General features: G+C 50.8%; 57 protein-coding genes and 4 pseudogenes (2 of these 61 cut by a window edge). 31 read left to right on the top strand and 30 right to left on the bottom strand.

Annotated elements, in window-relative coordinates; translation table 11 throughout:
• The 16 genes from PV407_RS05185 to PV407_RS05110 form a co-directional block, all read right to left on the bottom strand.
• A protein-coding gene (locus PV407_RS05185; protein ID WP_332088823.1) for an MFS transporter crosses the window boundary here: on the bottom strand, positions 1–954 show its 5' portion. Its footprint begins 291 nt before the window's first position; 954 of the gene's 1,245 nt are visible here — the first part of the coding sequence; it begins with the start codon at positions 952–954; the stop codon falls past the left edge of the window.
• A gap of 206 nt (positions 955–1,160) precedes the next feature.
• Entirely contained in the window at positions 1,161–1,946 is a 786-nt protein-coding gene (locus tag PV407_RS05180) for an ABC transporter ATP-binding protein (protein ID WP_332088822.1), read from the bottom strand.
• A complete protein-coding gene (locus tag PV407_RS05175) occupies positions 1,943–2,848 on the bottom strand; it encodes a hypothetical protein (protein ID WP_332088821.1) in 906 nt (301 codons plus the stop codon). Before PV407_RS05175 ends, PV407_RS05180 begins: the two co-directional genes overlap by 4 nt.
• Complete coding sequence (locus PV407_RS05170) at positions 2,823–3,398, bottom strand: RNA polymerase sigma factor (protein ID WP_332088820.1); 576 nt, start codon at positions 3,396–3,398, stop codon at positions 2,823–2,825. The genes PV407_RS05175 and PV407_RS05170 overlap by 26 nt, the downstream gene beginning before the upstream one ends.
• A 54-nt stretch (positions 3,399–3,452) precedes the next feature.
• On the bottom strand, positions 3,453–5,711 hold the full coding sequence (locus PV407_RS05165; protein WP_332088819.1) for a hypothetical protein: 2,259 nt from the start codon (positions 5,709–5,711) through the stop codon (positions 3,453–3,455).
• A complete protein-coding gene (locus PV407_RS05160; protein WP_332088818.1) occupies positions 5,708–6,586 on the bottom strand; it encodes an ATP-binding cassette domain-containing protein in 879 nt (292 codons plus the stop codon). Before PV407_RS05160 ends, PV407_RS05165 begins: the two co-directional genes overlap by 4 nt.
• Positions 6,587–6,707: 121 nt before the next feature.
• Positions 6,708–7,856: an ABC transporter permease gene (locus PV407_RS05155; RefSeq protein WP_332088817.1), complete on the bottom strand. Its 1,149-nt coding sequence runs from the start codon at positions 7,854–7,856 to the stop codon at positions 6,708–6,710.
• 1 nt (position 7,857) lies between these two features.
• Entirely contained in the window at positions 7,858–8,982 is a 1,125-nt protein-coding gene (locus PV407_RS05150) for an ABC transporter permease (protein WP_332088816.1), read from the bottom strand.
• 13 nt (positions 8,983–8,995) lie between these two features.
• Positions 8,996–9,934 (bottom strand): ABC transporter ATP-binding protein, encoded by a 939-nt coding sequence (locus tag PV407_RS05145; protein ID WP_332088815.1) that lies wholly within the window; start codon positions 9,932–9,934, stop codon positions 8,996–8,998.
• A 117-nt stretch (positions 9,935–10,051) separates the two neighbouring features.
• Positions 10,052–11,203 carry a sensor histidine kinase gene (locus PV407_RS05140; protein ID WP_332088814.1) on the bottom strand — a complete coding sequence of 384 codons (1,152 nt, stop codon included), beginning with the start codon at positions 11,201–11,203 and terminating at the stop codon, positions 10,052–10,054.
• Positions 11,200–11,913, bottom strand: a complete 714-nt coding sequence (locus PV407_RS05135; RefSeq protein ID WP_332088813.1) for a response regulator transcription factor — start codon at positions 11,911–11,913, stop codon at positions 11,200–11,202. The genes PV407_RS05140 and PV407_RS05135 overlap by 4 nt, the downstream gene beginning before the upstream one ends.
• A gap of 199 nt (positions 11,914–12,112) precedes the next feature.
• Positions 12,113–13,573 (bottom strand): MFS transporter, encoded by a 1,461-nt coding sequence (locus PV407_RS05130; RefSeq protein ID WP_332088812.1) that lies wholly within the window; start codon positions 13,571–13,573, stop codon positions 12,113–12,115.
• Between the two features lie 183 nt (positions 13,574–13,756).
• Positions 13,757–14,281 carry a DinB family protein gene (locus tag PV407_RS05125; protein ID WP_332088811.1) on the bottom strand — a complete coding sequence of 175 codons (525 nt, stop codon included), beginning with the start codon at positions 14,279–14,281 and terminating at the stop codon, positions 13,757–13,759.
• A 162-nt stretch (positions 14,282–14,443) separates the two neighbouring features.
• Positions 14,444–15,919 carry a protein adenylyltransferase SelO gene (locus PV407_RS05120; protein ID WP_332088810.1) on the bottom strand — a complete coding sequence of 492 codons (1,476 nt, stop codon included), beginning with the start codon at positions 15,917–15,919 and terminating at the stop codon, positions 14,444–14,446.
• A 216-nt stretch (positions 15,920–16,135) separates the two neighbouring features.
• Positions 16,136–16,711, bottom strand: coding sequence for a PadR family transcriptional regulator (locus tag PV407_RS05115; protein WP_332088809.1), 576 nt, complete (start codon positions 16,709–16,711; stop codon positions 16,136–16,138).
• Positions 16,712–16,906: 195 nt separating this feature from the next.
• Positions 16,907–17,260 carry a VOC family protein gene (locus PV407_RS05110; protein ID WP_332088808.1) on the bottom strand — a complete coding sequence of 118 codons (354 nt, stop codon included), beginning with the start codon at positions 17,258–17,260 and terminating at the stop codon, positions 16,907–16,909.
• A gap of 228 nt (positions 17,261–17,488) precedes the next feature.
• Between PV407_RS05110 and PV407_RS05105 the strand changes: the two genes are divergently transcribed.
• Positions 17,489–18,061 (top strand): PadR family transcriptional regulator, encoded by a 573-nt coding sequence (locus tag PV407_RS05105; RefSeq protein WP_332088807.1) that lies wholly within the window; start codon positions 17,489–17,491, stop codon positions 18,059–18,061.
• Complete coding sequence (locus PV407_RS05100; protein WP_332088806.1) at positions 18,045–19,025, top strand: BtrH N-terminal domain-containing protein; 981 nt, start codon at positions 18,045–18,047, stop codon at positions 19,023–19,025. Before PV407_RS05105 ends, PV407_RS05100 begins: the two co-directional genes overlap by 17 nt.
• A gap of 41 nt (positions 19,026–19,066) precedes the next feature.
• Here PV407_RS05100 and PV407_RS05095 read toward each other — a convergent pair whose 3' ends face one another.
• Entirely contained in the window at positions 19,067–19,639 is a 573-nt protein-coding gene (locus PV407_RS05095; protein WP_332088805.1) for a DUF4256 domain-containing protein, read from the bottom strand.
• Positions 19,640–19,714: 75 nt separating this feature from the next.
• A complete protein-coding gene (locus PV407_RS05090) occupies positions 19,715–20,422 on the bottom strand; it encodes a DNA alkylation repair protein (protein ID WP_332088804.1) in 708 nt (235 codons plus the stop codon).
• A 324-nt stretch (positions 20,423–20,746) separates the two neighbouring features.
• Between PV407_RS05090 and PV407_RS05085 the strand changes: the two genes are divergently transcribed.
• The 3 genes from PV407_RS05085 to PV407_RS05075 all read left to right on the top strand — a co-directional run bounded on the left by PV407_RS05085 (position 20,747) and on the right by PV407_RS05075 (position 23,702).
• Positions 20,747–21,466, top strand: coding sequence for a response regulator transcription factor (locus PV407_RS05085; protein ID WP_332088803.1), 720 nt, complete (start codon positions 20,747–20,749; stop codon positions 21,464–21,466).
• The gene (locus tag PV407_RS05080; protein ID WP_332088802.1) at positions 21,463–22,530 is read left to right on the top strand and encodes a sensor histidine kinase; all 1,068 of its coding nucleotides are present in this window, start codon (positions 21,463–21,465) and stop codon (positions 22,528–22,530) included. Before PV407_RS05085 ends, PV407_RS05080 begins: the two co-directional genes overlap by 4 nt.
• An 89-nt stretch (positions 22,531–22,619) precedes the next feature.
• The gene (locus PV407_RS05075) at positions 22,620–23,702 is read left to right on the top strand and encodes a hypothetical protein (protein WP_332088801.1); all 1,083 of its coding nucleotides are present in this window, start codon (positions 22,620–22,622) and stop codon (positions 23,700–23,702) included.
• 394 nt (positions 23,703–24,096) lie between these two features.
• Here the strand turns inward: PV407_RS05075 and PV407_RS05070 are convergent.
• Positions 24,097–24,390 (bottom strand): annotated as a pseudogene (locus tag PV407_RS05070) (helix-turn-helix transcriptional regulator); the annotation flags it as partial.
• A gap of 20 nt (positions 24,391–24,410) precedes the next feature.
• On the opposite strand from PV407_RS05070, the gene PV407_RS05065 reads away from it, so the two are divergent.
• Both PV407_RS05065 and PV407_RS05060 read left to right on the top strand, forming a co-directional pair.
• The gene (locus PV407_RS05065) at positions 24,411–25,169 is read left to right on the top strand and encodes a DMT family transporter (RefSeq protein ID WP_332088859.1); all 759 of its coding nucleotides are present in this window, start codon (positions 24,411–24,413) and stop codon (positions 25,167–25,169) included.
• A 70-nt stretch (positions 25,170–25,239) separates the two neighbouring features.
• A pseudogene (locus PV407_RS05060) lies at positions 25,240–25,454 on the top strand (tRNA-binding protein); the annotation flags it as partial.
• A 206-nt stretch (positions 25,455–25,660) separates the two neighbouring features.
• Here PV407_RS05060 and PV407_RS05055 read toward each other — a convergent pair.
• The 11 genes and pseudogenes from PV407_RS05055 to PV407_RS05010 form a co-directional block, all read right to left on the bottom strand.
• Positions 25,661–26,092 (bottom strand): annotated as a pseudogene (locus PV407_RS05055) (DNA alkylation repair protein); the annotation flags it as partial.
• Between the two features lie 227 nt (positions 26,093–26,319).
• Positions 26,320–26,406, bottom strand: coding sequence for an ArsR family transcriptional regulator (locus tag PV407_RS29515; RefSeq protein WP_442951625.1), 87 nt, complete (start codon positions 26,404–26,406; stop codon positions 26,320–26,322).
• Entirely contained in the window at positions 26,403–26,642 is a 240-nt protein-coding gene (locus PV407_RS05050) for a hypothetical protein (protein WP_332088800.1), read from the bottom strand. Before PV407_RS05050 ends, PV407_RS29515 begins: the two co-directional genes overlap by 4 nt.
• Positions 26,643–26,744: 102 nt before the next feature.
• The gene (locus PV407_RS05045; RefSeq protein WP_332088799.1) at positions 26,745–27,332 is read right to left on the bottom strand and encodes an SUKH-4 family immunity protein; all 588 of its coding nucleotides are present in this window, start codon (positions 27,330–27,332) and stop codon (positions 26,745–26,747) included.
• 305 nt (positions 27,333–27,637) lie between these two features.
• Positions 27,638–28,228, bottom strand: a complete 591-nt coding sequence (locus PV407_RS05040; protein WP_332088798.1) for a hypothetical protein — start codon at positions 28,226–28,228, stop codon at positions 27,638–27,640.
• A gap of 206 nt (positions 28,229–28,434) precedes the next feature.
• Entirely contained in the window at positions 28,435–28,872 is a 438-nt protein-coding gene (locus tag PV407_RS05035) for an SMI1/KNR4 family protein (RefSeq protein WP_332088797.1), read from the bottom strand.
• A gap of 36 nt (positions 28,873–28,908) precedes the next feature.
• Complete coding sequence (locus PV407_RS05030; RefSeq protein ID WP_332088795.1) at positions 28,909–29,328, bottom strand: SMI1/KNR4 family protein; 420 nt, start codon at positions 29,326–29,328, stop codon at positions 28,909–28,911.
• 488 nt (positions 29,329–29,816) lie between these two features.
• Positions 29,817–29,939 carry a hypothetical protein gene (locus tag PV407_RS05025; RefSeq protein ID WP_332088794.1) on the bottom strand — a complete coding sequence of 41 codons (123 nt, stop codon included), beginning with the start codon at positions 29,937–29,939 and terminating at the stop codon, positions 29,817–29,819.
• Between the two features lie 487 nt (positions 29,940–30,426).
• Positions 30,427–30,588, bottom strand: a pseudogene (locus tag PV407_RS05020) (ParA family protein); the annotation flags it as partial.
• Positions 30,589–31,005: 417 nt separating this feature from the next.
• The gene (locus PV407_RS05015) at positions 31,006–32,469 is read right to left on the bottom strand and encodes a recombinase family protein (protein ID WP_332088793.1); all 1,464 of its coding nucleotides are present in this window, start codon (positions 32,467–32,469) and stop codon (positions 31,006–31,008) included.
• A 56-nt stretch (positions 32,470–32,525) separates the two neighbouring features.
• The gene (locus PV407_RS05010; protein WP_332088792.1) at positions 32,526–32,648 is read right to left on the bottom strand and encodes a hypothetical protein; all 123 of its coding nucleotides are present in this window, start codon (positions 32,646–32,648) and stop codon (positions 32,526–32,528) included.
• A gap of 317 nt (positions 32,649–32,965) precedes the next feature.
• Between PV407_RS05010 and PV407_RS05005 the strand changes: the two genes are divergently transcribed.
• From PV407_RS05005 to PV407_RS04900, 24 genes are all read left to right on the top strand, one after another.
• Positions 32,966–33,562 (top strand): hypothetical protein, encoded by a 597-nt coding sequence (locus tag PV407_RS05005; protein ID WP_332088791.1) that lies wholly within the window; start codon positions 32,966–32,968, stop codon positions 33,560–33,562.
• Positions 33,546–33,848: a leucine-rich repeat domain-containing protein gene (locus PV407_RS29510; protein ID WP_442951624.1), complete on the top strand. Its 303-nt coding sequence runs from the start codon at positions 33,546–33,548 to the stop codon at positions 33,846–33,848. Before PV407_RS05005 ends, PV407_RS29510 begins: the two co-directional genes overlap by 17 nt.
• A 4-nt stretch (positions 33,849–33,852) precedes the next feature.
• Complete coding sequence (locus PV407_RS05000) at positions 33,853–34,305, top strand: hypothetical protein (protein ID WP_332088790.1); 453 nt, start codon at positions 33,853–33,855, stop codon at positions 34,303–34,305.
• A gap of 143 nt (positions 34,306–34,448) precedes the next feature.
• Positions 34,449–36,104, top strand: a complete 1,656-nt coding sequence (locus PV407_RS04995) for a stalk domain-containing protein (RefSeq protein ID WP_332088789.1) — start codon at positions 34,449–34,451, stop codon at positions 36,102–36,104.
• 248 nt (positions 36,105–36,352) lie between these two features.
• A complete protein-coding gene (locus PV407_RS04990; RefSeq protein WP_332088788.1) occupies positions 36,353–41,407 on the top strand; it encodes a hypothetical protein in 5,055 nt (1,684 codons plus the stop codon).
• A 373-nt stretch (positions 41,408–41,780) separates the two neighbouring features.
• Positions 41,781–42,590 (top strand): hypothetical protein, encoded by an 810-nt coding sequence (locus tag PV407_RS04985; protein WP_332088787.1) that lies wholly within the window; start codon positions 41,781–41,783, stop codon positions 42,588–42,590.
• Complete coding sequence (locus PV407_RS04980; RefSeq protein WP_332088786.1) at positions 42,580–43,509, top strand: DNA adenine methylase; 930 nt, start codon at positions 42,580–42,582, stop codon at positions 43,507–43,509. Before PV407_RS04985 ends, PV407_RS04980 begins: the two co-directional genes overlap by 11 nt.
• A gap of 679 nt (positions 43,510–44,188) precedes the next feature.
• Positions 44,189–44,362 carry a hypothetical protein gene (locus PV407_RS04975; protein ID WP_332088785.1) on the top strand — a complete coding sequence of 58 codons (174 nt, stop codon included), beginning with the start codon at positions 44,189–44,191 and terminating at the stop codon, positions 44,360–44,362.
• A gap of 21 nt (positions 44,363–44,383) precedes the next feature.
• Entirely contained in the window at positions 44,384–44,602 is a 219-nt protein-coding gene (locus PV407_RS29505) for a DUF5348 domain-containing protein (RefSeq protein ID WP_442951623.1), read from the top strand.
• A 24-nt stretch (positions 44,603–44,626) separates the two neighbouring features.
• On the top strand, positions 44,627–45,148 hold the full coding sequence (locus tag PV407_RS04970; protein WP_332088784.1) for a hypothetical protein: 522 nt from the start codon (positions 44,627–44,629) through the stop codon (positions 45,146–45,148).
• Positions 45,149–45,207: 59 nt separating this feature from the next.
• Positions 45,208–45,891 (top strand): hypothetical protein, encoded by a 684-nt coding sequence (locus tag PV407_RS04965; RefSeq protein WP_332088783.1) that lies wholly within the window; start codon positions 45,208–45,210, stop codon positions 45,889–45,891.
• 15 nt (positions 45,892–45,906) lie between these two features.
• Positions 45,907–46,584 (top strand): hypothetical protein, encoded by a 678-nt coding sequence (locus PV407_RS04960; RefSeq protein WP_332088782.1) that lies wholly within the window; start codon positions 45,907–45,909, stop codon positions 46,582–46,584.
• 995 nt (positions 46,585–47,579) lie between these two features.
• Positions 47,580–48,323 carry a hypothetical protein gene (locus tag PV407_RS04955; RefSeq protein ID WP_332088781.1) on the top strand — a complete coding sequence of 248 codons (744 nt, stop codon included), beginning with the start codon at positions 47,580–47,582 and terminating at the stop codon, positions 48,321–48,323.
• Positions 48,324–48,368: 45 nt separating this feature from the next.
• Complete coding sequence (locus tag PV407_RS04950) at positions 48,369–49,184, top strand: class B sortase (protein WP_332088780.1); 816 nt, start codon at positions 48,369–48,371, stop codon at positions 49,182–49,184.
• Between the two features lie 252 nt (positions 49,185–49,436).
• Positions 49,437–49,979: a hypothetical protein gene (locus PV407_RS04945; protein WP_332088779.1), complete on the top strand. Its 543-nt coding sequence runs from the start codon at positions 49,437–49,439 to the stop codon at positions 49,977–49,979.
• Positions 49,980–49,993: 14 nt separating this feature from the next.
• Positions 49,994–50,584, top strand: coding sequence for a hypothetical protein (locus tag PV407_RS04940; RefSeq protein ID WP_332088778.1), 591 nt, complete (start codon positions 49,994–49,996; stop codon positions 50,582–50,584).
• A gap of 194 nt (positions 50,585–50,778) precedes the next feature.
• Complete coding sequence (locus PV407_RS04935; RefSeq protein WP_332088777.1) at positions 50,779–52,515, top strand: GLUG motif-containing protein; 1,737 nt, start codon at positions 50,779–50,781, stop codon at positions 52,513–52,515.
• A 281-nt stretch (positions 52,516–52,796) separates the two neighbouring features.
• Entirely contained in the window at positions 52,797–53,747 is a 951-nt protein-coding gene (locus tag PV407_RS04930; RefSeq protein WP_332088776.1) for an amidoligase family protein, read from the top strand.
• A gap of 48 nt (positions 53,748–53,795) precedes the next feature.
• Complete coding sequence (locus tag PV407_RS04925) at positions 53,796–54,356, top strand: gamma-glutamylcyclotransferase family protein (RefSeq protein WP_332088775.1); 561 nt, start codon at positions 53,796–53,798, stop codon at positions 54,354–54,356.
• A gap of 83 nt (positions 54,357–54,439) precedes the next feature.
• On the top strand, positions 54,440–54,709 hold the full coding sequence (locus PV407_RS04920; RefSeq protein WP_332088774.1) for a hypothetical protein: 270 nt from the start codon (positions 54,440–54,442) through the stop codon (positions 54,707–54,709).
• Positions 54,710–55,257: 548 nt separating this feature from the next.
• Positions 55,258–55,698 carry a hypothetical protein gene (locus PV407_RS04915; RefSeq protein ID WP_332088773.1) on the top strand — a complete coding sequence of 147 codons (441 nt, stop codon included), beginning with the start codon at positions 55,258–55,260 and terminating at the stop codon, positions 55,696–55,698.
• 38 nt (positions 55,699–55,736) lie between these two features.
• The gene (locus PV407_RS04910; RefSeq protein ID WP_332088772.1) at positions 55,737–56,642 is read left to right on the top strand and encodes a hypothetical protein; all 906 of its coding nucleotides are present in this window, start codon (positions 55,737–55,739) and stop codon (positions 56,640–56,642) included.
• Positions 56,635–57,291: a DUF3883 domain-containing protein gene (locus PV407_RS04905; protein WP_332088771.1), complete on the top strand. Its 657-nt coding sequence runs from the start codon at positions 56,635–56,637 to the stop codon at positions 57,289–57,291. The genes PV407_RS04910 and PV407_RS04905 overlap by 8 nt, the downstream gene beginning before the upstream one ends.
• A gap of 351 nt (positions 57,292–57,642) precedes the next feature.
• Positions 57,643–57,671: the start of a hypothetical protein gene (locus tag PV407_RS04900; RefSeq protein WP_332088770.1), read on the top strand. The gene runs 631 nt beyond the window's last position; only the first 29 of its 660 coding nucleotides appear in the window; the start codon lies at positions 57,643–57,645; the stop codon falls past the right edge of the window.

Below are 57,671 nucleotides of genomic sequence, written 5' to 3'. Positions count from 1 at the left end.
GATCGCCATGACGAGCAAATAGATCCAGAAATTCGGAATGACGCCGAGCGCGAACGTGCCGGCTCCCATCACGAACGTGGCGAGCACCATCGTATGCATTTTGTTTCGGAAGCCGCCCCACGACGCCATCGCGATGCCGCCCGCCATCATGCCGATCGAAAACGTCATTTCGATCGCGGTCAGCCGCCAGATGTCGCTGCCGAAGCTGCGCGTTACCTGCAGCGGCGTCAGAAAGGCGACCGGAGCGGCGAGCACCATGAAGACGGCGATGAAGACGAAAAACGTCTTCACGTATTCATGATCGCGAATATAGGCGAACCCTTCGCGCATGTCGCCGAAATAGCCGATTTTCTGCTTGTCCCGCGCTTTGGCGTGCGCCGGCACCCGCAAAAACAGCAGCAGCATCGAAACCGCGATCGCCGCCGTGACGACATCGATGAAAAAGATCGATTCGATCGACGCCATCGTAAGCAGCGCGCCGCTCAGCATCGGCGATACGAGCATCGTCAGCGACTGGACGCTGCCGTACGCCGCGTTCACCCGGGTCAGCTTGTCCTCCGGCACGAGCTGCGGCAGAAAAGCGCCGACCGCCGGCGTTTGGACGCCCGCCCCGAGCGCGCGTATGGCCGACATGACGAAGAGCGGCCACAGCGCGTCGTAGCCGGCCAGAAACAGGATCGCGAGCAGCAGCGTCGACAAAGCGATCGTCGAATCCGCGGCGATGATCAGCAGTTTCCGGTTGTAGCGGTCCGCCCAAACCCCGGCGAACGGGGACAGGAAGAAGGTCGGCAAAAAGCCGCAAACGATGGCGACCGTCATCATGACGCCCGATTGCGTGTTCAGCGTAATATACCACATCATGGCGTATTGGACCAAAGACGATCCGAAGAGCGATACCGTCTGGCTGGCCAAAAAGAGGGTAACGTTCCGTTTCCAATGCGCATGGATGTCCAAGCGATTTTCTCTCCTTCCGGTTTCTTTTTCCGCTTGTTACTAGGGTTGACCGAAAAGGCCGGATTCAAGCGGGAAATGGAAGCGATTATACGATACCACAGTTTGGCCCGACGGACGCAGGTACGCTTTTTTTAAAAGAAAAGCTTCCGAACGAAGCCGCCGCCGATCGCCGTTAAACGTCTCTGGAGACGTTGCTTTCGGAGAGTTTACGTTCCATGCCGATCGCCGCGCCGTCCGATATACGACATATAGACGTCCTCCAGCGTCGGCTCCCGCTCCGGGGGAAAGGCCGCCCCGCCTCGGACCGATTCGTGCAGCAGCGACGTTTTCCACTGCTGCGGCGTTTTCGGCCCTTCGACGCGTCCGTCCGCGAGAAACATCACCCGCTCGATCCAATGCTCGATTTCCGTCAAAATATGGCTCGCGATCACGATCACGCTGTAGCTCGCCAGCTCGTGCAGCCGCTCCATCACGTTCGTCCGCTCTTCCAGATCGAGCCCTTCCAGCGGTTCGTCCAGAAGAAGCAGATGCGGGTCGTTCAGCATCGCCTGCGCGATCGCCAGCCTTCTCCGCTGCCCGGTCGACAGCGCGCCGATGCGAAACTTGCGATAGTCGGCGAGACTGAACTGCTCCAGCATCTCCGTTACCCGGTCCGGAACGAGATGGGCGGGAATCAGCTTCATGCCGGCCGCGTACGTCAAGAAACGTTCGGCGTTCATCTCTTCGTAGAACGCGAACTGCTGGGGGACGTAGCCGAGCCGTTCCCGGAACCTTTTGTCCGCGAGCGTCCGCCCCTCGAGCACGAACCGGGCCGTCCCTTTGCCGAGCGATTGGATGCCGGCCATGCACTCCAGCAGCGTCGATTTGCCGCTGCCGTTCGGACCGAACAAGCCGTAAACGCCGGGCGGCAGCGAAAGCTCGACGCCCTCGAACGTCCACGGAGCGGAAAGCGAGCGGCGGAACGCCGCGCCATGCAGCTCGAACCGGGTCATATCGCCTCGCGCCCCCCTCTGCCGCGCCGCACCAAGCGGTAAGCGAGTATCGACAAGACGACCGTCAAGGCAATCCCGAGGAGGCGGCTCGTTCCCCAAAACGGATAGCCGGGCCCGCCGAACAAGTAAAACGGCCCGAGCGAATCCCGCAGCGTCAGCTGAAAAACCCACACGGCCGTGGACAGTCCGCCGCCGAGCCACGGACCGAAGCGAACGGCGGCGACGAACGCCAGCAGCGTGCACAAGCATAACGGGACGAGCCAGCTGACGATGAACGCAAACAGCGGGCCGGTCAGTCCGCCGATCGACAGAACGATGCTGGCCGCAAGCGCAAGCAAAATGTCGTAGAACACGATGATGCCGAGCCGCCCCGTCATCACCTCGACCGGCGAAACCGGAAACGTCGATTCCAGCTTGGCCATGGGCGTGCCGTACGATCGCAGCGCGTAAAAGACGCTGACCCCCGATACGAACGACGATACGATAAAAAAGCTGTTTACCCCTTCGCCGCCGGCAAGCGGCATCATGAGCGCGCCGGCAATCATGATGACGGCGGACACGATCCAGAACGACTTGGAAAACAGCCGCACTTGGGACGTAATGGAACGGATCAGCTTCAGCCATAACGACCCTTGCCCCGACTCGGCGACAAGCAGCCGGTCCGCGAACCGTACCCGCTCCGGTTCGACCAGCAGCGGAGCCAAACGGGTCAGCAGCGCCTGCGTCTGTTCGTCGGTCGGTCCGGCCACCTGGTATCGTTCCATTGCGCGGGCCGTTTCCTCGAACGCCGCACGGCCGAATCCGCCCGCGCATTCCGCATCCGCCCGCTCGCGCAGCTCCGGATCGTTCAGCTCGTTCCACAGCCGCTCCAGCCGTTCATCGCCGGCGTTTCGCCGCTCCATAAGGATCCGCCTCCTCTTTCTCCAGCATATGGGCCAACTTTTTAAACGTTTTGTACAGCTTCGTTTTAACCGAGCCGAGCGGCTGTTCCAGCGTTTCGGCGATTTCGTCCAGCTTCAGCTCGTGATAAAACCGCAGGACGACGATTTCCCTCTCGTCCTCCTCCAGGCCGCCGAGCGCGCGCACGACCGCTTCCCGTTCCCACTGCCGCTCCAGCAAGGACGATACGGTTTCCCCGTCCTCCCGGAGAGACAGCTTCTCCGCTTCCCACAGCGCTTCTTTGCGGTATGCCGACGATTTCCAAACATCCTTGCAAAGATTGGTCGCGATACGGTAGATCCACGGGCGAAACCGGCTCGGCAGCCGTCCCGAGCGAGCGGTCCGGAACAGCCGGACGAAGCATTCCTGGGACAAATCCTCCGCGAGCCTGGCGTCGCCCAGCATGCGCTGCAAATAGTCGTAAATCGGCTTATGATACCGGTACACGAGCGCCTCCATGCCGGCCCCGCTGCCGTCCGCGATCTGTTTCAGCAGTTCCTCGTCGGAAATCACCGGCATCCCTCCTTCTTTCCTTCGCGCCGTTAAGTATTCCGCCCGGCCGGGCCGTTACCGCGACGGCCGTTCGCCGGCCGACCCGTTCAAATATGCGGCGAAATCCGCATCCGTCCGGGAATCGTCTCCTTTATAATGACGCGCGAAATCGTACATCGCAACGATCGCCTTCGGAAAATCCGGTTTGCCCGCCCGTTCGTACACGCCGTTCATCGCCATATAGACCGGGTGCGGTTCGCCGTTCAGCCTATAGCTTTCCGGACGAAACAGCGGTCCGTCCTGCGGGCCGCCGCCGTGTTCGATCGATTGCGTGACGGCGTCCTTCATGTAGCGAAATAATCGAAGCTGCGCATCGGACGCGGTGCCGAGCGGCAAAACCGTCTCCGCAAGCAAAAATTGATCGAAATGCGACAGCTGGTCGCGGATCATCGAGGACGGACGAACCGAATGCGGCAAATTAACGTAACCGTTTTTATCGATCGGCTCCGCCCCCCGCACCGGAATCGGCAAATCGCGCGAAAGCCGGACATCGAGCAGCTCGCTTAGCGAAACGTCCGGATGATCGGTCCGGACGAGCCGGATGGAGTCGGGATAGTAAGCTTCCGGATTCATGAGCCCGGCCATTTCGGATATCGCGGTATAATGCTCGAGCAATTTGTCGGCAAGCCGCTTCGCCCTGGCCGGCGGGACTTGATTCGACAGCAGGACGGAGAGCTCCTTCCGGCCGTTCGATACGGTCCATTCGCTCACGTCCCCGCCGATCAGGCTGAATGCGCGCGCGCCCGAAGCCTCGAAGACGGTCCGCCGTTTGCCGTCCGCGCTCGGCAATTCCGTTCGCTTCCCGTTCGCAAACAGATTCATGCGCCCGGTCGTCTCCGTTTCCACGCGGAATTCCGCGGGCTGCCGGAGCGGCAAACGATCGCGGGCCGCTTCCTGCGCTTCCTCCGTGACGCGGCTGGGCTCCGGTTCGGCCAGCCGGCCGATGCCCGGATACGGATACCATCCGTAGCTGCCGGGCAGAAACAGCCGGTCGGCGTCGATAAACGCCCCCCGCTCCCAACGGACGCCGAGCAAATCGTTCAATCCTTCGCCCCCTTCGGAACCGCGCCAATACCAATCGTCGACCGCGCCGGCATAACCGATCGCGACGTCGGCGTTCGTTCCGGGCCGTACGGGCTGCGCCGGCACGACCCAGACGACGTCGCGTCCGGTTTCCCATTCGAAGGATGCCGCCGAGCCGTTTACCGTCAGTTCGTCGATCCGAAACCGGTGCCGCAGCGAAAGCGGGAATCGCGCCAACGCATCCGGGCCCTCGTGGCTCAGCCGCAGCGTACCGCTCACCTCCATCCGATGCTCCTCCAGGATGCGGAGCTTCAAATCGTACCGGAGCGGCTTGAGCGCGTCGTACCGCGGATCGGACGTTCGGTTGACGAGACCCCGATCGGAGGACGAGACGCGCTCGTAAGATGCGGCTCGCTCATGCCAGACGGAGTCGTTGACGGCGATGCCGATCGCCATCGTCGCGGCCGCGGCGGCAAAAAGCGGATAATAGACCCGCTTCCGTCTCCGCTCTTTGCGCCGAACCTGCTCGCGATACGCGAACGCGCCGAGCAAAGCGGCGATCAGCGCCGCGTAAACGAGACGGTGCATCCAATAGGTCGCGTCCCCCGTCAATCCCCAAAGCTCCGAGAAATACCCGGCGCCGGAGAAATCGAGAAGTCCGTAATCGAGCAGATGGATCCACGAGAACGGCACCATCCCTTGAAAAAATGCTTTGGCGAACAGCAGAAGCAGCAAAACGACGCCGAAGCTGTATAAATATGCGAGACGCCGGCGAGTCCGGCTGCCGATCCGGTAGCCGATCACGATCGTCAACGCCGTCGGAATCGGCATGCAGGCGAGCATGGCGATGCCGGGCGCCGTCGAGGATAACGACATTCCCGCCGTTCGCGAGACGCAGAAGTAACCGACGGCCGGCAAAAGCGAAATCGCGCCGAACGGAACGATCAAGGCGGCCATTCTGGCCGCATGGAGCTGACCCGAACGGTAAGGCAGCGCCTCCAGCAGCCGGTCGGCTTTGGACGCCGCGTCCCGCCTGGCCGCCATAACGGCCCAAAACTGGGCCAATACGATCGTGCACCACATGAATCGGTACGCGCTCTCCGACGCATATCGCCCGATATCGCCCGAGTAGGAATTGTCGATCGACGCTATCAACACCGAGACGAGCACCGCGACAAGCAAAAAAAGCGGCGATACGCTTCGGCGCATCAGCTTCCATTCGACCTTGACGTATGTCCAAAACGCGTTCATCCGCCCGACACCTCCGCTTGCAGCGCATCGATATAGGCGTCGTCGAGTCCGATGCGGGCGGGGATCGCCCCCTCGAACGGCTCGTCGTCGGACAATACGCGAATTTCGTGTCCGTAAGCCGCTTTCCGGGCGGAAATAAGCTTCAATTCCCGCTTGAGCGCCTCGAACCGCGACTCCGCCACGCAGCCCGTCCATACCCGGCCCCGCACCCGGTCGAGCAGCCTCTCCCGGGACCCTTCGTAAGCGAGGCGGCCCCGTTTCAGGACGGCAAGCTCGCTGCAGGCGTCGGCGATGTCGGCGACGACGTGCGTGGACAAGATGACGATCCGGTCGGCGCTCAAGCCGCTCAGCAGGCTCCGCAGACGCAGCCGCTCCTCCGGGTCGAGCCCGGCCGTCGGCTCGTCGACGATGACGAGCTTGGGCGATCCGAGCAGCGCCGCGGCGATCCCGATCCGCTGCTTCATGCCGCCGGAATAGCGGCCCGTCCGCTCCTTCGCCTTGTCGGTCATGTTCACGAGCTCCAGCACGGTTTCGACGGCTTCCTTCCGTCTGCGCGAATGCGTCATCCCTTTCATCGTCGCCGCGTAATCCAAATATTCGTAACCGGTCAGCTGTTTGTATATGCCGAACTCCTGCGGCAAATAGCCGAGCATCGCGCGAATCGCCGGGTCGTCCCGGCCGAGCCTGCAGTCGCCGATCGTGACCGTCCCCGCCGTAGCCGGGAGCGCGGTCGACAAGATGCGCATGAGCGTCGTTTTCCCCGCGCCGTTCGGGCCGAGCAAGCCGTACATGCCCTGCCGGATCGTAAGCGATATGTCCTCGAGCGCACGAAACGCCCCGTATGATTTGGCCAATTGGCTGATTTGAATGTGCACCGGCCGATGCCTCCCCGCATATGCAGCTGCAGACGCGCCTTCGCGCGCCTGCGGTCTTCAGACAGTATAACGAGCGAGCGGCGAAAAAGATTTCGGATCCGGCGATTTTTTCCTCGGAACCTTACACGAATTGCCGAATATCGTTGTTGCGGCCGAACCGGAACGTCGCGATCAGCGCGAACACGGCGGCGAAGGCGACGAGGATGGCCATGTTCAGGTACAGGCTGCCGAGCGAAAACCCTTGCTGAAGCTTGTTGATCATATCGAGCAGCCAATGCTGCGGCATGAATTTCGAAATGCGGCGCACCGTTTCCGGCATGATGTCCATCGGGAAGAAGCAGCCGGCGAGCAGGCACGTCGGTATAATGATCAGCGTTTGCATGGCGCCCGCGCTTCTGCTCGTTTTGGCGAAGGCGACGATCATCAGCGACAGGCCAATGGCCGTCAGCGCGAACAGCAGCAGCGCCGGAATCATCCGGCCGTACGAAATGCCCGAATCGATGCGGAACACGTTCTTCATGACGACCAGCGTCACGACGATTTGCACGAGCATGATGACGATATTGACGGCGACGTTCGAGAGCACGTACATTTTCGCCGATACGGGCGACGACAGCAGACGGAGGAACGTGCGGTTTTCTTTCTCCTTCAAAATCATTTCCGACATGTTGACCGCGGAAAACATCATGAACGTGATCAGGAACCCGATCGCTTGATACGTGACCGCCGTCGTGTTCGACGTATCCTGCAGCGTCTCCGCCGTTACCTTGAAGCTTTGCCGGCCGTACGCGGCGTACAGGGAGTCGAACCGGGCGTCGTCGCCCTGCGCGTTTTTGCCGATCGCGGCGACGGTGCCGACATAGCTGTTCAGCATCGCCTTGACATAGGCGGTCGCCTGCGCGCCTTTGACGGAGACGACGGTCAGCTGCTCCGGCGCGCCTTGCCGCACGCTTGCCGCGAACCCTGGGCCGAAGACGATGCCGCTGTCCAGCTTGCCCGCGGCGATCGCGTCGTTCATCGCTCGTTCGTCCGGGACGGCCGTCGTTTTGACTTGACCGAGCCCTTCAAGAAACCGGATCGCATCCTGCGTGATCGCCTGACCGCCGTCGTTGTTCAAAATGCCGACGCGGAGCGAACCGCTGCCGTCGCCGCTCACGAACAAGGAGACGAGAACGCCGACGATCGGCAGGCCGATATAAACGAACCAGCTTCTTTTGCTGCGGAACGTGCCTGCGATCGTTTTGCGGATCAGCCATATCATTTCTTTCATATTAGAACGCCTCCCGTTTGCGTATGGAGATGACGGCGACGGTCAGAAAAACCGCGGCGACGCCGATATTGAGCAGGACCGCCGGCCAAACGGCCGCCAAATTGTCGTTGTAGATGATTTGCGTCAAAGCCGTATTCGCCCAGCGCAGCGGCGACAATTGGGTCAGCACGGTCATAAATCCTTCCGTGTCGCCGATCGGAAAATACGCCCCGCCGATAAAGGAGGCGATCTGGGTGAAAATCGTCATGATCGCTCCGGCGCCGTCGCCCTTGACGAGGAAGCTTACGCCGAGCCCGAGGCTGACGGCGAGCACCACTTCGGTGAGCAGGACGAGAAACACCGGGCCGTAATGATCGCCCCAATCGGCGCCGAACGCGAATTTGCTGAACAGGACGACGGCCACGACGCAGAGCAGGTTGATGAACGTGCAGCCGACGATTTTGCCGATGAAGATGTCCCCTTTGCGGACGGGAGCCGCCATCAGGCGGATCGCGGTATTGCGGGTCCGTTCGCTGCGGAACAGCGAGCTGGCCGACATGACGGAGTAGAGCGCGATCATCGTCGTCATCGCGATGGCGTAATAATCGATGGAGCCGGGTTGTTTGCCCGGATTCAGCGCCGTTTCCTTGACGAAATCGCCGCCTTGCCCGGCGCTGCGCACGATCGCCTGCGCCGACGCGGGATCGATCCCGAAGGCGGCGGCCGCGAGCGAGTAGCGGTCGGCGAACGCCGTCAGCATGCCCTGCACGATGCCGCTCTCGATCGCATGTTTGCTGCTGCCGTAAAAGCGGATGCCGGCATCGCCGACTTCCGCATAGGCGGTATATCGACCCGAGCGGACTTCCTCCCGGCCGTCGGCGCCCGCCTCCGCCTTGCCGATCTTCACGCCTTCCTTGCCGATCGCCTCCGCAAAGCCGTTCCACGCCGCCGACAGCTGGGGATTCGACCATTCGCTCTTCACGAGCAGCCGCAAATCGCCGATCGTCGCGCGGGACTCGAACGCGTTCGACAGCGCCGAGCCGAGAATGAGCATCAGCACGATCGGCAGCGCGAGCATGAACAGAAACGTCCTTCTGTCGCGGAGGTGGGAGCGGACTTCTTTGACCGCAATATGCCAGATGTTCATCGCCTTCGCCCCCTCAGTCCCGCAAGTTCCGGCCGGTCAAGGTAAGGAACACCGTTTCCAAATTCGGCGCCTGCTCCTCGACCGAGCGGATCTCCGCTTGATCCTTGATCAGCTGCTGGATAATCCGGTTCAAATTGTTGACCTCGGCCTTCGACACGATTTTCAGCGTATGCTCCTCCAGGCGGACCGAGTCGACGCCCTGGATCGCCTTGATCGGCTCGACCTGCACCGACTCGCCCGTTTTGACGCCGATCCATATTTCCTTCGAGTCGGTGATGATCGACTTCAGCTGCTCCTTCGTGCCTTCCGCGATAATTTTGCCGTGGTCGACAATGGCGATGCGGGTGCAAATTTCTTCGACTTCCTCCATGTAATGGCTCGTATAAATAATCGTGCAGCCCATCTCGTTCAGCTTGCGGACCGAGTTCAAAATGTAGTTCCGCGAATGCGGGTCGATTCCGACCGTCGGTTCGTCCATAATGATCAGCTTCGGCCGGTGCGCGATCGCGCAGGCGATGTTGAGCCGGCGCTTCATGCCGCCCGAGAAATGTTTCGGAAAGCTTTTATGCTTGTCGCCGAGACCGACGAATTCGAGCGCTTCCTCGGTCCGTTCCTTCAGCAGCGCCCCCCGCAGGCCGTACAACCCGGCGAAAAAGCTCACGTTCTCGTAGGCGGTCATGTCTTCGTAAATGGCCAAATCCTGCGGCACGATGCCGGTGTTCATTTTGGCGAATTTGCCGTGCTTCGCGATGCTTTTGCCGAGCAGCGCGATTTCGCCCTTCGTCGGGCGGAGCAGCGACGCGATCATATTGATCGTCGTGCTTTTGCCCGCTCCGTTCGCGCCGAGAAAGCCGAATAGTTCCCCCTCGCGCACGTTCAGAGACATATTGTCGACGGCGACGAAATCGCCGAATGTTTTCGTCAAGCCGCGAATTTCCAGTACGTTGCTCACCCGAATCACTCCTCGTTCGTTATGCCCCTATTGTAATAAAAGAGGATGCCCTTATGTCAGTGCATAAGTTCATCCTCGATCTATGAGAAATTTCACTTTATTCGGATATGAACAACTTCACCGGCTCTCGTACGGCAGCAGCGTCGTCACGCTGAACCCGTTCGTCCCGTCGACGATGACCGTCCCGCCCGCGGCGGCGGCCCGCTCCTCCATGCCGACGATGCCGAGCCCTTTCACGACTTTCTCCGCTCCGACGCCGTTGTCCGAAACGACCGCCTTAATGAATTTGTTCAGCACCCGGACTTCGATGTGGATGGCGGACGCTTTCGCGTATTTGAGCGCGTTCGTGACCGCTTCGGTCGCGTTTCGCTGGATGATGCTCCACTGGATCGGCGTAATGACGTCGATGTCCCCGTCGCACGACAGCGTCGCGGTGACCGTCTCCTTGGCCGACAGCTCGTCCACGAACAAGCGGAGCCGGTTCACGCCGAGCTCCTCCGGCCGCGGCTTCACGTCTTTCAGCGTCAGCCGGATTCGCTCCAGCCCTTCCTTGGAAATGGCGATCGCATTGCCGAGCAGCTCGGACGCCTTGTCCCGGTCGGTCTGCAGCAGCCGCCGCGACGCTTCCATCTGGATGAGCGCGCCCGCCATCGCGTGTCCGACCTCGTCGTGAATGCGCTGGGACAGCCGGCCCCGCTCCTCCAGCTTGATCGTATACTCGGATTGGCGAATGTATTCGTTGTTTTCGCTTAAAGACCGGGCCAGCCGCTGCAAATCTTCCCGCATCCGTTCCCGCTCGTCCTCCAGTCTCGCGAGCTTGTCGCTAAACGCGGCGCCGCACGCCTGCAGCAAATAGCCGAGCAGGCCGCACAGCAAATACGGCGGAATCAAGCCGACGGAAACGAAACCGGCCGGCGCCAGCATGAGAAGAAGCGCGACCGGCCTTCGCGGCGTGTACGACGAGACGAGCTCGTACACGTTGGCGGGAAGCAGCAATAGCAGCAGCGGCTCCAGGCGGAACGCGGCCAGCAGGACGAGCGCGGCCGACAGCGCGGCGAACAGCCGTTTCGGGTTCGCCTTTTTGAATATCGGAATCGTCACGTTGACGGCCGCATACAGCAAGTACGCCAGCATGTGCCAAGGGCCGACCGCGGCGGCGGAATCGGCCAGAAACGCGGCCGCCACGACGTACCCGAGCACCGCCGCTTTATTGCCGATCGTCCAAAATTCCATATGCGCGCGGATCGGGGAATGACCGTTCTCTCTCATGCGTCCGGCATTCTCGCTTCGCCCGTCAGCACGTAAATCGCGATTTGCGTCCGATGCTCGAGCCCCGTCTTGTTTAATACGGACGTGATGTAGTTGGCGACCGTTCCTTCGGAGATGAACAGCGTTTTGGCGATTTCTTTGTTGGACAGCCCTTTGGCGATATGCTCCATAATGTCGAGCTCGCGTTCCGTGAACAGGCTCCGGTCGATTTTGCCGGCGCTTCGGGCGGCGGGGGGAGCCGATGCGCGGGCGGCTTCCGCCGAAGGCGCCGCCGGGGGTGTCGCGGCGTTTTGGCCTGCGAGCAGGTTGTTGATTTTATCGAGGACGACGTCCTGCAGGACGCGATGGTCGTTGCAGACGCTCTTGATCGCGTCGCGAATCCGCTCGGGGTCGTTGTTTTTCAGCAAATAGCCGCGCGCCCCCGCCTTGACCGCTTCGAGAATGAATTCGTCGTCGTCGAACGTCGTCAAGATGAGCGGCTTGACGTTCGTTTGCTCCGTCAGCAAACGGGTCGCCTCGACGCCGTTCATATTCGGCATGCGCACGTCCAGCAGCGCGACGTCCACCTCGTTTTGCCGGCAAAACGCGACCGCTTCCGCACCGTCTTCGGCCGTTCCGACCACGTCGAACTCCTCGAAGCTGGTCAAGATGATTTTCATCCCTTCCCGGATAAACGAATTGTCGTCCGCGATCAGCACTTTGATTTTCATGTCCGGCCCGCCTCCTATCGTCTGGAACTATTATAGCAGATGACGGGCTTGGCGAGGGCACTGGACGCTCGGGCATGAAAGCTTCGCTTTTCGGAACGCGTCGAGCCGCGAACGTCCGCCAGTATACGTATTGTCGGCAAGTTGAGATACTACGAGGCCGGTGGGCATGCAACAAACCGTAAGTTGGCGGGTCCATTAGTCATTTGGAAGGTTTGGCCAACCTGCTACCCTGTCTATCATTCTTTAATCCGATACTTGCGATTAGTGCGAAGATCACTGCAATGGTAACCATCAGAAATGAATCGGAATAGCTTATGGCATCTAACCTATAGATGGGGTTTAACGGAAACTCAGCATCTCTTCGTGCATGCAGAAATGCTCCAATGAGGCTGGCTCCCGTTCCTGCCCCAAGATACAATGCACCCTGGAAAAATCCCATACCTGCTCCAACCATATCCTTCTGAAGAACGGCTATAGCAGAATTAGTGGCGGGCGAATTAACAAAAGCAAAAGCTATTCCCGCCCCCATGACTCCCACGGAACTCAGAAGGGGGGATGCCCCCGGGGCAAATGCCGACAAGAAAAAAGTGGAAATTCCCATTACGATGAGCCCAGCAACAATAAGCGATTTGGTCCCAACACGATCGGATATTCGGCCAACCCATGGCGAAAGGAGTGCAACAGCCGCACCTCCTGGTAAAAGCGTTAAACCCGCTTCGCCGGGGGTGAGTTCGTTAATTTCCAGATTAAGCAACGGTACGTATACAAGGACCGCAAAATAGACGAACGCCGACAAAAATGCTACAGCCACAGCGTTCACATAGCATTTGTTTTTGAACAGGATCGGCGGTACGAACGGATTGCTTGCCGCGCCAATACGCCAAATGAATCCGATCATGGAAACAAGAGAACCCAAAAGACTTCCTACGGCAGTAAATGAGGTAAAGCCGTTGCTTTCCCCTTGCGTTACCCCCAAAAGGAATAGTCCCACGGTAAGACCTAGTAGAGCACCGCCCGCCATATCAAATCCTCGCTCGGTTCCACCTGCTATCCCCGGTTTCATTCCCGGCAGAGCAGGCAGAGCAAAGATAGACCCGACTACGATGAGGAGCGACAGGATCAAGGTTACCCAGAATAAAGCCGGCCATCCCCAAGTTTGACCGACAACGCCTCCGAAGATCGGTCCAAAGGCAGTTCCTATACCGATACACCCCGCAACAACTCCTAATGCGGCGCCACGTTTCCCTTCCGCAAAAACCTTCGAAACCGCCACAACAGATAAGACCGGTATGGCAGACATTCCAGCCCCTTGAACCATCCGGCCGAATACCAATACCGGCAGGCTGGGAGCAAGAATGCAGATCAAACTTCCAATGCTCAATACGGAAGTGGCAAGAATGTACAGTTTCCTGAGTTCAATAAAATCGGACATCCGGCCGTATAGAGGAATACCAATGGCAAGCAGAAGTGTAATTCCAGTCACTATCCAACTTACTTGAGCCTTCGAAGCTTGCAGGGATTCACTGATGAGACCAAGAACGGGGTTCACCATATCCACCGTGATGGCAGCCAATAAGGATGACAAGACAAGGACCATCATTAATAATTTGGTGGACACCCGGTTTTGTACAGCTTCATTTTGTTTTGTCTTTGCATTCATTTGGACAAGCCTCCTAAAATTTTTGATTGCTTATTTTAGGAGGCTTGATCATCTGCTTTCTTGACCACTTACCGTTCACCCTTCCTACATGGTACAAGAGGTATCTTGCTTGCGCGCAGCATACCGCCATCTCTTCCCGCCAGCGCTCCTCTTATTTTCTCAGACGTTTCCCTTGAGTCGTCGTTATTTTTTTAATATACCTAAATATTCGCTCCATGGCCCGACATCCGCTCTGTACCGCTCGGCCATGACCCGGACGATTTGCGCGATGTGCGTCAGATCGTGAGCGACCCACGTGGAAATCAGCTCCCTTGCTTTCACGACGCCGAATGCGGGATGATAGCCCGTCCATTCCAACTGCGATTCGGACTCGACCATAGCCTGGAGCTTGGATATATTTTCGGCGCGAATCGTTTGGAACTCGAGCAGCTTTTGTTCGATCGGCGTTTCGCGCTTCTCGCGCAAGTGCGCGTAACGGTCGAATGGCGGAAACGGCTTGCTTTCGCCTTCCCGGAGTATCCGGTCCAGCCTCGGGATCCAGTTCGTTTTCTCCGCTTCGATCAAATGCTCGATCACTTCGATCGCATTCCACGTCCCTTCGCCTTCGTTGCAGGTCAGCCAACCGCCGGATAACCCGGACAAAAACGATTCCAACGTTCGCGGCGTACGCTCCAAAACCTCGACCGCTTCGTTCAGATCAAAAACCATATAAGATCGCTCCTTCCCGGCCCGCTGCGGCTTTTCTCGACCGTCTCTTTCCATCTTATCACGGATCGGCCTATGTCTTAAGTCGGCAGCGGCACGGGAAGGAAAAAAAGAGGGGCAGTCCCCTCTTTCGCGATGTCCTTGCGACGGCGGCCCTCATTCGGTTCACGTGCCGCAAAACGTTCGGTACGGACAAGCGGAAGGCTCGGGAGGCGCCGCATATGCCTCCTGCTCCGGAGTATGCGCGAACGGGGACGACAAAACGCCGAGCAGCTTCTCCATCACGCTGTAGTCGCCTCGCTCCACCGCCGCTTCCAGTGCCTCCTCGACCCGGTGATTGCGCGGAATGACCGCCGGATTGCTGCTGCGCATCAAACCGTGCGAGGAAGCTTGCGATGGCTGCTGTCTGCCCTGTCTCGCCCGCCATCTCTCACACCACCGGGCGAACTCCGGCGAGCCGGACATAGCCGTCTCCTCCGGCTTGTCGAACGTCAAGGCGCGGAACGTGTTCGTATAATCCGCCCGATGGTTTTTCATCATGTCGAGCAGGTCGGTTATAAGCGATTCGTCCTCCGGCTCTTCGCCCAAAATGCCCAGCTTCGCCCGCATTCCCGTGAGCCAATGCCCTTGATACTGACCTGTAAAAGCCGCGATCTCGTCCTCGGCCAGCTTGACGGCCTGCTCCTCGTCGTCGTGCAGCAGCGGCAACAAAGCTTCGGCGAACCTCGCGAGATTCCAAGCCGCGATATACGGCTGGTTGCCGTACGCATAGCGGCCCTGGGCATCGATGGAGCTGAATACCGTCGCCGGGTCGTACGTATCCATGAAGGCGCAAGGACCGTAATCGATCGTTTCACCGCTAATTGCCATATTGTCGGTATTCATCACGCCGTGAATAAAGCCGACAAGCTGCCACCGGGCGATCAGATCGGCCTGACGCTTGATCGTTTCTTGGAGGAGCCTTAGATGGCGATCCCCGTCAAGCGTAACCTCGGGAAAATGTCTTCGCAGCGTATAATCCGCCAGTTTCCGCAAATCGTCGGTCGTTCCCCATGTCGCGGCAAATTGAAACGTCCCGACGCGCAAATGACTGGAAGCGACCCGGGTCAAAACGGCGCCGGTCAGCTCGGTTTCGCGGACGACGGCTTCCCCGGTCGTCGTCACGGCCAAGCTGCGGGTCGTGGGGATTCCGAGCGCATGCATCGCTTCGCTAACGATGTATTCGCGCAGCATCGGCCCGAGAGCCGCCCGACCGTCGCCCCGGCGGGAATACGGCGTTTTGCCCGGACCTTTGAGCTGAATATCGAACCGCTCGCCCTGGGGGGTCATCTGTTCGCCGAGAAGGATAGCCCGGCCGTCGCCGAGCATCGTAAAATGCCCGAATTGATGCCCGGCATAAGCTTGTGCAATCGGCTTGGCCCGTTCGGGCATCCGGTTGCCGGCAAACAGATCGGCGCCCTCTTCCGTTTGCAGCGCTTGAACGTCCAATCCGAGCGAAGCCGCGAGCGGCTGATTCAGCACGACCAGTTTCGGCGAGCTCACGGGTGTCGGCAGCTGCTTGGAAAAAAATAACTCCGGCAGACGGGCGTAACTGTTGTCGAAATTCCACCCGGCATGTACGGCTGTTTTTTGTTCGATCATCGGATCTCCTTGTTCGGGTTTGACGTTGTTTCGGTCCATGGATGGCCTTCCCCTCTAGGATTTTCTTCCTCGGGCTTATTATACCGCATATTTTTGGGAAGCGGCGTTTCCGTTTCATAGCGGCTTTTCAGAAAGGAGGGTTCTCTGCAAAAGCAAAAAAAGATGCCGATTCGTTCAGCACCTTTCATGGGTGTATGATCTATGACCTTCCAGGTTTCACTCCCGCTCAAGCCCCGTTCCATTCGCCCGATGGCTTTCGATTAATTGTAAAATCCACTCCTCGTCAAATCGCAGCTTATCCAGCCGATGCCGGAAAAAGATCAAAATATACCGCTGCTCCCCGTCGGGAATCCGCTCATCCTTGCTCGCATACTCCAACCGTTCTTCCTCGTGGCGGATTTCATACCGCAAATAATCCTTGTATTGATGCAAAATTAAAAACTGCAATTCCTTACTGATTAGATCGAAATTTTTCAGCTTCGTATAAAAATGCAGCTCGTAATCCGGCGAGTATGGAATCGGTTCTTCCATCAGCCGAAAAAAACGCATTCTGCCTTCATCCGTGAGTTTATACGTCTTGATCTTCTTTCCTCTTCCCTGCCTGGCGCCCTCCGGTTGTTCGTCGGGGACCTGCACGATCAGCCCGTCCGCAACCATGCCGTGGATAAGCGGATAAAGCGCCCCCCAGCTCACTTTTCGCGTAGGCCCAACGATTCCGTTCAAAATCTGATGCAGCAAATAGCCGTGCATCGGATTGTTCATCAATTCGCCGAGTATGAACAATTCGTTCAAGCGAAAGGCCTCCCTTACAAATACCTGCTACACAACAGTATAGCATACGGTCGCCTGAAAATAGAAAAGCCGCGGTCGTCGCGGCTTTTCCGGGCTGCCATCGCCGCCGGCAGTCCGGCGGCGGCCATGCCGGCGTTCGTTTTCGGGGCCGGGCGGAAGACGCCTCCTTGCCCCGTCTCTTTTTCTCCCACGGGCTTAACGGCTGCAAACCAAGTAAAGGGTATGGCCGTCAGGATCGCTGAAGTGTACGACTTGGGCCGCTTCGCCTTCGACAGCGTCATGGAATTCGACGCCGCGCGATTTCAGGGTCTCGATGGCCGACTCTAGCTCCTCTACCTCAAACCCAATAGACATGCTGCCCGATTTTCCCGGTTGAGAACCTTGTTCTCCGGCGACATGCAGAAGTCCGATCGTCAGTCCCGGCGCTTCGATCTGCGCAAAATGCCCTTCCGTTTCGTGCTGCAGCTTTAATCCGAGAGTTTCGACGTAAAATTGCGCCGCCTTTTTTAAATCCGCTACCATTACCGTCACATTGCCGCTCTTGAACATAACTATTTTCCTCCTTGTTCGTTTGATCGGTTTTATTATATCAAAATATTATAATTTTTGTATATGTTATTTTGATATAAAAATTTGGACATCCTTATCCCGAACTACCGCAAATACAAGCTCAGCCAATCGGGTCCGGCCGATCATATGTCCATACTGGTTCTTGAACTTATATTCCACTAGTGTTATATTTCATATGTGAACTATTAAGGAATGCGAGGTTCCTCCATGCCCCCACTGTCGAATGTCGAATTTATGCTGCTGCAAATGATCGCGGAATGCCGTCAAGCATCCGGGTACGATATCAAGAAGCTGGTCGATCGGCGCGGTTATCGGGAATGGGCGAATATCGGCACGACTTCGATCTACTTGGGACTGAAGAAACTTAACGATAAAGGATGGATCGCCTCCGAGGAATCCGACGGAAAATCCGGCAAGGGACCTATGCCGTACCGGTTCGCCCTCACCGAAGCCGGTAGGGCCGCGCTGAGAAACGAAATTCTGGACAGCCTGTCGTCGGCGCGGGAGCGCGACAGCCGCTTCGATCTCGGCCTGGCCGCTTTGCCTTTTGTCGGAAAGGACGAGGCCGTGGAAGCTTTGCGGAAACGGTTGGATTTTCTTCAGAAGGCTTCGATCCAAATCAGGCAAAAGTACGAATCGCAGGGCGGCGTTCGACTGCCGCTGAACGTAAGGGCGCTGTTCCTGCATCCGATCAGCCTCATCGAGAGCGAAAGAGCGTTCGTTGCCGGTCTGATTACCGAATTGTTGGAGGAGACAGGGGAATATGGCCAAAATCATTGAAGGTTTCGTTCCTTACCAAGGCGAACATTGCGAAACGACCGCCATGGGCAATTTGCTGCAATTTGCGGGAGTCCGGTTGTCGGAACCGATGCTGTTCGGACTCGGGCAAGGGCTCGGATTCATTTACTGGGATTCGAAAGGAATGGACTTTCCGTTCATCGGAGGAAGGGTGAAGCCGGATGAATTGACGGCCAACCTCGCCGAACGGCTGGGTTTGAACGTCAACGTTCAAGAAACGTCGTCCGTCGACAAGGCATGGCGAAACGTACGGAGCTGCATCGACCGCGGAATTCCGGTCGGGCTGAAACTGGATTCCTATTATTTGGACTATTTCACGAACAAAGTGCACTTTGCCGGTCATTATGCGGTGCTGTACGGCTTGGACGACGCGAACGCCTACATGGCGGACACCGGACAACAGGGCGGACTGCTGAAAACGAGTTTAACAAGCTTGGCCGCGGCCCGAAACGCCAAGGGGCCCATGAGTTCCCGGAATCGTTCGTTCACGCTCGAGCCGATCGACGCCTTGCCGCCGCTCGTTCCCGCTATACGTACATCCTTGACCAAGAATGCGCATGACTATTTGAACCCGCCCATTCGCAATATCGGAAATAAAGGCATTGTCAAAATGAGCGGCGAAATCCTGAAATGGCCTTCCCGCAGCAACAATGTCGAACATGATTTATGCCTGACCGCATTGCTGATGGAGCGTGCGGGAACCGGCGGCGCTTTGTTTCGGAATTTGTACCGGGATTTCCTCAAAGAATGCGTCGATCTGACGGAAGACCCGAAAATCGAGCAAGCCTGCCGTTTGTTTGCGCAAATCGCTCCAATGTGGGTCGGCGTCTCCGCTTCGATCGACCGTGCGGGAAGAACGGGCAACCACCAGGAGCTCCAGCAAGCGTCGAAGCTTTTGCTCGAGATTGCGGATAAAGAACGCGCAGCGATGGAGTTATTGCTGTGAAAATCCAAATTACTCCGGCATCGATGGGCGAGCAAACGCCGTCAGACCCTTAGCGAGCCGCGGAACCCTCTTGCAGCATAGTAGGAGTCTGCTCCATTGTGGTACACAAAAACAGTGTCGTAGCGGCGATCGCAAAAGAGGGCTCCGCCGAGTTTTCTAATTCTGGCAGGCGTTACTACCCAGCTCGACGTTTTCGTATCGAAAGTCCCAAGCTTCTGCAGCTCCCGGTATTGTTCTTCCGTTAGAAGCTCGATGCCCATGGCAGCCGCCATCTCAACGGCGCTATTTTCCGGCTTATGTTCTTTCCTTGATTCCAGCGCCTCGCGGTCGTAACAAACGCTTCTGCGGCCTTTAGGACTTTCCGCCGAACAATCGTAAAAAAGGTATTCGCCCGTCTTAGCGTCATGACCCACAACATCCGGCTCGCCGCCCGTTCTTTCCATTTCATGGAGCGACCATAGTTTTTCGGGATTCGCTTCGAGCTTTGCTTGTACGTCCGCCCATTCGAGACCTTCATGGCGGTTCATGTTCTTCTCGAAACGGGCTTTCCATATTTTGATAAGTTCTTCCAGCGACAACTCCATTTGACTGCCGACTTCACTTCTCTTCGTCATGTTCGTTTCTCCCTTCAAATAGGAACAGGTATGCAGTCTCCCTTTGCATATCCTTGCGGCTTCTTTACTCCGGGTTTAACACCTGACATGTTTGCGTTTGAAACCGATTTGCCCTTTAGCTACTGCCTTTTGAATATTTTCGAAAGCGTGTATGGTCTTGCTCTTGGTCTTATCCCGCTTGACTTCTACCGGGCCAACCGCCCTAGCGGTCTCAACCGCCTGATCATGGAGCGGCAAATACGATACGGCCACCGTGTACATAAAATTGTTCATCGCGTATTTCGCCCGTTCGGGAGCGTCGTGAATCGTACGTGCCGCCAGATTAAGCATACCGGCCATCTTGTCTTTGGCAAATTCACCGTCCGGACGACTCCCCAATAACCAGCAGTAGCAGCTCCAGCCGGCCGACATCCTCAACTCTTCGCCGCTCGCGATCCATTTATCGGCAACCTCTTGTGCGATATCGGCTTCCGCCAACGTTACGGCAACCACATAATCCGAAAGCATATAAAAATAAGCCGCGTCCATCCAACGGTCGTAATCCGCTTCCGTCATCGCATTGGGGTCTGCGATGATGCCGGCAAAGTACATGGCGTCGTAGTTTCCTGTCGCATAAAGCTGCTCGGCCAAAGCATGATTGATTTTCGTTTTCTTGAAGATGGGCTTCATCTCGCCCGTCGCCACGCCGAAAAGCGGTTCATGTGCGCCGTTGGACATGTACATCTTCTTGAGTCGTTCCTTGCCGAGAGCCTCGAGCTCCTGCATCACCACTTCAACATTCATGTTTGATACCTCCTTGTTTTCCGCTGGAACGTTCCCTATTATTCAAATAATGCTTATCAGTCTCGTTTCTTTAATGCTGTTGTTGCCCACAAGCATGTTTCCATGCTTCAAGTGTATTCCACAAACATAACCTTGTCGATGTTGAATGTACGATAAACTTTTACCAAAGTCGGAATAGAAAAAGCGCCCAAAGTTATATCGTATTGCCTGACTTTTTAATCATAGTCAGTAGATAGGAGTGTGCCATAATCTTCTCCACTCTATTCATATAGTAAAATATGAATCATACTCGTAAGTACAAACCGAATTATGGGAGGCAAGATCTTGAGGAATGAATCGATATTACTGGTCGATGATGAGGACGGCATTGTAGTGATGTTGGATCATCTTCTGCGAAGGGAGGGTTATACCCGTATAACGAAAGCATCCTCGGCTGCCGAAGCACTAGCAGCGGTTCGAACGGCGCACTTCGATATGATCGTACTGGATGTGATGCTTCCGGATATGGATGGATTCACTTTATGTACGGAAATACGTAAAACCGTTAACGTTCCGATTATGTTCCTCACCGCCCGAACCAGTGATTTAGATAAATTGCAAGGTTTGTATTTGGGAGGAGATGACTACGTAACGAAGCCGTTCAATCCGATGGAAGTGGTTGCTCGGATTCATGCCCATTTAAGAAGAAGCTCCCGTTATGCATTAGAATCGATGAACAATGAAGAAATATACAAGTTTGATAAACTAACGGTTAATCGAAATACGGGTCAACTTATCGTAAACGATGAGGAAGTGCCCTGTCCGGCTAAAGAGTTTGAACTGCTGCTCTACTTTTGCAAGCACCCGAATCGTGTATTTACCGTTCAGCAATTATATGAGCAGGTATGGGGGACGATGGTCGAAGGGGATGAGAAGACCGTTGTGATCCACATTTCCAGACTGAGAAAGAAGCTGGAGGCTGACCCATCCATGCCTAAAGTTATTGTCACTTTACGAGGGATCGGGTACAAGTTCGTCCCTCCCGCACGGAGTTTAAGATCATGAAATTTATGCTTCGTGTTGCACTACAGCTGCTGGCGGCTTTTTTCCTGCTGTTTGTTGTGGTTCAATCCATTGTGATCGCGACCATTTATTTTATTTGGCCGGAAGCCGGCTCCGACGAGAATAGCCTGAATCGGTATGCAATCTTTGTTCAAGTTTTATGCGTAATCCTTTTTTTTCTGACCTTGCTCGTAGCGGGTTGGTACTTGGGCAGGCCGATCTATTTCATTATTGTTTGGATAAAAAGTCTGGCGAATGGCAAATACGATGCTCCCCTGCGGTGGGAGGAGATTCAACCACGTAAAGGCGGAACGTTGAAAAGGCCGTATTCGGTCTATCGTGAATTATTCGAGCATTTACAGATGCTTGCCGCCACACTTCAAAAGAATGAAGAAGAGCTTCGAGCATCCGAACGGCTGAAAGAGGAATGGATTCGCGGAATATCCCATGATCTGAAAACACCTTTAACCTACATAACCGGCTATTCCACCATTTTGATGAATCAAGAGTACGGTTGGAGCGAAGCGGAACGGCGGGAGTTTCTGTCCATCATTCAGCAGAAGGCAATCCATTTGCAGGAACTGGTGCATGATCTTAATGAGAACATTCAAGGGCAGCTTCCATTAAAAAAAGATCAAACTGATCTAGTCGAACTTGTGCGTAGAGCTGTGGCCGACTTGAGCAGCGCACCATGGGCGAATGGCCATTCGTTCAAGATGGATTCCGATCAGCGACGAATCATCGCTGACTGCGATCCGAAATTGCTGACACGGGCAATCCGTAATTTGCTCGTTAACGCGGTTATCCACAATCCCGATGGAACCGAAATTGCAATATTCACGTCTGTCGTACCCGGCAACATAGCAGAAATAAAAATTGAGGATAACGGCGTGGGCTTTAGCCAAAGCGGCGTTCATGGGGATGCGGCGACAACTTCCTCCGGACGGGAGGGATTAGGACTTTCCATCGCCAAACAGATCGTCCATGCTCATGGAGGGGAATTGATAGTGAGCAGCAGACCGGACGAAGGTACGTCCATAGTTATGAAGCTGCATGTAACGATTTAAAAGTTAGGGTGAAGTTGATCTCGTGTTTACCTCCTGTTTATTTGCGTTTCTTATACTAAGGGAAATGCAGATAAGGAGATGGAATAGAGATGGGTGCTACAAGCGGAAGATTGAGTAGAGGAACGGATAAAAATTTGATTAGCGCCATAAAAACACAATGGGGCTGGCATGCGGCTATCATATGGACATTCATTTATGGCGGGCTAGGGATGTATTGGTCGTTTGGCGGCGAAGGATATCCATTTGGTTTGGATATTGATCCAGATGCAGCCGGTTCCTTTTATCGCCATGCTTCTTCTGAACTAACAGGAGCGGTCATTGCGGTTCTCAGCGTACTAGGTATCGTAGCACTCACATTGTATAGCAAAATTTCAAGCAGAAACGTACGCAGGATCATCATTGGATTTTCATGGGGCATGGCGGTTATTCTTTGTCTCACCATCCCGGATGCCAGGCTGCTGATCGGGGTGGCGTACGTTCCAGTGACCTTAATCGGTGCTATCTTCGATGGAGGAATATGGAGCCAATATCTTGATACGATCACATGGCCCGTTATCAATCAGTGGATTTGCTTGACAGGCGGATTGTTCTGGGGAGCGGCAGCATTATCGCTGCAACGCCAATTCAGAAATGCCTGCTTCCATTGCGGAATTGCAGTTGGCGGTAACAGGCAGGAGTCAATGATCCAGGCGGAACGATGGGGAAAATGGTTCACTTTAGTTGCGATCATTGCGCCCCTCTTCTACGATATTACCCGCTTGGCATGGTTGTTGGGCATACCACTTGGCATATCGGGGGAGCAATTTCAAAGTCTGAAGGAGACAGGCGCCATAATGGCTGGAGCGGGACTCGCCTTCGTATCGATAATCGGAGCCATTCTCACTCATGGACTGATTAGCGCATGGGGGGAAGTCTTTCCTAAGTGGTTTCCATTCGCAGCAGGGAAACGCGTCCCTCCTGCTATGGCGATTCTCCCTGCAGGTCTTGTTGCTGTATTGATTACGGTTACGGGAATGCAAGTCGTTCGCGATTTCAAGGTTAGTGATGCTCTACTGGACTGGGGGGCCATAACGCCGCTCTTACTGTTTCCGGTTTGGGGGATTGCTCTTGGGGGCGCGGCCGTTTGCTATTATTACCGCAGAAGAGGCCGCTGTAAGGTATGCGACCGGTGAGTAAAGCTCGCAGTCAGTGGGAGTTAGGTAAATAAAAGAAGATTCCAAGCTTGAAATGGCTTGAAATCTTCTCTATTTATTATAAAACAAGTAAATGCGGCTCTACTTCTTTACGAGCGACACACAGCACTCCACATGTGTGGAAATGGGAATAGGAACATGAATCCCGCTGATTGGATTTCACATTGCCGAGGTCGCTACAAGATTGGTTTTACGATCCTTTGGCAAACCAGGATGCCTCCTATCAAGCGAATTTGGATAGCCAAATTCGGTGCTTGCTGCAACACAGCAGCCTTCTAAATTACGGCTGCTTTTTCGTTTAGCTAAAGGGCGCTGCGGTTACAAAAGTATTGGTTGAATGAGAACCATATAGATGATCTTTTATTTCCTGCCCCTACGTACATTCCTTCTCCATGCCGCTTCTGAATTTCCGAAAACCTTTAGGTGTTTTACCTTGATCTTTTTTAAAGGACTGAATGAAGTGATTCACATGATTGAAACCCACTTTGCAGGCTATCTCGGTTACAGTATCGTCCGTCGATATTAACAATTCGCTGCTTTTTTTGATCCGATATTTAATGAGGTACTCATAAGGCGTCATGCGGACTGTCTTTTTAAAGTTCCGGGTGCATTCGGAGATGCTCAGATGCGCGGCATCGGCAATTTCCTGCAGCGTGATGGGATTTGTTTTATATTTCGGCTTTCATCATGCTTCCGTTCGTCCCTTGGAAAACGATCCGCTACTTAAACATGAACGCAAAGGATTGGGGCGCGGTATTTTTGGCTGGCCTGTTGCTGGGACTGTATTTCTTATTTTGGATGGAATCTCTTGTTTATACTTCGGTGGCAAGTTCCATGGTGATCCTGGCTTTGCAGCCGCTGTTTGTCATGATCGGTTCGTTTTTTGTATTCAGGGAAAGAGCCGGCATACTGAGCGTGCTTTGCTTAGTGACTGCGCTGCTTGGCTCAGTCATTATCGTTTGGGGAGATATCGGGGTTTCCAGAGAAGCGCTGATTGGGGACGGATTGTCTTTAATCGGAACTATACTGGTTTCAGCTTATATGCTGGTCGGACAAAAGTTGAGCCGGAAAATCGACGCGAATCTGTATAGTGTCGTTGTCTTCTTTCTCGGAGGAAGTGTTCTGCTCGCCTACAGCGTGCTGAACGGCTTTTCCTTAACCAATTACGAATCTTTGGACTGGACGTATTTCCTTCTGCTTGCGATAGTTCCCACGATCTTCGGCCAGTATATTTTCAATCGGCTGCTTAAGTCGATCGGAGCTACAACGGTGTCCGTAGGCATTATTGGAGAACCCGTTTTGGCTATTATGCTGGCTTATCTCTTCCTAGGAGAAACTATCTCCGTCTTTCAATTGGTAGGCGGATTGATAACGCTGCTGGGTATGCTGATATACTTTTGGCGGCAATCCCTGCAATATTCAGCGGTGAAGCGTCTTTCGCATTAAGTGGTGCCGAATGCAGGTGGAATGAGACAGGGGGGATTTTTCAACGGCAACTTTTGAAGACTTTTTAAAACTGGATCTTCGTGTGGGCACGATCATCAAAGCCGATTTTTTTTTGCAAATGCCAAAGTCCCGGCTATTAAACTGGAGATCGACTTTGGACCGGAAATCGGCGTTAAAACTTCCAGCGCGCAAATCGCCAAGAGATATACTGCTGAAGATATCGCCGGAAAACAGATCGTAGGAATCGTCAATTTTTCGCCGCGCCGCATAGCGGGGTTCAATTCGGCTGACGGATTGTGCTTTTCCTGCTGCCATTGTTACCGGCAAAACCATACATGATCGGCATTGTTTCATGCATGCCTGCCATCCCGTTCGGTTGCAGGGACAATATTTCCATCACGCGGCCGTCTTGTATACAATGTAAGTTTCGTTGGCTTTGACATTCCGCTTCTTAACATCTTACATATTTGCGTTTGAAACCAAGCTGTCCAAAATTCACCGTCCGGCCGATTGCCCAATAGCCAACAGTAACAACTCCAGCCCGCCGACATTCTCAGCTCTTCGCCGCTTGCGATCCATTAATCGGCTACCTCTTGTGCAATATCTGCTTCCGCCAAGGTTACTGCCACCACATAATCGGACAGCATATAAAAATACGCCGCATCCATCCAACGCTCAAAATCCGCCTCCGTCATCGCTTTCGGATCCGCAATGACACCGGCAAAGTACATGGCATCGTAGTTCCCTGTGGCGTAAAGCTGCTCAGCCAAAGGTTGATTTCTTTTGATTTTCTTGGCGAGGGGCTTCATATCGCCTGTAGCCACGCCAAAAAGCGGTTCGTGTGCGCCGCTCGATATGTACATTTTCTTGAGCCGTTCCTTGCCGAGGGCCTCAAGCTCCTGCATCGCCGTTTCGAAATCCATTCCGTAACACTCCCTTCCTTAAACTTTGGCGACACACAACACTCCAGATAACTTGAGTAGTTAAAAATACCATGAAATGCAGCGTTCACCTTGATCCCAAGCTATCTTCTCATCATTCGTACGGACTCCCAATCCTCCGGGAATGCAATTCGATCCAACTCCATTACTTCCTTATACTCGGAGAGCAGCGCCTCGTCAAAAAGCCAGTGGTTTATCCTCATGTATCATCAACTCTTGACGATTCCCACATCCAGCAGCACGCGAAGATGCTGGGAGACGAGAGGCTGCTTAAGACCCACTAACGCCGGGATCATTTTGACCCACTTGCACCTGAGCGCTCAGTGTCGAATAGATTCCGGTTTTTCGTTTCTTTCAGCCGGTAGCGGTTGCCGGTGCGGTCGTAGTCATAGCGCATCTCGAACAGTGGGGCGGCATCCGCAAATACCGTCTGCGCGATCAGCAGGCCGCGGCCGTCGTACTCGAACTGCCGTTGCACCTGCGGGCTAAGATGCTCGCGCGTGGTGCGGCCCAGCGCGTCGCGCTCCAGCACGATCGGCGCGCCGCCGTTGATCGCGATGCGGAAGACCTGATCGCGCAGGTCGTAGTCGAAGGCAATGCGACGGCGTGCCCTCCAGCGACTGCACGCCCTAGACTAGATCAGCCCGTCCCTCAGCTGCTCGATGATTTTGCACCACCATCCATCGCGCTTAAGAGCTGCTCGGTCCAAGGTCCGGAACTCGCACTCCAACCTTTCGGTCTCGAACTGTCGATCGAACCCGGTGGCGCGAGCTGCAGGTCTGATCTTGCCATTCCGCAGCGCGGCCAAGCGTTCCTGCAACACATCGCGCGTCATTACGGTCGGCCCGGTATCGGTCGCCTTTGCGGCCTCAAGGTAACGGCTTACATGCGCCATGAACTGAAGAAATACTTCCAGATTCGAGTTGATGAAGGACCTTCTGCCCTGAACGGGACCCAAGGCATACACCGCTCCATCCGTGCCAATTCCAATCCAAAGATCCTCGCGCCACCGCTCACTGGCGAACATGATGAACTCTTCGCCGTCGAAGCGCTTGATCGCTGGCGACAGGAACGACACACCAAGCACCTCCCCACCCTCCAACCGCGGCAAGCCATGTCTAGCTAGCCACTCGATGGCATCGCTTGGAAACCGGCCATTCCCCTCAAGCATAGATCGATCGAATGGAATTACACCATTGGCATACAGCTGTTCCAATGTCATGCTCAATCCGTCCTTTATTTCAAATCCTAGCTACCACACCCTCTGAACAGATCCCGCACAGCCGCCTTCAACGCACTATCTCCACGCAATCTGACTCATGCGGATGTCGAAGTCGTAACCTGGCCCAAGCGGCGATTCAATAAAGGCAGTTTGACGCTCCATTTCTTGGGCGAGCACCGCATTGTAATAAGATGTCTCCTACGTATCGAAGTTCGCCTTGCAGTCGTCGATACGGTTGATCAACATCTCGGCGGCGCCAACAATCTTCCTCGTATCATCTTCTACCATTCCGCCAATCAAACACGTCAGTGCGCCCAACATGTCCATGGCCCCTTGGGAAGCATCCTCTTATTCTTCTCTGGATCCCAGTCCAGTTCGGCCCGCGTTCGTCCAGTAGGATGAGGTCCCCCCCTTTGAAGGGCGCATTTGCGCCAACGTATACAGATCATCACGTAACCGAAGCGACAGCACTTGACCTTCTTTCCAACCCAGTTTCTCCAACATCTGGCCTCACCTATGGCACTTGAATCGGATCTGCTACCCGATTGCGCGGGTATCCCCGGCGATGCGTATCGGCGCAGCCGAGGCACAGGATCTAAGGACGGCCTGTCGGCGATAAACCCAAAAATCTGCCTGTCCGCGTCCCTATCGCTCGTTACCAGGAACTCCTCCAGCGCACCTTTCCAGCGCGCTCGAAACCGTATCTCGCCCGCCTTCGGGTCGATGCTGAAGCCGTCGATCTCCGCCAAAGCCCGGTCGCCAAGAGGATTCATATCCACGCAGAAGGAACCGCCTTCCGCCATATAGTAGACCGAGGGCTCGGCGCTCACGCGCAACTCGCCCCATCTGGGGTCATAGTTCAACACCGTGTACTCGGGGTTGTTTACTTCCAGCATGAAGCATCCTCCAGAAGTTTCCATGCGGCGTCGGACTTCTGTCTGTCCGTACCACCGCCACAGTATATTTTTCCGATCTCCCGGCCTAGCCTCTCGAACTCGGACGAAGGCACCTCAATATTCCTGACGAACTTATTTCCTACTTGATTGTCGAACCTTCGTCTGAACGATCCGTTACGGCCCATACGATCCGAGCTTTGGAGCGATCACGCCATCTTGTCGAGAAATTCGGCGAAGCTCGCGGCAAACACTTCGTCGTCGCCGCCAAGCCGATCTTCGCGCCACACGGGAAGCTCCCCCGCACCAGACTCGGCGTCCAGCGCGAAATAGAACGCTTCCTCAGGACTGGGGCGGTAAAAATAGAGCCTGTTTTCAGGATAGAGGCCGCTTGCCCGATCCAACCTGCGCATATAGACGATGTCCGTGTCGGCGTCGTCACGAAACTCCGGCGGCGCAAGGGAATAGATCTCGGATCCGTCGATCTGCCCGTTTCCATACGTGCGCAGCCACCACTTATATGAAGCCGGTAAAGAAAGCCCCAGTTCTCGCTCGGCATCTTCGATCCACGTTTCCTCGGCGGCTTGGCCTTCGTACCAACCGATCCGGGCCGATTCCGCCAATTTCTTGCTTAGTTCTTTGAACATCGCTCTCCGCCTCCTCGGCGATATCCCCCCACTCCTTCACAGCACATCGGACAAAAACGCGGAAAAGGATTCCGAGAGCGTTCTAGTTTCCGCCGAGTCGTGGTCGTAGGTGAATACCTTTCCATCTGTATCCATCATGACAGGATTACCGGACATATCCATTGAAATCACATAGGAATGGGCCGCTTCCGGCCAACGATCCGCGCGGAACCTCATCGTCAGCTCAACGACGTCGACCTCTTCCAGCATGGCCGAATTGTTGAAGCCGTAGATGGGAGCACCCGCAAAGGAGCCGCCGTATCTGCGCAAAAACTCCGCATAGTCGTTATCGAACTTCACACCCAATCGGCGTTCGGCGTCGTTTATTTGCTCCTGCGAGGCGGGACTTCCCCTATAAATCTCCCCTCCGTCGCTCGAGAAGAACTGCTCCAGCTTATCGATCAGCACAGGATCCACGATATCAACTCCTGCAAGGAATGTTCATGCCTCACTTGGACATTTCAAGCTCGGCTATATGTCTCCAGTATTCGGCACGCCATTCATTAGGCCCGCCTTCAGAAATGATAGGCTGACTAGAATACTCCGCCACTCGCTTATACGCCTCATTCTATCACAATCCGGGAAACTCGAACAATGAACCGTCCGCCTCGGTTTGCAATCGATCCCCTGCCGGGCCCCAAGTAATTTCCAGGGTAGGCACCAGCCACCATTCCTCGGAAGAATCGTACATGCCGTATTTTCCGTTGTCCGACCTCTTCCCGATAAGCGCCAGGGATACTGGCCCACAGATGAAGGTGTTCCATGGGAAGGGAATTGGGGCATAGGCTGGGGATCGACGACAAATCTTGAACGAGTGTAGTCAAAGATCATCTCTCCGCCAATCGCCTTTGCTCACCAACAGCGCTCCGTCGACCAGCTCACACACTGCATGCTCTCCGCCTTCGCTACAACACGCGCCGCAACGAGCGCAGAAACTCACGACCTTCGTCGCCCCAGTCCTCACCCAAGCACAGTACGACGACGATCACCGCCACCACGCACACACCCAAGACGATCCACTTACGCATAACTCAAGCATCACCTCCATGGCAAGGCACCACCGCGGCGGCCCCTACCGCACTCCTCACTCTTTGTCGCTTCCGCATTCGCGGGATCGCAACATGAATACCTTTCCATCCGGATCCATCGCTCAATTGAACCGTCCGCCTTAGTTGGCAAGCGATCCCGGGGGGCTAGCGGTTACAGATTCCTTCAGATTCCACCTCGCGGCAGGCACCCTTGCCTTAAGCTATGGCTACTGCTGCCTTCACCATTCTGTCAGAATCGTTGTCGTTGCCCCCAGGCAGCTTTCGATTATTTCTTCCAATCGAACGTTGCCGGAAACGTCCATGCTTTCGAAGCCCTGTCGAAGGATAGCCACATCGAGAACCCCTTGTAACTCCCCGACTCAAGCGGATCCGACGTAGTCATTTCGTTGCATGCGGCCAAGATTGCCTCGCCCGCAGCCGATTGTTCCGTATAAGTGTGTCCCTCGATGGTCATGCCGGGAAATTGGCCGTCGGAAACAATAAGGTTATCTTGAGTGTCGGCGTCCATCAACAATACCTTCTTTCCTTCAGCCGCCAGCCCGATTCCCGAATTGATCGCCGTTGTGGTCTTGCCGACTCCGCCTTTCTGATTGGCCCGAGCGATTACCTTCGGCCCTCCACATTCCACCCTTTGCAAAAAGCCGGCTACCCTCAAAATGGAGGAAACCGGCTTTTTGAAAATGTTTATATAAAAAGAGAACACCGAATTAAAATCGACGTTCTCCTGGATATTCTTGCTTTATGATTTTTCTATCCAATCCTAATCCTCAAACAACGAGCCCGACATATCTACGCACTCCAGGTCCAGCATCACGATAACCTCGATTGAATTTTTCACTACCTTATTTTTGAACCCGTTTTCGTCCGTCGTAAAAGTCGTGTATCGGGTAGAATGCTGAAAACGCAGGACTTCTAGGCATCGACCCGACATAGTCCTATTACGCACTCCACATGTGTCGGCTCCGCAGAGTCAACATATAAAAAATGAGGAAGGCGGCTAGATATTCTGTAATAAGCATCGCCTTCCTGATAAACGCTGATACGGTTAATTCTTAAAATTGTAAATGACCTTCACTTGGCCAGTCTTCTTAACTTCAATGCGCTTGACCAACATCAGAAGGAGTTCACGATCCAACTTTTCAAAAGAGGCCAGTTTGGAGATGTCTGGTAAAGATAGCTTTGTGTCTTCCTCAGACTTAAGTAAATCCGAAAGTTTTTGTTTGGCTTCGGTTAACTCCCCACTAAGCCGATCAAGCAATTCGTGATATTGCTCCTTCGTGATATCACCGTCAAGCCATTTGTCTTCAGCCGCTTGCTTCCGCTTTTCGAACTGTTCAACCTTCTTCTTGAGAGCTTGGCGTTCTTTGGAGTTCTCCTTCTTCTCCCTCCAAGCTTCCCTTTGAATCTCTTGGGCTACGACTTCTGAATCGACGTGCATTCCCATGAGGCGCTGAATATCCGTGAGTATTAGGTCAACAAGAACGTGCTCATAAACAGAATGGCGTGAGCACTGTCCCTTTCCTCTTAGCTTGTAACTCCCACACATGTAATGGGTTTTTCCGTAAGGACGCTTTACACAATGCATCCCTGCTCCGCAATCAGCGCAGAACAAAACGTGAGTAAAAAGGTTGGGCATACCGCTAACTTTATTGTGCGACCTGCGTTGAATCAGATCTTGAACAACTTGAAATTGTTCTCTTGAGATCAGTGCCGGATGGTTATCTCTTAGTACAACCTGCTCATCTTTACTTTTTGGTTTACGCTTATTACTTCCTAAAGTTGCAGCTTGTTGCCTTTGGGCAATCAAATCACCGACATATACAGGATTCGTCAGGATATATTCAATTGTACTTTGGCACCAGTACAGACTCCCGTTTTTCCGACCTTGAGTTTGTCCAGGAGTTGGAACTCCATCATCATTCAAGCGATTGGCAATTGCTTGCATCCCTAGTTCACCTTCTTGGTACCAATCAAAGATGCGCTGAACAATGTCTGGAGTGTCATCATCAGCAAGTACCAAGCGCTTTTCCACTTTCTGATAACCATACGGAGTAAAAGATCCTGTAAACTCGCCACGCTTAGCTCTAGCACGTTCCGCCATACGAATGAACTCAGATGTTGTTTGGCTCTGCATGTGATAGACCATAGCATACATGGTCAGCTTACTTTGCCAATCAGGTTTGTCGGTATCGAGGTTTTCAGTAAGTGCTATAAAACGAACACCTATCTCGACCAATTTCGGGATAACCGTTGTCAGTTCACCAATATTACGTCCAAATCGGCTCAGAGACTTAACGAGAATGACTTGGAACTTTTTATTGAATCCATCTTTAACAAGTCTTTCAAATGCCACTCTCTTTTTAAAGCTTGATCCTCTTTCTCCGTAAGTGTCAAAAAGAGTCCAACCCTTTTTACGGTAATAGTCTTGCAACCCCTCCTCCTGATTAATGATCGAGGAATCTTGCTCCTCAAAAACCGTTGAGACACGAACATAAGTCGCTACTTGCACCTTTTTTCCCCCATTCGAGGGGACACCTAAACCGTTGTTGCAAGACACATTATATTTCATTTTTGCTCACCGTCCAGTTGCTTTTTCAGCCAAAGCAAAAGAACAGTCTGTAACTTCTGCTCACCCTCAAACTGCCGATCAACAATTCGAAACTCTACTTCATTCTGCAGCTTACGCACATGTATCACTCCATCTCGAGAGATTTGGAGAGCGCATCTCCGCCACATGTGCTCCAGATGAAATAAAAAATACCGAATGAAATTTTTGACTGCAGATAACCGAGTCAAAAAATTCAGACTTAAGAAAATGGCCGCGGCATAAATAGCCGTTGCCTTTTCCTTAAGTCTGATTTTTTTCACTAAGAGTCTACCTGATATATGTTCGCCAGAAATATTTTCAAACCCATGTTAGATGACCTTCCCAATTACTCAGAAAAGAGTTAACATATTACACCGATTGTTTAATGCGGTAAAACGATAAAGTCAGGAGGATTAATATGGAGATTATCGAGTTTCAGGACAAAGGATTTGAAAATGCGGTTCGGGATGAATTGGGGGTTACGGATGAACCGCTAACGACTAAAGACATCGATCAGTTACGAGGATTGTTGATCTACTCGGCAGTGGAGGAGCTTGAACAAGTTCCTCGGGCAATTGTGGGTTCGGGGTTTCAAGTATTCAAACCGAGCATAAGGTTCAATGTTCGGGCTTCGGCCAATGGAATGTGGGAAGCGGACTTGAAAAATTTCAATCACTTGAAGGCGCTGTATTTGTATGCAAGGACAACCGACCTCAGTTTCCTAGGCAATTTTAAGGAACTCAATGACTTGCATGTTGTTGGTACCCACAACAAGGATTGGTCATTTATATCTGGGTTAATCAATCTGCGCTCCCTTTTTATTAAAAAGGCTTCACTTCACGACTTAGAGGTTTTTCAAGAATTGTCAATCAAACAGGAGGAACTCGCTGCCCTATCAGACGATCCTTTCCTTTGGAGCCACAAGCTCGAGTTTGTTCGAATGGAATATTGCGGCATTCAGGACATCACCCCTCTTGCTAGCTTGATGGTTAGCAGAATTGGACTTATCCCATAACGCTATTTCTGACTTCAGTTCGGTTTTGGATCTGCCACTCTATTCTTTAACGCTCAGATATAATCGGCTGAGTGACTTATCTTTCATTGCCAGAGATCGTTGGCACTTGGACTATTTGGATGTGCGACATAACCAGATTGAAGATATTTCGCCATTCGTGCATCTCGTCAACTTGAGTAAATTGTTTGTAGGACATAACCCGGTCACCGACTTTTCTGTTTTGGATCAATTGTCTGTTCAGCAACATGATGTGGCTTCGTATAAGCCCAGAAGAAAGCGAGGTTAATTGAATGCCAGATATAGTTGGCTATTGGACTGGGGGTTCACTAGAACATATCGCTTGGGAAGATAACGCCATTGCTTTCATTGCAGAAGGCAGTGGTTATTACTTCTGGTTCAGCGCGGCGGAGTATGATTCCTTCCATCCGTTTTGTTGGAAGCTGGATGGAGACCGCCTTACGTTAACGTCGATTAGGGAATTCCATTTCCAAGGCGACGATCTGATTAAGCCCAAAAAGTTGGCGAATAATGTTGTCTGTTTCCCTTCCGACACCATTGAATTGCAGGTGATTCGGACAATTCGTGAAGGTGTTGGCGGAAGAGAAATACCTGTCTTGATATTCTCGCAGCCGTTGTTTTATTACACGCAGACCGAGTTTGGGTTTGATCGATCAGATGTTTTGGAAGTCGATTGGCATCGGCGGAAGATCGAGCAATTAAAGGAACTCGGCGCATGGGCATGAACTGCTTGTCGGAAGTCTAAATTTCATGTAGCTGATCAATGCTGGAATTGTTTTGAAGGCAGAAATATCTTTGTTGACCTACGAACTGAGTGCGAATACAACAAGTGATCTAGAAAGCCAATTCGCAAAGGAGGTCAATTCCGATGAACAAGAAGCCAGCAAAGCAAACACTCGGTCACGTCAAGGTTCAGATGAACTCCGTCTATACGCGCAGCAAGCCAGCCAAGCGGTCGTTCGCACTTGTCGTAAATGGGGTTCTCATGACCACCGCACTAATCGGCCAGTTAGTCCTCGGAGGGGGTTCTGCATTAGCGGCTCCTTCCTCCCCTTCCTTATCTTCTCCAATCGCCGCCGCGCAAAAGCAAACTATCCCCAGCGGATACGAGACGCATGTTTACGATGAAGACACCTATGTTTCCAACCTGAACATAGCGGTTGCCGCCCTGAAAGAAAGCGGCTGGAGCATTGAAATTGTGACTCAGGTGACCGATAGCTTGTCGGCCATCGAGGAGAAGATGGACGAAGGTTTCTCCTTTCAGGGAGAAAGTTTGCGAACAGCACTCGCGAACACAAAAATCGTTGTGACCATTCAAGGAGGCGACGGGTTGTCCGCGCTTCGCGGCCAGAGCAACACTCTCATGTCGCAAATAAACCGGATCAAAGAACGCTTGGACGGAACTTCAACTGGCCTAACCGGGAAAGGAAAGGTCATGGTCGAGTCTGTCCAAAAGAAAGATCCCGTTGTTGTGATCGATAATGTGGTGCAGAACTACCCGCAGCCGCCGATCATGATGAACGGCAGTGTACTTGTGCCACTTCGGGGCATTTTCGAGACCTTGGGCGCTAAAGTCGATTGGGACGGCGCAACCGAGACCGTCACCGCTACAAAAGGAAGCACGATGATCAAGCTTACGGTCGGCCAGAGCGAAGCTACAGTAAACGGGAAAACTGTAAAGTTGGCCATTCCGTCACAGAAGGTAAACGGCAGCACGATGGTACCGCTCCGTTTCGTGAGCGAATCACTAGGTGGAACGGTCAGGTGGGATGGCGCAACGTATACAGTTTTTATCGAAAGTGCTGTCGGGGGTTCTGGAAACACCAGCACTACCAATGATGTAATGCCAAAGGGTACAGTTTTACCCGCTGAACAAGTAAGGATCGTCGACATGGACGGAAAATTCATTGAGTACCGCAATTTTAAGAAACGTACCGTTCGTTACGGTCGACATGATTACGGCAGCTTAAATCAGTCGCAATACGATACGGTAATGAAGATCGTCGATAAAGCCGTTGCTGGGTTGGATAAAGTCGACATCTCGCAAGAGGAAATGTATCTGACCGAGTACATGAACGGAGCAAGATGGTCTGGTGATAAAGGTGACCGTTCGGAACGAAATAAGGGGTTATATTATACCGAACAGCGTTATGGAGAAATGGTGGCAGACGGCGTGAGCAAAGACGAGATTGTAAAAATCATCAAAGCGCGGATTCTTTCTACCCATCTGGTGGAGAAGGCAAAAGATATTGGTGAAGCACCATTTTCGGCTTACCAAGCGCTGATCGAGTTGAATCGCGGATGTGAATCCATATCACAAGTCGATTCTGCTGTATTCGATGTCTTGGGGTATAACACGATGATCTACGGCCCAGAAGGGCATGCGGAATCCGCCATTATGATAAATGGGAAATGGTACAACTTGACTGGTCTGCAGAGACTGCCGACTTTCGATCAATGGGAAAAAGACTTCTTCATTTTCGTTCAGCCAACGGATGGCTCCAAGATCACTCTTAAGCATTAATTAATCTGTTTAGCGGCGGAAATACGCCTTGAACTGAATATCTTGTTTCTTTACCAGAGTGATACCTGAGCGGTATCGCTCTTTTTGTTAGGTAAACAATGTGTGGATAAATCTGTGAATATTCGGGGGTTATTTCCTAAGATATTTTTTTGCGGGGGCAGTGGATTCCGGAGTGAATGTACTTTCATCAAGCACCGATGAAGCAAAGCGTCATAGGTGCAAACCAATGATTACAGGAGGAAAGCAGAATGCAAAGAATCATCAGCAGTCTGGCAGCAACGGTCTTACTTTTCTCGTTGTTCGCCACATCCGTATCCGCGGCGGAACCGACAGCCGGTAACGGTTCAGTCGATTCGCAAGTTGCAGCCGCTAGTGGAGCCGGGGGTTCAGAGTCCCTGTCCGGTCTACCCAGTCTTTCCACCGCCGCCACAGAGACCACAGCGACCACAACGTCCGCTCCGGTTGCACTCGACCGCTCCGACCGCACCGTAACCGATGGTTTGTATGTCGATGTGTATGCGCCAACGGGATGGGGTTCGGATTACATCCCGGAATTTACGTTGGAATTGTGGTCGGCACAGGACAACAAGCTCATCAGTACAGCCACAGGAAACAGCCAGAATTTCGAACGTAAGACGAACCGCTACCGGCTCGTCTTCAATCATCCGGGTTATCGTCTCGGAGATCGTCTGGTGCTAGTTCTCAGGAAAGCCGACGGGGTAATCGAAACGCTGACTTTCAGCGATGATATTCCCGAAGCGGATGGCGGTGTGACCCGGCATGACTCCAATGTAAAGGTCGGTACCCATTTTCCTTTCGCCATTCGCACGTTCGATTATTCAGAAGGCGATCAAGAAGACCAAACCATTCATGATTTGACGGGAACCAAGCTTCATCCGTTCGGAGCGATTATGCAGACCAACCCGAATCTGGTCGGTCTGCTCCTTAAGGACGCTTCCGGCGCGTTGCTTAAAAATGTTCCTGTCGAGGTCAAGTTGTTGGAAGGAAAAGGTTCGATGTCTTTCACTACCGATGACAGCGGCATGGTCTGGATCGACAAGGACAAGCTCACTTGGAAGTTCCTCGTTTCGTCTGCCGGAAGAAGCGTCAAGGATGGAGCCAACGGAAAGGCCGAAATCAGTTTGCCTACATCTGTCCTATCCGGCACATCGGCTAACGCAGTCGTATTCCCTGTCGTCTTTGAACAGCCGATTGCAAAATCGGGTTCGATTAGCGTCCATCTTTCGACGGAGAGTAACGTTGATATAAGCCAAACATGGTCGGAGGTTGATGTTACCCTTACGTCCTCCGAGGGGGTATCGAGTATTTATCCGCTGAATCTTAACAGCAAGACCATTGAAGGTGTGGCAGATGGCACATACAAGGTAACGGTCGATGGCAAGTACGCCGCGGCGAAGGCCAGTACCGATAACTTAGTCGTCTCAGCGGGTAAAGCCAGCATCAATATCGACCTGACACCAAAGCATCAGCTTGAGATCAGTAAAGGCGGCAACGACTACAACTTCTCGATCATGAATGTCGCGGCGATGGCGGATAAATCCTACCGAGGCCATAAATCGGAAACATTCGCCGTAACGCCAGGCGAGTCGTTTATGATCAAGGACAATGATACGGGCGAAATCATGACCGCCGCTATCGATGCAGGTTCCCCCATCACCAAAGTGGTATTGGGAGCCGGTATCGCAACCGGGGCCGGATCGTCGAGTCCGAAAACGGGAGATGTGCTTCCGTATCTTTGGTTGGCGTTCATCCTTTGTGCATCCGTGTTCGCTGGCGGAGTAGCGTTCCTTCTATATAAAAGGAAACGTACAAATTCTGCACTTACCCGATCCAGCCTGAGTATTATGCTGGTGCTGACTTTGGTAACATCGACTTTTTCATTCGTCGCTCCTTCGGGGGTTCAAGCAGCTTCGAGCGAAGCCAATGTAGGCGGCACACCCCCAGCGACAGGCGGCAGTTATTCTTCGACTCCAGCCGGATCGTTCCAAACTTCCGATTCGGTGGCGGTTTTGCAGGTTGGTTTCCTAATTGACGACGATCAGGTGTTGTCGGCAGACGCAACTGAATCGGACATGCAGAACGGATTCAACTTCAATAACGAGTCTATGATGTTCTACATGGCTCCGAACAAGACTTCGCACGATCTGTTCACCAAACCGGGTTCAGGGTTGGTGACGTTTGAACGCAGCGGCTCCAGCAGCAGGGTAAAAACGTTGTACGGCGACAATCCTTTGTATCCCGACAGTGCTCCGGGGGGTTCTCGAGAAGATTTGTTGAAACGCACTTTGCCTTATGCCAATCACGAGAACTCGACGATTTTAGGTTCCGATAACTTCTTTGTGAAGCTTGTTGAAAGAGCATTGTATCAGATGGCTCCCGGCAATCCGAATCGTTCCATATCCGGCACAGGGACGGAGCAAGTGGCAGGTGAAACGTTCCGTAAACTGCTGACGGACTATGTAGCCGACCAGAACAACTCCGGCATGAGTGACGAGGATAAAATGGACGCTCAGATTGCGGCCAGACTGATGTTTAAGGGATATCTGGACTTGGTCAAAGAGCGCGGTATTCTGTCGGGCCAGGCATACGACGATTTTGAATCGCGTATGCAGGAAGCCTTTAACCAAAACAAAGTGATTCTTAACTTGCAAACGGTTGTTGGAATCAGTGTTCGTGACGGTCGCAGCGCATTGGATCGGGAATATGCGTTCATGCCGATGCAAAATGCGGTCGATTGGTACTTGTGGGTTCGCCAAACGGCGCGGCCTAGCGACAATACGGTGCAAAGTTTGTCCGCATTACGTCAGGCCGAAGCAGTCGCTCTCGGGGGTGCATCATCCGCTGCGGACGCGGATCGTTCTCCGTACAAAGAAAATGGGAATCTCCCATTCACGTTCCGTTCCTATGCACGTGATTATTACGCCAAGACGTTGCAGCCTTCCAGCGAGAGCGTTCCGGTATCCGCTGATTACAAGGTCAACCCGTTCGGCGGATGGGGGTTCCAGCCTTGGGGATATGGCAGCGGGAAAGAAATGAACAACCAACCTGCCATTGATGCCGAGTTGAACGTCGTAGTTGTTGACCGCAACGGCACTTCGACAGGCGTTACCTTTACCGAGCCGGTGAAAGGCTGGACAGAAGACAGCAAACGTTATTTGTGGGATATTGCGAAAAACTCAGAGGAGCAAGTAATCCAGGGCAGCATGTCGGTTGAGCATGAAGGGAAAACCTATGATCTAGTTCCCGATACGAAAGCTCGTTTCTCGTTAGACGACAAGAAAGATAACGAGAACATCAACAAGTCGGAAATGACCAAACGCGCAAAGGGTAAAGACGGAACCGTATCCATTCCGGTGTCCGCTGAGTCTAGCAGTTGGGAGATCGAATTGGGTTGGGATAGTCCTGCGCCTGACAAACTGCATTTCTATCTAGGCGGCGACGGCAACCCGTTATCTTCAACGGAGAACAAATATAAAGGCATCAAGGAAAACGGCAAACCCGTTTATTCCAATGCGAAGTTGACGCTGTTCGTTAAAGCGGTGGAGGATAGTCCCGAGCCTATCGTATCGGGGTTCGAGGTTCCGCAATGGCGACTTTCTCAATATTGGGGAAATATCGCGGACAAAGGTGTGAACACGGCGAGATTCTCTCTCTCCATGCCGATTCAGACGTTTATCAATCCTAGCCTGTCGCCTTCTGGCAGCACAATGTTCCGACTGATCGATCCCGACTTGAGCAATGTAAAATGGGCAATGAGCAAAGCGAAGCTGGTGAATGATACGCCGATCAGATCGGTAACGCCATATTCGTCCTCGGCTTCCTTCAATGTGGCTGGCGACCTGCTGGCGATCCGGGATAACAGTTCGGTGTCGAACATCAAGCTGGCGTCGTGGGTCAACAACTTCAACCTGTTCGATGGGCGAATTACTGCCACAAGCATCGGCGCGGCGGAGGAATGGACGACCATGTATATGCAGTCTTTGTTCCAGTATGGCATTAAAAGTCCGGCAGACCGCTATACGTACAGCGAAACGCATTACTCCTGTAATTTGCTTGGCTGTACGCCATATCGCTGGTCAGGGGAAGCATCTCCGTCGTATCGTACTGCTGATTATCGTACTAAAGTGATGTTCAGGCGTTACGTGCCGAAGGACGATAACGCACTCCCTACATTCAACGCTCAATCGCAATCGCAGAATGGCTTATTCTGGCAAACGAAGCAAAGCGAGAAAACCTTCAAGGTTGATCCAGAAGTGTTGTACGCTTACTCCGATACTTCGGGCAATACCAGCGTTGCCTTTGCAGCCGGAGACAAGTTGCGGGAAATCAAGCCGGTTAGCTTCAGCATGGTACAGTTCGACAACGTCAAGGTAAGCCCCGAGGTCACCGGGGTATCGACAGCGACAGAAGCAGGCGCGAAGCAATTGGCGGCATCGCTAGGCGCGAACGGCAAACAAGTCATCTACAAGGACTCGGCGGTGACGGTCAGCGGCAAATCCGATGGCGACTTGAAGATCAGGAACTTTGCGTTGGATATCAGTAGCTCCGCTTTGAATAAGGCATGGAATTCTTCCGGCACATATAACCCGGACGAGATCAATCAGGGGTTCTTGAGCCAGTACGGTACGAAGGGCGACGACGGTAAATGGTCGATACCTCTTACGGTGGATGGCAGATTAAAGATCGGTGGCAAGGAATTCGGTGCGGTCACTTCCAACGGATCGGCTACAGAGGCTTCTACATCCCAGGTCGTCCATACGCTCGAAATTCGTGGAGGTAAGCTCGTCGGGTTGGATGGTAACAGGTCGGTTCAAACCATTGATCCCGATTTAAAGACCGCTCTGGTCAACATGAAAATCCTCAGCGACGATAACGTATTCGCCAACTTCGAGAAAAATGGTGGTGCAGCATTAAGCGAATCGTTGGTCGCCACACTAGGGAATGCGGTGCGGGGTACGAACGATCTTCATGTCGGACAAGGCTGGTATTCAGAGGATACTACGCAGCTCGTCGTTCGCGAGTACATCACGACGTTTGCTTTGCCGCTGGTGACGTATGCGGACAAAGTGCCGCTCGAGATCGAGGGTCTGCAAGTCCCCTCCGACAAGTCTCAATTCTTCAGCGTTGGTAAGCAGGGGTTCGTCACGATGGACTTCAAGCTGGCTAACCGTAATGAGGCGCATATGAAGGCCGATTCCTCGACCGGCGAATTTGCCGAAAAAGGTGTGAACTTTATCGCCTCCAACGTGAGTGTATTGGATTCCTTCGGAACGGTGTGGTAATCATGGTTCCAGATATAAATAACCTCGTATGAAAAAGATTGTCTCTATCAAGTTGGAGCAAAGCGTAGTGCATCAGCAATTCCGCACTATGTTTTGCTTTTTCTTTTGTCATTAATAACTGGATCGAGAGTACATTGATTGCCCAACCCAGTTAATGACGAATCGTTTTGGAAATGCAGCGTGCGCTTATTGAATAACCACCTGACGGAAATAGAGCTTCGCATTACAACATGCTAGTTGTTTTACAAGATATATCCAATTAGAAGCAAAAAGGATTCGAGAATATGCTTTCTTATTTCTACGAAGGCATTAAGCGATTGAGATGCCGTGCTAACTCCTGAAGTTCAAACGAGAACACAGGAGGATGGTTAAAATGGCTCATAAAACGGATGGCCAAGTAATATCGCTGACTCGTGAGAGGAAAAACAGGAAGACAATCCTGCAGGAAAAGTTAGATAAGCGATCACTTAACAAACTTTTAAAATTTGACTTGCTCCGGGGAAGAACCCGCAGATTTTCTTATAAGGCGTATCTCTTGCGTATTACCCCAAGAACTGATCAAGAGACCACGTTTTATTTCTTTCTTGATGAGTTGTCTGAAAAGGGAATCGAAAGTCCAGCAGATGAACGTGCTTTCAAAGCCCTTAATGTTGTAAGTCGCATTAGTCAACAACAATATCTTGAGCTGGTGTTACGCGCGAAAGAACTTCTTTTGAAAGGAACTTTTCAGGAAGTAGATGATTTAGATGCACTTTTCCGCCCAACAAGTAGTACCGAGGATGCTCGACAACGTCATCAAGAACTCGAGGAACATCTAGGGTATTGCATGTTCGATGGCCTTCTTAAGAGGATGACGAAATGCACGAAAGATGAAGCTGGAAAAGCCCCGTTTATTATTCTCGATAAGAAATCGTATATCGAAAAGTTTGGCGGTATAACAGTTGGAGTGCGGAAAGAAATCCTTGAGGAATTACTTTCAGACTGCCCTTCGCCACGAAATGCTGAACGCAATTTGGATGAACGGGTGGCGGAGTACCTTCGTGGAATGAGTTCGCTCAATTTGTGCATCCTGCCGCCATCCGGCCGTCTTCAGCAGCAGATCTACTTCAATGGGTTTCCTCTCAAACTCTATGTACTTCGTTTTCCAGATTTGACGAAGGAACTTGAGTCTTATGAAAAATAAAAACTGCTCCTTCACCGGGATGATGGGGAAACCCCTCTCTGTCATCCCTTATATCGGTGGCAAACACGGCCTAGTCAGAAATATTGTGCCGATAATTGTTTGGTGTGTCCAAAAGTACAATTTGTCTGGTTTTATCGAAGGAAATGCTGGCGGAGCAAGAACAACGCTGAACCTCGATCCCGGACTATTTAAACACAGAATTCTAAACGACTTGGACTACTCCTTATGCAAAATGTATGCAACTATTGCCGATGATGAGTTAGTCTATGAGTTGGTTGATCGGCTTAAACGCCTTGGTTACTCCCGAGAGTCGTTCGAATTGGCGCGGCAGAATCGTATGCGCGATTTCGAACTTTGTGACCAGGGGAGGATCGAGGAGACATCTGACTGGGTAACTGCCGCCGCGTACACGTATATTTGTGCAACACAAAGCATGTCTGCCAATATGAAGTCATTCAAGGATTATTACGGCATAAAAAAGTCAATGAAATACTTCGAGAAGGTTAGTCGACTGCCGCAGTTTCATCCGATATTATCCGGCATTGTGGTAACCTACAGCGACTGTTATGACTTGCTCAGTCAATATCGTAACAAACCTAGCTACTTTGGCTACTTTGATCCGCCGTATCCCCCTGAGACCATGCGAAGTTTGAATCATTACTCAAAAAATATGTCCACGGAGCAACACGAGAAATTCAGGGACTTACTTCGTGGTTCAGAATGCAAACTCGCAGTAAGTAGTTACGGAAGTAGTATTTATGATGAGTTACTCTACGATGGGTGGTACAGATACCTTTTGAAAATGAAACCTGTATCGTTAGGTAATACAGGTGAACACGCTGCCGAGTTCCTATACTGCAATTTTAAGTTGCCGCGTTTCTTGGAACGTAAAGTTACTCTCCCAATTTCCAAGGTCTAATCACACTATCCACTCTAACCACTACCCCGAATCGACTAATTGCGGTCGATTCGGGGTTCTGCCTTTACTGAAATGAAACTCGAGAGTATCAATTAACCGTAACAATCCGGCTATAAGAACACATCCCCTTCAATCTGCAAAGATGACTGACAGACAGTTGTCGCAAAGATGTCCTTTAAACACACTTTCGACGTGTATTTGCGTCATTTACGGCTCAAATTTGTCGAATCCTGTCGTTAACAGGGGTGTTCTCAGTACATCCTACACAATTTCCGCAGTTATGAGAACGATAAAGATATTCGGGTGTTTGTTCCTTGTGGTAACTCCAAAATTTATTACCCTCTCCTATGTCCATCGATCCGCTGACGGGGTTACTTCCTGTCGCGCCGCCGTCTTCGTTACGGGCGCTGACGCTTCGTTCTAGCCTTTGCTGGCTGTAATCCCCCTCGCTTCTCTCATTCCCGCGCTCACAGGGCTTTCTGTTGCGTCACGCGCTGGTCGCTCTTTGGTTGGTCGGTGGCGGTGGGGTTTCCCTGTGAAAATAATGCCCGTCTTTTTCTGAAAACTGCTTGTATTTACGCTTAAATGAAGCTAATATTACAACAACTTTCTAGGGTTATATGGTTAAAAAGTAAAATTAAGGGTTTTCTAAAGAGAAAAAACGGAGGAGATGGTCGTAATGCTGTATCTTTTTCTTTTTGTAGGTATTTTGTTCAGCTTTGTTAGCGGCATCACTTGTTTAGAAATCTCAACTAATGAATCTGCTCCACTTGTAGTTCGGAAAATCAGCAAATCGATTGCCGTTGCGATGGGCATCGTCCTTGCAATCTGTGTAATTGGGTCTGCTATTTAAGTGAGGAGGTACAGGTTTAACATGGGTTATTCAATGAGATATGACGATGGCCTAGATCGCTGGGTCGTTATCCTAGATGACGGCTCCGAGTACCCACTCCATTGCGGAGATGGTTTTAGCATTTATTTTTCAAATGCGTTTATTCGTTGCAGTATTGAATTTGGAAGGGAATGGTTCGTTTGCTTCGGCAATGTGAAGTTCAATCTCCGTAAGCAAGAGAAGTACCGGGTATTGATATAAATTTCCGAAAGGAGTTATCGGTTTATGACGCGATTTGGGTACATTCGCTGTCGGCGCAAGCAGGACTTCGATGAGTTTAGGGTTGTTTCTAAGGCAGAAAAGTTGTTCATCGATCTGGTTAACGAGATCGGTGAAACGGGGGGTAAAGAGTTTGAGGAAATGATGAACACTCTTTCTCCCTCGGATACGCTCGTTATTCGCTCACTGGGTGAGGTTGCTGACAACGTTTCTGATTTACGTTTGTTTTTAAGCACAATCCGAAATCTCAATGCAGAACTGGTATTGCTCGATTCCAGTAACAAGAGATTTTTAACAGAAGATAGCTTCGAGACGCTCTCATACATCAATGATTTTGTAGAAGAAAAGCAACGCGTGGATGAATTACGTCTTAGAAAACTTGGACGCAAGTTGTTGCCGTATCCAGATGACTTTCTACAGGTATATGGTGAGTATAAAGCCGGAACGTATAATTCTAATGACGCCGCAAAACGATTAGGAATAAACGCTCATCGTTTCAGGGAGTTAGTTCGTACCTTCGAAGCATAACGTTACAAAACACTTAGAAAAATTAGAAAAATTATAGAGAAAAGATGGAGGAGATCAACATGCATTTGGAAAAACAGTATGATGTAATTGCCAGTCAGAAAGACTGGGTTCCGATCAACAACCTTATTCGTGTCCGCGAAGGAATGACTCGTAAGCAAATGCGGATGGCGGAGTTGAATAATGGCAAGCGTATTATCTCTCATGGCTTTGTTCTATTGTCCTATAAGAATACCTCTTTGTTATTTCAATACTTAGAAGGAAAAGCCTTTCGATTTAACAATAGGTTTTATAAAGAGTTTATTGATCGTGAAGGCCGGAAAATAATTCTGGAGGATATCAGAACTGGAGAAAAACGCCTTGTCTATGAACAAGGAATTTTTCACCCAACATCAGGTGGATTTCTTCTTCATATTCATGAACGTTCAGGAGGAACCATTGATAACCCGCATAATTCTTACCCAAGCATTAAGTTAGGAAGTAAAGAAGAAGGTCACTTTGTTCCGAGACTCCATCAGATAGGCGCAATGCTTGGTTATGGTGAAATTGCACTGTACGCGCTTGGGGAGCAAGGCAGAATGTATGACATAAACCATATCGACAGGAATCATGATAACTTCAGATTGGACAATCTTGAAATTACCACTCTATCTGGCAATAAAAAACATGGTTGCCTTGTAAGAGAAGGTAAATCTGCTACGTATGTTCGCTACGAGCAGAGAGTAAAAGAACTGATTGGGTTTTAAGGAGGCTGAAGGATTATGAAGACATTCAGCCTTAACAAGACGTTTACCGATATCGAGGTCATGCAGGAGATCCACCCAGTCATAACACGACCGCTTAAAAGTGCAAAGGCTCGGGAATGGTTGACTGATTTTTGCCTAAGACCGATTGAAGGCAAGTCGAATGAGGGCAAGGCGAACGATATTGAGGCTTTTGCCGCAGTGTGTGAAAGGTTCACGTTTTACTGTAAAATCAGAAGTGAAATTGCGATGTTGAACGAAGATGAAGCAAAACGTTATCCGGATCGCTTATATGGTAAATCACTTCATGTGTTGAAAAGTTCGGATTCTTCGGAATCCTCGACTATCCTTGAAGACTTCGAAGTCATTTGCGAAATATACAGACTTGTTTCTGATTATCTTGCGGATGAAAAACAAATTGCACTCAACGTACTATTGTCCAGTGCCTTAAGAGGCACCCCGTGGGGTATAAAGAAACTTGTGAAACTGCTTGAGAGATATAATGACTTTGAAGAGTTGGCCACAGTGAAATATCTCTGGAAAGGCGGTAAAATGACCTTTTTTAGCCATCGAGTCTCTGCTTGGATGCAAGAGAACGACTTCAAAACTCTGATTCTCATCATTCTGGAAAACGAGGAGCTACTTGAGCGCTTGAATTTATCGGAGTTTGTTTCGCCAATTCGGCGGGTGTTTTAGTTGGAGACGACGATGAAGACAATGGGACAGATGGTCTGCAATTCGTTACAACAATCAGGGTTAAAACAGGTTCATTTTTCTCCACAATTGCCTTGCCGTCTATAGTTCTGCATCTTTTTGGTGCAGGCACAGAGTGGCGAGGCATTTTCTCTTTATACCGTCGTTCGATTTATGTTGTTTTATGCCCTTTTGGTTGATTCATATTGCAAACCGGCCTTCTATTCCATCATCCATTCCTTTTCCTTCCTCCGATACTGCCTTATAAATCTAGCTGAGACCGTTATAACTGTTGGTTAGCGTTTTATAAAAGTTGTTTAGTCTTTTATAAATGAAGGCCAGCGTCTTATAAAAGTTGGGCAGTATTTTATAAAACGAGATCAGTCGCTTAGAACAGTTCTTCATTCTTTTAGCAATTGTGAAAATGCGGTATTCATATGCAGACGATGATTCCCAATATGGAACAGTTGAGGTCGTCGATAAATCATGGATATCCCGGATAATGTTTATTGCGATGGCGTGAGTCACGAAATCGGCCAGCAGAGAGGTTTCCCTGCGCGTCATCCGGGGGTAAAAATCCTTTCTATTTATGTCAATTCAATTGGACTTCCGTCTTTTCAGCCCCAAAGCAGGAGGTAATTATCAGATAAGGTTCCTTCTTTAACAGTGCTGTTCGCATCTCGCCTTATCGGGATGCGGACAGCACTTTTTTATGAATTTCAGGAGCAAGAACAATAAATTCTCGACCTCGATCTACTCTAACTTGAATGCACGACTGAGAAAAAGAGGTCGGCTCCGTTTTAATCTTCATTTCTTCTGGCGTCAAAGGGCTGTTAACTCTTGGTTTTTGGAGAGGGGGAAGTGAAAAGTAAAATCCATTCCCCAGTTTTACTGGTTGGAATTTCTAAGTAATTGAACGAATTCTCGTTCTGGTTGTTTTCCTGCGACTTTGGTCGTTACCTATGCAGCTTATTTTTCTCGGAGGTGAATCAGAACAAATGGCAAAAATCATCTTCAAGCAGCTTCATGAAGCAGTTTATAACGCCAGAAGGAAATTGCAGTCAAACCCACTTGTTGATGGAGAAGCGAAACGGTTGGAGGAAAGTCGATACGCTGCTTTGATGGAAATCGCTGAGTATACGCGCACTCAGAAATTCCTTACTCACGAGTCTGTCAAGGAGAAAATCAGCTTCTTTTTCAACAGCAATTACAACTACAAGCTGACTGCCAAGCATTTTAATTGTCCGTTGAACAACATCGAGTCTACTGTCTCCTATGCCGGAAAATGTTTGGAGAAACGTATCGGCAAGGACACAGTTCGCCTGATCGAACAAGCGCAAACCCAGGATGCTTTGGACGCCGCCATGTTGCAATTTCACCTTGGAATCAATCCGACTGGCACCCAGAGCCTGTTTGTAGGCGATTTGAGTAAATGGTTCCCAGAGCCTAGCAATTTAGGGTTTCGGGATTTAAGCGAATTCCGAAAAGAAATGCGGTTGCTCTTCTTTTTCTCTGTTGGTTACTTCAAGGAGTGCTTCGCACATGTTGATCAAAAGCGTTTGGCTCATCTCCTCTATATTTTACAACCTAAGGAAAACGCGCATGTAATGGAGCGACAGGTTTTATACCGACTTCTTCAAGGAGAGTATCAGGATTTCGCGGAAGCTTGGGAAGCTTGGACATCTCTTGAAGAAAAGAGTCCCTTTGCAAAAGAAGAGGACACAACCGCAATCTCGCAATAGAACCAGTTGAAAATTTTATCAGTTTGAAACCGGAGGTGCAGTCATTTGGTTAAGCCGACGATTCGTAAATTCATTTTTTACGGCATGTTGTCCAGTTCATTGGTGCTACTGTGTTATTTCTCCTATGCTTTAGCATCATGGCATTTGGATGCAAAAGAAACTAACCAAATCCTTGAGGAAGTTCAGCAGAATACCGTATCGCCAATGCCGGTATCCGCACAATCGGCAAATATCGTCCCAGTCGAGGGTTCAAATGCTCAACCATTTCTGCCGGTCAATTTCGGCAAATTGTTGAAACAAAATGAGGAAACCGTTGGGTGGCTCAGAATCGGTTCAGTTGGCATTGATATGCCGATCGTGCAGACAACGGATAATGAATTTTATCTTAACCACGATTTTGACAAGAGGCCAAGTTCATTGGGTTGGGTATTTGCTTCCGCGTCAAGCAACATGAAAAATCTCGGTACGAATACCGTTCTGTACGGCCACAACCTTAGCAACAAAAGAATGTTCGGCAGTTTGAAGGGGTTGCTGACCATTCTTAAAGAACAGCCGGACTCGGGAATTATTCAGTTGACAACGCCTTCCCAGCAGATGGTGTTCAAAATCGTATCGATCTACGTCACGGATGAAGACGATATGCTTTACGTCGGGAACGGTACTCAGTTGCCTTGGCGAGAATCCTTCGTGGAGTACATCCGCGAGAAGAATCAAATCAAATCTATTGACAACCATCTGATCACGCCGCTGGATCAATATCTGACGTTATCGACCTGTTACGGGCCAGCCGGGACGACGAAACGGCTGGCTGTTCATGCTCAATTGGTGGCGGTTAAAGATAATTCAGCCGCCGCTGTTTAAACGAACAGAAAACTTGCCGTAAATGCTAGTTCGGGTTCGGTTTCCTTCAGGCATTTTTTATCGGACGCATGTAAAAACGGAAATGATTTACTACCTTTTGGAAGTGCAATGGGTTACTGAACCCGCTTGTACGACCATCCCTCCTTTCTTTTCTCTTTTATCCGTATGCGGCTCAAACGTCGCATACGGAACCTTTTTAGAGATGAGATGGGAGTATAAATCAGGCTTAAGTTGGGAAAGGAGGACGCTCACTTGAGCGAAAATGAGCGAAACCACCAAAAGAACAGTCGTAACCGGAACCGCTGGATCGGGGTCGGGACAATATTGATGATTACCGTCCTATTCATACTTCTTCGCAGTTGCCAACATGACAGCGATCCAGAGGATAAGAAGAAGCCCGTTCCCTTGCCCGGAGGAGGTGAAGTGCTGGACGGAGACCTGCCGCACATGTCCGATGAAGCAATCCGAGATTATCTGATACAAAAGCAGGACGCTTCGATGTTTACGGTGACGGTCAACTCGGAGGCATCCATTCAAAAGGGCAGCAAAACACTTCAGTTGATGGTGGCCAACCCGAAGCGAAATTCGTTGGAGTGTTATGTCGAGGTGATTCATGACGGTGAAACGCTGTACACATCGCCGCTGATGAAGCCCAAGCAGTACATCCAGAAGGCAGAGTTATCGAAGCCGCTGGAGGGTGGCAAGAACAAGCTGATTGTCCGTTACAATATCGTCCACCAAGGCGAAATTGTCGGGGTTCAGGAAACCGAAATTATGGCAGTAACCAAATCGTGAGGAGGATACGGTCAATGAGAACAAGCTTTTTTAAGAGAGTCATTTCTGCAGCATTGTTGATGTCGCTTGTATTCGGTTCGGCAGTCGCATCTGCTGATCAGCAGATCGATCCGGACAACGGTTCGACTGTGGATGTCGAAGGTACGGCCAGCGCAACGACCATCGTCGTGACCATGCCCACGGTCTTGTCGTTCGCGATTAATCCGAATAACGTGAAACCCTTCACTTCTGTCCCGGCAACCGTAGTCAATAGCACCTATGCGCCAGTTGATCTGCAAATCCTCGGGATCACATCGGCTAATGGCACCAATACCAAAGTGGTTGAAGCAACTTCTCATTCCGATCAAGAATGGTCGGCGTTGGGAAGATCTGCGACCACTTCGCAAATCGCACTTGGATTAGAATCGGTTAGCGGGACGCCAATTACGGTCTGGTCGGCCGCAGAAATCGACGGGATAACGCCTTCTGTAGCGGCTGGCACTTTTCCGCTCCAACCCGACAGTTCAGAGGAAATTCAAGTCGTCGCCAAGCACGGTAATGCTTGGGACGTTGCCAAGACGCTGAACTACAAGCTGTATGTACGCGTAACGTTGACAGAAGGATGATCGAAAAATGCAGTTAGCCACCGTTACCGGGATAATTCGGTGAGGTTTGGCGTTCAAAGGCATATTTTTAGTTATGTTTGATGAGTCAGTCTTACTTGTATCTATTAAAGATCGGTTGTTTTTCGATCAGTATCGATTTAATGGGAGCAGGGATTGACCCTGCTCTCTACTTTCAATAAGAGGATGGTGCGATCATGAATGCATTTTCGAAGATCATGCTTATGTCTCTATTAAGTGCCTTGTTGCTTTCAGTACTCTCTCCCCTTTCATCCTTCGCGGCTCCGGCCACACCACCCGGTTCCGGTACAGAATCTGATCCATACTTAATCAGTACGGTTGCGCATCTGAAATGGGTATCAGATGAAGTTACAAATCAAGCGAACTCATTTCAAGGAAAGTTCTTAAAGTTAGCCAATGATGTTGACGTTGCTGGATGGACATCGAGCTACCCCAGTTTTATTGGCAGCACCATGTACTCTCCGTTTAACGGAACATTCGACGGAGACGGGCATAAGCTGATAAATTTAACCAAGAATAACTTGTTTAACAACATGGCCACTGGGCTGTTTGCATACATCGGCAGCGCCGGAGTCATAAAAAACCTTGGATTAGAAAATGTAAATTTCAATACAGTTGGCGATAGAGTTGGAGCAATAGCCGCAACGAACGAAGGCACCATCTTCAACGTTTACGCTACAGGCTCTATTAGAGCGACTGACGGTACACAATGGTATGGTGTCGGTGGGTTGGTCGGGAGCAATTTGGGGTCGAGTGTCACGAATATTAAGGGAACGATTAGTGCTTCGTATTCTGCAGTAAATGTCCAAGGCAATCAAAGGGTCGGTGGGTTGGTTGGGTTTAATAGTGGCATCCTTTCGAATGTGTTTGCAAAAGGAGATGTCAGCGGTGTTTATTATGTCGGCGGCCTTGTCGGTCAAAGCTCTGGGCCGAGTTCAATCGTAAACTCGTATTCGACGGGGAATTTATTCGATAACTCTCCAGTTGGCAGTTGGTCAGGCGATCATTATTTTGGAGGGTTGGTTGGCGGAACCGAAGGAGGTTCGTCGGAACTCGATGCATCTCATGCTTACTGGAATATGGATACATCTATTATCGTCGAAGGGGTTCAGCAAAATCCAAAGTTAGCATTTGGGAGCGGAGATTCAGCGGGTATAACGGGGAAAACAACAAGCGAGATGACCTCTCCAGTGTTCGCTCAATTATTAAATGCGAATCGAAGTCTCTCAAGTGTGGAATGGGTTTCTACTAGCAGTGTAAACGAAGGCTATCCGCTCCTTGCTCTTGCAAGTACAGGCGAACCAAGCGGTGATCCGGGCGGCAGCGGAGGTACAGGAGGTTCCGGTGAAAATACTGGCGGCGGTACTGGGGGTTCTGGTGACACCGGAGGCTCTGAAGGTTCCGGCGGAATCGGCGGCACGATTGGCAGTGGTGTTACCCAAGATTTCGATATCGTTGGAACGGTGGACGCGACATGGATTATCGTAACTGTGCCGACTACAGTTAGTTTTGCAATTTTACCGGACGCGGCAGACAAATCTTTTGTCAGCGCTCCATTTCAGGTTATGAACCAGTCAAACGCGCCGATTGATGTGAAGTTTCTCGGCATGCATTCGACAAGTCAGACATCAACTAAGGTTGTAAATGCGGGCAAGTACTCCGATCAAGGATGGTTAAAGCTTCCCGCGTCTAAATCATCGAGCGAAATCGCGCTTGGTATTAACTCAGATGGGAAGACGATCTGGTCACCTGCTGAAACCGAAGATCAAGTCCCGGATACTGAGGTGGGATGGATCAAGCTTGAACGACAGGGAACGAAAGAATTGAGTTTGGATGGCAAGCATGGTCGAGCGTTTAATGAATCCAAGGTTATGAGCTATCAAATGTTTCTTCGTGTCGGACTTGCAAGCTAATCCCAAGAGACGTTCTTCTCTCCCCTCAATCCGAGGGGTTTTTTATTGCCCAAAAAGGTTTTCCTGATTGGGATGATGACATTTACTTCCTGTACCAAACACATCGATATGGATGAGGGTGATCATGAAATCGTGTGTTTGCCTAACTAATTTTCAGACCAGCATTAACACAAATTTTTCGCAGAAATTTTTCAAAAACCTGCGAGAAAGCCTTCACTTTTTCTGAGTGGCTGTACAACCAACGTGGGGAAATTTGCGTTGGTTGGGAGGCTCAGAAGGGGTTGGTCGAATGCAAAGAACTTAAATTTGGTATCGAAATCGAGTTTACGAGAATCAATCGAGCGACAGCAGCGAACGTGATCGCAAGGCATTTCGGAACATCAGCTACACAGGTTGGTGGTTGGGGTTTCGACAGTTACGAGGTTAAAGATCAACAGAACCGAATTTGGAGAGTCGTGCGAGACGGCTCTGTCACAGCACATCGCTTAGAAAATCATCGGGTGCAGATCGCGACAGACGATTACAAATGCGAGTTGGTTTCGCCCAGGCTAGACTATGAAGACATCCCCACACTGCAAAAAGTAGTTCGTGAGCTTCGCCGCGCCGGGGCAGGAACAAACAGCAGCACGGGAATCCATGTCCATGTCGGAGCCGAACGCTTTACTCCGCAAAGTCTGCGGGTATTATGCAACATCGTGTATGCCAAACAACACTTACTGTACAAAGCCGTACAGTGTCGTTCGAGTCGTCAGAATCGGTTTTGTCAACCGCTTTCTAACGGGTTCATCCAACAGTTAAATAAGAAGAAGCCCGCGTCTTTCGAGGGGTTTGGAACTGTATGGTATGCATCTGTCGACTCTGAATCGCCAATTGATCATCGCTATCACGATAGTCGATACTGCATATTGAATCTCCACAATCTTCTTTCTGGAAGATTCAAAACCGTGGAGTTCCGCCTTTTCAACGGCTCTCTCCATGCGGGAGAAGTCAAAAGCTATGTTCAACTCAGTTTGCTGATCGTCGCCCAGGCATTAAGCCAACAACGTGCGACCAAACGAGTCACCGTCGCGCATAACGGAAATGACAAATATGCCTTTCGCGTTTGGCTACTGAGGATGGGTGCGATCTCCGATGAATTCAAAACCATGCGTCATCATCTGCTAAAGCCCCTAGAAGGGAACTCAGCTTGGAGAGATCCAGCAGTTCAGACGCTGGCAGAAACAGCGGACTGAGAGTAAGCACTTGAGTGAGTACCGATTCTAATATGAAGGGTGAATGGTATGCAAAAGTCAAAACTGTATGCCGCTTATGGAAGTAATATGAATCTGATCGGAATGTCGGTTCGTTGTCCCGAGAGTCATGTAGTGGGTCACGGCTATATTGATAACTTTACTTTGGAGTTCCGCTATTACGCCAACATCGCGGAAGCTCCCGGACAACGCGTGCCGGTTGTATTATGGAGAATATCAGGGGCTGATGAAGTCCGGTTAGATCGTTATGAAGGGGTACATATCGGTCTTTATCGTAAAGAAATCCTGACAGCCCGGATTGAGTCGTTGTACGAAGATGATGAACAGATTGGCGAATTAAAGGAATCGGATGAGGTTCGAGTCATGGTCTATATCATGAATCCAGACACAAGACCGATAGAGCCGCCCGCTCTTTCCTATTACAACACAATCCGCGAAGGATACGAGCAAATCGGGATGAGTAAGCGGCCATTGGCAATCGCAGCAATCAAAGTTGGAGCCACGTTCCCAGAACTGGATGTTGAAGCTGACGGTGAACATGAGGGTATAAGTACGCCGCGGCGGAATAAGCAAAGGGGCAAGAGATTCTAGAATCTGCACGTTGTTTTTATGTCAATATACTTGGATTACGCAAATGAGCGGCGCATAATTGCGTTTTGTGGAGGTAAGTATTCATGCGGTTAATGAAGGTTATGACCGTTGGAGTGAGGCGAATCGGCTGTTCCGATTGGGATTTGTCCATCTCGATCATCAATAGGTTGTTCGAAGATAGCGAGTATTTTATTGTCTTTCAGAAAGTAGATGGTAAGACCATAATAACGGACGGCAATGACAAACATCTGGTGACGGTGGACAAGCCGCTCTTTTCTGAAACAGTATGGGCGGTTTATGGCGATGATGGTAAGGTTCAGTATTACACGTTCATGCTCCCCGATGAGCATTGAACTAATTGATGTATTTCACGGGAGTTCCGAAAACTTTTGCAGTTTGTAAGTTCCTCCCCCCATCTAACTTCGACCGGCTCAGGGTTAGCTGTAAAATTTGCATAGTTGATCAAGAGGTGTCGTGCAATAGACGGCACCTTCTTTACTTGGGTTCAGGGCCGTCGAAGATATTTTTTCGTAATGATTGAAGATGCTATCGTTTCAGTGGATGCTAATAATTTCGTCTGGAGTTGAACACAGAAATAGGATACATAAAGTACAGGACAGGACGATGTCAATCAAAAGAGTAAACAGCAAAGTCGACAATGTTGAGCGGATCAGGTAATGCAGAACTAAAAGGCAATACCTGATCTGGAGTCAGGAGAGCCCTTTTCATTGTCGGGGTTCTATCCTCTCTTCCCTCTCTTCCCACAACATCCTCAACGCCCTCATAGACCACAGCTGGAATGTTCCCCCAAATAAGGCCGAGGTGCAACTTGTTCATAAAAAGGATTGAGCAGTAGTGCAATCGAAAATAAGTACTGATCAATTCTTCAGGAGGAAGCCGAATGATTCCGATATATTGTGATGTTTCATCAATGGGCAACTTTAAGAAAGATCTTGTCGAAAGTGAAGAGTATGCTTTGTTCTATCCAGGGTCAACAGGATTTGATGACCCAAATGAATTCTTTCTTGCACTTGTTAATAAGAGATATAAGGATATTAAATTCGGCGTGCATTGGTTTGCGCTTAGAAAAGGCAATTCAGATAAAATTGAAGTAATTGGGAAAGAGCAATTGGATGGGGCAGAGGTTACTGAGTTCTGGGAAAAAGAACTTAGTGACACAAAAACTAAACTATACCTTCCATCGACTGAAAGCCAGAAAGATTTAGACATTGTTAATCGTATACGGGAACAGAGGATTTCAGGCGAGCCTAAAACATCATTTATAAAGATACGTCTTGATAAAGATAACGGAAGAATTGTTGTTATCGGTTTAGACCAGTGACAAAAATAATCCAGTCCAAAGTGGAAGGTCAGTAGATTATGAATACGAAGAGCAAAAAGAGGATTCCTAGGAATGTAAGGCTGAGTGAACTAACCGAAAATAACCGTAAATGGTTCTTAGAATTCGAACGATGGCTTATCAATCACGAAAAGGGCTATTCAAAAGGTTCCATCGACCAAATGAGCAACGTGGCGTTGAATTTTTTACATGCATGTGAAGATAAAGATGTGAACCTACTGGGCATTGATGAAATTCGTCCATTCTTTGAGACGGAGCGTGCATCTACTGGAAATACCAGGATTAACCATATCATAAACTTGTACACATTTCTATCAGAGAAAAAGTTGTCTACACCCTTTGAGGTAACTGAGCTAAACCAATATTTAGTCGATAGCAAGGCACTAAAGAAAGATTCCGAAGAAGGCGCAGCAAAGGCGTTAACCATAGAAGAAATCATCTTAATCCGTAGTTTCTTAAAGAACGATTTTAAACGCCTGCTTACTTTTGAGCTTGTGTATCAATATGGGCTAGAATTGGAAGAACTAGCTCAATGTAACGAAGAAAGCTACGACTTCCAAACTCATTCCTTCTCCATAAAGGATAAAGACAACAGAGTAGTTCCGATATATGTAAATGAACGTATTCATGGGATGATTATGAAGCAACCCGGTATTATAAAAGAGGTTAAAAAATATTCATATCAAGAACGTCTTAAAGATATCGGCAAGAAGCTTGAAGAAGTCGGCTTAATGGACAGACCTATTCGATGGATGGATATTGATAAGACTCGGCAAACCAACTTCTTCCGATGCCCTAGCTGCCACAGACTTTACGAGAATACGCCTGATAATTGGGCACTTATTCAGTATGAGACAGATGAACTGAATACAAAATGGATAGTGTGCAGAAGCGTTTGTGCGAAGAAAGGAATTCGTCATGAGTAAAGTGACGATATATGACTTAGAAGCCGCACTTCCGTTGTATGTGCTCGACGTACTGGTGAAAGGTTCTTTGGAAGTAGAGATTGGTCAATTCGAAACAGACCTTGGAGAGCGCCAAGGTAAACTAGAACAAGAAAACATACATAAAGACATTGCGGATGAAGATGACCCGATACCGGATTGGGTGAAGCTATCAGCTAAGACAGGTCGTTTCGGTGAACTGATTGCACTTTCTTATTTACAGAGATCATTTCCCGGAAATGTAGAGCCAGTGTGGAGTAATGCCAAGATGGGTTACGATATTGCAGTTAAACGCAACAATTTGCTTCACGCTTATGAAGTGAAGACGACATCGAATAACAATAACAAATTTTACATCACACATAATGAACTTAAAGTTGCCGAGAAACTGCGAGATTGCTATCATATTTTCTTTATCAAAATCGATTCCGAAGAGAAAACCATTACAGGATTCATACTTGATAACCCTATTGAAACGCTTAGTATCAATTTTTCTGACCTGACAAAGGTAATGAAACTAGTACATATCGATTTATCAGTAGATCGGTTTATTGTGAATATGAACGAGAATTTTGTGGCAAGCTTACGTGCCATATCGTTATTGGAGTATATTCCGATGGATGAGCATTGAAGGAGCGGTTTGCGAGTGGCATCGGTCACGATAACTTTCGGAAAACAATAGTTGAGTTAATCGTCTTCCCGTGGAGCAGATTAATTTGGATCAAAGCACGAAAAAGCTAGTACGAAACTCGTAAATCGAGTTTTATACTGGCTTTCTATTTCTTGCTCGCAATATTTCGATATTCGTTAGCCATATAGACTTTCTTTTTGATAGTCTAATTTCAACTTGAAGTACCCTTAACATGGATGCGGTAATCGTTGACCGTCCAAGGAATCCTGTCCTTCCTCCTGCGGGGTTCTTGATCCGGCAATCAGCGTTCCGCATCCTGTCCAGCTTTTCATAGGATATGGGGGTTCTGCCATGCACACATATAACTTCACCGAGCTCGG

The sequence above is a fragment of the Paenibacillus sp. GYB003 genome, assembly GCF_036577625.1.
In the GTDB taxonomy this organism is placed as follows: Bacteria; Bacillota; Bacilli; order Paenibacillales; family NBRC-103111; genus Paenibacillus_AB.
This window is presented reverse-complemented; position numbering and strand designations above follow the sequence as displayed.

Excerpts from the sequence above, each read along its gene's own strand:
- PV407_RS05180 (WP_332088822.1), bottom strand. The coding sequence starts at position 1,946 with ATGACCCGGTTCGAGCTGCATGGCGCGGCGTTCCGCCGCTCGCTTTCC.
- PV407_RS05175 (WP_332088821.1), bottom strand. The coding sequence starts at position 2,848 with ATGGAGCGGCGAAACGCCGGCGATGAACGGCTGGAGCGGCTGTGGAAC.
- PV407_RS05165 (WP_332088819.1), bottom strand. The coding sequence starts at position 5,711 with ATGAACGCGTTTTGGACATACGTCAAGGTCGAATGGAAGCTGATGCGC.
- PV407_RS05155 (WP_332088817.1), bottom strand. The coding sequence starts at position 7,856 with ATGAAAGAAATGATATGGCTGATCCGCAAAACGATCGCAGGCACGTTC.
- PV407_RS05150 (WP_332088816.1), bottom strand. The coding sequence starts at position 8,982 with ATGAACATCTGGCATATTGCGGTCAAAGAAGTCCGCTCCCACCTCCGC.
- PV407_RS05140 (WP_332088814.1), bottom strand. The coding sequence starts at position 11,203 with ATGAGAGAGAACGGTCATTCCCCGATCCGCGCGCATATGGAATTTTGG.
- PV407_RS05135 (WP_332088813.1), bottom strand. The coding sequence starts at position 11,913 with ATGAAAATCAAAGTGCTGATCGCGGACGACAATTCGTTTATCCGGGAA.
- PV407_RS05130 (WP_332088812.1), bottom strand. The coding sequence starts at position 13,573 with ATGAATGCAAAGACAAAACAAAATGAAGCTGTACAAAACCGGGTGTCC.
- PV407_RS05125 (WP_332088811.1), bottom strand. The coding sequence starts at position 14,281 with ATGGTTTTTGATCTGAACGAAGCGGTCGAGGTTTTGGAGCGTACGCCG.
- PV407_RS05120 (WP_332088810.1), bottom strand. The coding sequence starts at position 15,919 with ATGATCGAACAAAAAACAGCCGTACATGCCGGGTGGAATTTCGACAAC.
- PV407_RS05110 (WP_332088808.1), bottom strand. The coding sequence starts at position 17,260 with ATGTTCAAGAGCGGCAATGTGACGGTAATGGTAGCGGATTTAAAAAAG.
- PV407_RS05105 (WP_332088807.1), top strand. The coding sequence starts at position 17,489 with ATGCCCCCACTGTCGAATGTCGAATTTATGCTGCTGCAAATGATCGCG.
- PV407_RS05100 (WP_332088806.1), top strand. The coding sequence starts at position 18,045 with ATGGCCAAAATCATTGAAGGTTTCGTTCCTTACCAAGGCGAACATTGC.
- PV407_RS05095 (WP_332088805.1), bottom strand. The coding sequence starts at position 19,639 with ATGACGAAGAGAAGTGAAGTCGGCAGTCAAATGGAGTTGTCGCTGGAA.
- PV407_RS05090 (WP_332088804.1), bottom strand. The coding sequence starts at position 20,422 with ATGAATGTTGAAGTGGTGATGCAGGAGCTCGAGGCTCTCGGCAAGGAA.
- PV407_RS05080 (WP_332088802.1), top strand. The coding sequence starts at position 21,463 with ATGAAATTTATGCTTCGTGTTGCACTACAGCTGCTGGCGGCTTTTTTC.
- PV407_RS05075 (WP_332088801.1), top strand. The coding sequence starts at position 22,620 with ATGGGTGCTACAAGCGGAAGATTGAGTAGAGGAACGGATAAAAATTTG.
- PV407_RS05065 (WP_332088859.1), top strand. The coding sequence starts at position 24,411 with ATGCTTCCGTTCGTCCCTTGGAAAACGATCCGCTACTTAAACATGAAC.
- PV407_RS29515 (WP_442951625.1), bottom strand. The coding sequence starts at position 26,406 with ATGATCCCGGCGTTAGTGGGTCTTAAGCAGCCTCTCGTCTCCCAGCAT.
- PV407_RS05045 (WP_332088799.1), bottom strand. The coding sequence starts at position 27,332 with ATGACATTGGAACAGCTGTATGCCAATGGTGTAATTCCATTCGATCGA.
- PV407_RS05040 (WP_332088798.1), bottom strand. The coding sequence starts at position 28,228 with ATGCTGGAAGTAAACAACCCCGAGTACACGGTGTTGAACTATGACCCC.
- PV407_RS05035 (WP_332088797.1), bottom strand. The coding sequence starts at position 28,872 with ATGTTCAAAGAACTAAGCAAGAAATTGGCGGAATCGGCCCGGATCGGT.
- PV407_RS05025 (WP_332088794.1), bottom strand. The coding sequence starts at position 29,939 with ATGCGTAAGTGGATCGTCTTGGGTGTGTGCGTGGTGGCGGTGATCGTC.
- PV407_RS05005 (WP_332088791.1), top strand. The coding sequence starts at position 32,966 with ATGGAGATTATCGAGTTTCAGGACAAAGGATTTGAAAATGCGGTTCGG.
- PV407_RS05000 (WP_332088790.1), top strand. The coding sequence starts at position 33,853 with ATGCCAGATATAGTTGGCTATTGGACTGGGGGTTCACTAGAACATATC.
- PV407_RS04995 (WP_332088789.1), top strand. The coding sequence starts at position 34,449 with ATGAACAAGAAGCCAGCAAAGCAAACACTCGGTCACGTCAAGGTTCAG.
- PV407_RS04990 (WP_332088788.1), top strand. The coding sequence starts at position 36,353 with ATGCAAAGAATCATCAGCAGTCTGGCAGCAACGGTCTTACTTTTCTCG.
- PV407_RS04985 (WP_332088787.1), top strand. The coding sequence starts at position 41,781 with ATGGCTCATAAAACGGATGGCCAAGTAATATCGCTGACTCGTGAGAGG.
- PV407_RS04980 (WP_332088786.1), top strand. The coding sequence starts at position 42,580 with ATGAAAAATAAAAACTGCTCCTTCACCGGGATGATGGGGAAACCCCTC.
- PV407_RS04975 (WP_332088785.1), top strand. The coding sequence starts at position 44,189 with ATGCTGTATCTTTTTCTTTTTGTAGGTATTTTGTTCAGCTTTGTTAGC.
- PV407_RS29505 (WP_442951623.1), top strand. The coding sequence starts at position 44,384 with ATGGGTTATTCAATGAGATATGACGATGGCCTAGATCGCTGGGTCGTT.
- PV407_RS04970 (WP_332088784.1), top strand. The coding sequence starts at position 44,627 with ATGACGCGATTTGGGTACATTCGCTGTCGGCGCAAGCAGGACTTCGAT.
- PV407_RS04965 (WP_332088783.1), top strand. The coding sequence starts at position 45,208 with ATGCATTTGGAAAAACAGTATGATGTAATTGCCAGTCAGAAAGACTGG.
- PV407_RS04960 (WP_332088782.1), top strand. The coding sequence starts at position 45,907 with ATGAAGACATTCAGCCTTAACAAGACGTTTACCGATATCGAGGTCATG.
- PV407_RS04955 (WP_332088781.1), top strand. The coding sequence starts at position 47,580 with ATGGCAAAAATCATCTTCAAGCAGCTTCATGAAGCAGTTTATAACGCC.
- PV407_RS04940 (WP_332088778.1), top strand. The coding sequence starts at position 49,994 with ATGAGAACAAGCTTTTTTAAGAGAGTCATTTCTGCAGCATTGTTGATG.
- PV407_RS04935 (WP_332088777.1), top strand. The coding sequence starts at position 50,779 with ATGAATGCATTTTCGAAGATCATGCTTATGTCTCTATTAAGTGCCTTG.
- PV407_RS04925 (WP_332088775.1), top strand. The coding sequence starts at position 53,796 with ATGCAAAAGTCAAAACTGTATGCCGCTTATGGAAGTAATATGAATCTG.
- PV407_RS04920 (WP_332088774.1), top strand. The coding sequence starts at position 54,440 with ATGCGGTTAATGAAGGTTATGACCGTTGGAGTGAGGCGAATCGGCTGT.
- PV407_RS04915 (WP_332088773.1), top strand. The coding sequence starts at position 55,258 with ATGATTCCGATATATTGTGATGTTTCATCAATGGGCAACTTTAAGAAA.
- PV407_RS04910 (WP_332088772.1), top strand. The coding sequence starts at position 55,737 with ATGAATACGAAGAGCAAAAAGAGGATTCCTAGGAATGTAAGGCTGAGT.
- PV407_RS04905 (WP_332088771.1), top strand. The coding sequence starts at position 56,635 with ATGAGTAAAGTGACGATATATGACTTAGAAGCCGCACTTCCGTTGTAT.